This window comes from Microlunatus endophyticus (assembly GCF_014646195.1).
In the GTDB taxonomy this organism is placed as follows: Bacteria; Actinomycetota; Actinomycetes; order Propionibacteriales; family Propionibacteriaceae; genus Microlunatus; species Microlunatus endophyticus.
The window spans coordinates 114,123-171,793 of the sequence record NZ_BMMZ01000006.1; the positions used below are offsets into that span (position 1 = coordinate 114,123).

The 57,671-nt window shown below is 67.1% G+C and carries 53 protein-coding genes (1 of these 53 only partly in view); 18 read left to right on the plus strand and 35 right to left on the minus strand.

Annotated features, from left to right (window positions below):
- The 5 genes from IEY07_RS13320 to rplS form a co-directional block, all read right to left on the minus strand.
- On the minus strand, positions 1-303 hold the start of the coding sequence (locus IEY07_RS13320) for a carbohydrate ABC transporter permease (protein ID WP_229670072.1). 618 nt of this gene lie to the left of the window's left edge; only the first 303 of its 921 coding nucleotides appear in the window; its start codon is at positions 301-303; its stop codon lies beyond the left edge, outside the window.
- Between the two features lie 361 nt (positions 304-664).
- A complete protein-coding gene (locus IEY07_RS13325; protein ID WP_154686790.1) occupies positions 665-988 on the minus strand; it encodes a DUF2469 domain-containing protein in 324 nt (107 codons plus the stop codon).
- Positions 985-1,746 (minus strand): ribonuclease HII, encoded by a 762-nt coding sequence (locus IEY07_RS13330; RefSeq protein ID WP_188895873.1) that lies wholly within the window; start codon positions 1,744-1,746, stop codon positions 985-987. The genes IEY07_RS13325 and IEY07_RS13330 overlap by 4 nt, the downstream gene beginning before the upstream one ends.
- Positions 1,747-1,777: 31 nt before the next feature.
- Positions 1,778-2,557, minus strand: coding sequence for a signal peptidase I (gene lepB / locus IEY07_RS13335; RefSeq protein ID WP_188895874.1), 780 nt, complete (start codon positions 2,555-2,557; stop codon positions 1,778-1,780).
- Positions 2,558-2,668: 111 nt separating this feature from the next.
- Entirely contained in the window at positions 2,669-3,034 is a 366-nt protein-coding gene (gene rplS / locus IEY07_RS13340) for a 50S ribosomal protein L19 (protein ID WP_188895875.1), read from the minus strand.
- Between the two features lie 152 nt (positions 3,035-3,186).
- Between rplS and IEY07_RS13345 the strand changes: the two genes are divergently transcribed.
- Positions 3,187-3,681 carry an NUDIX domain-containing protein gene (locus tag IEY07_RS13345; RefSeq protein WP_229670073.1) on the plus strand — a complete coding sequence of 165 codons (495 nt, stop codon included), beginning with the start codon at positions 3,187-3,189 and terminating at the stop codon, positions 3,679-3,681.
- Here IEY07_RS13345 and IEY07_RS13350 read toward each other — a convergent pair.
- A complete protein-coding gene (locus IEY07_RS13350; protein WP_188895876.1) occupies positions 3,639-5,333 on the minus strand; it encodes an ABC-F family ATP-binding cassette domain-containing protein in 1,695 nt (564 codons plus the stop codon). The two genes, IEY07_RS13345 and IEY07_RS13350, sit on opposite strands and share 43 nt — an antisense overlap.
- A 259-nt stretch (positions 5,334-5,592) precedes the next feature.
- Between IEY07_RS13350 and IEY07_RS13355 the strand changes: the two genes are divergently transcribed.
- Positions 5,593-6,132: a DUF4232 domain-containing protein gene (locus IEY07_RS13355; RefSeq protein WP_188895877.1), complete on the plus strand. Its 540-nt coding sequence runs from the start codon at positions 5,593-5,595 to the stop codon at positions 6,130-6,132.
- On the opposite strand, the gene IEY07_RS13360 is transcribed toward IEY07_RS13355, so the two are convergent.
- Positions 6,122-7,135, minus strand: a complete 1,014-nt coding sequence (locus IEY07_RS13360; protein WP_188895878.1) for an NAD-dependent epimerase/dehydratase family protein — start codon at positions 7,133-7,135, stop codon at positions 6,122-6,124. The genes IEY07_RS13355 and IEY07_RS13360 overlap by 11 nt on opposite strands.
- Before the next feature lie 296 nt (positions 7,136-7,431).
- On the opposite strand from IEY07_RS13360, the gene IEY07_RS13365 reads away from it, so the two are divergent.
- Complete coding sequence (locus IEY07_RS13365; RefSeq protein WP_188895879.1) at positions 7,432-8,775, plus strand: reverse transcriptase family protein; 1,344 nt, start codon at positions 7,432-7,434, stop codon at positions 8,773-8,775.
- Between the two features lie 47 nt (positions 8,776-8,822).
- Here the strand turns inward: IEY07_RS13365 and IEY07_RS13370 are convergent, their stop codons facing one another.
- Positions 8,823-9,419, minus strand: coding sequence for a CGNR zinc finger domain-containing protein (locus IEY07_RS13370; protein WP_188895880.1), 597 nt, complete (start codon positions 9,417-9,419; stop codon positions 8,823-8,825).
- Here IEY07_RS13370 and IEY07_RS13375 point away from each other — a divergent pair.
- Positions 9,418-10,620 carry an MFS transporter gene (locus tag IEY07_RS13375; RefSeq protein ID WP_188895881.1) on the plus strand — a complete coding sequence of 401 codons (1,203 nt, stop codon included), beginning with the start codon at positions 9,418-9,420 and terminating at the stop codon, positions 10,618-10,620. The two genes, IEY07_RS13370 and IEY07_RS13375, sit on opposite strands and share 2 nt — an antisense overlap.
- A gap of 14 nt (positions 10,621-10,634) precedes the next feature.
- Here IEY07_RS13375 and IEY07_RS13380 read toward each other — a convergent pair whose 3' ends face one another.
- From IEY07_RS13380 to IEY07_RS13395, 4 genes are all read right to left on the minus strand, one after another.
- Entirely contained in the window at positions 10,635-11,384 is a 750-nt protein-coding gene (locus IEY07_RS13380; protein WP_188895882.1) for a succinate dehydrogenase/fumarate reductase iron-sulfur subunit, read from the minus strand.
- A gap of 22 nt (positions 11,385-11,406) precedes the next feature.
- Complete coding sequence (locus IEY07_RS13385) at positions 11,407-13,428, minus strand: fumarate reductase/succinate dehydrogenase flavoprotein subunit (protein WP_188895883.1); 2,022 nt, start codon at positions 13,426-13,428, stop codon at positions 11,407-11,409.
- Positions 13,429-13,448: 20 nt separating this feature from the next.
- Positions 13,449-14,189, minus strand: a complete 741-nt coding sequence (locus IEY07_RS13390) for a succinate dehydrogenase cytochrome b subunit (RefSeq protein WP_229670074.1) — start codon at positions 14,187-14,189, stop codon at positions 13,449-13,451.
- A 420-nt stretch (positions 14,190-14,609) separates the two neighbouring features.
- On the minus strand, positions 14,610-14,906 hold the full coding sequence (locus tag IEY07_RS13395; protein WP_229670075.1) for a succinate dehydrogenase/fumarate reductase transmembrane subunit: 297 nt from the start codon (positions 14,904-14,906) through the stop codon (positions 14,610-14,612).
- On the opposite strand from IEY07_RS13395, the gene IEY07_RS24165 reads away from it, so the two are divergent.
- Positions 14,905-15,045 carry a hypothetical protein gene (locus IEY07_RS24165; protein WP_229670076.1) on the plus strand — a complete coding sequence of 47 codons (141 nt, stop codon included), beginning with the start codon at positions 14,905-14,907 and terminating at the stop codon, positions 15,043-15,045. The genes IEY07_RS13395 and IEY07_RS24165 overlap by 2 nt on opposite strands.
- A gap of 4 nt (positions 15,046-15,049) precedes the next feature.
- Here the strand turns inward: IEY07_RS24165 and IEY07_RS13400 are convergent, their stop codons facing one another.
- The 3 genes from IEY07_RS13400 to frdA are packed head-to-tail and all read right to left on the minus strand — an operon-like array spanning position 15,050 to position 17,996.
- The gene (locus IEY07_RS13400; RefSeq protein WP_188895885.1) at positions 15,050-15,460 is read right to left on the minus strand and encodes a fumarate reductase subunit C; all 411 of its coding nucleotides are present in this window, start codon (positions 15,458-15,460) and stop codon (positions 15,050-15,052) included.
- The gene (locus IEY07_RS13405; RefSeq protein ID WP_373288849.1) at positions 15,457-16,230 is read right to left on the minus strand and encodes a succinate dehydrogenase/fumarate reductase iron-sulfur subunit; all 774 of its coding nucleotides are present in this window, start codon (positions 16,228-16,230) and stop codon (positions 15,457-15,459) included. The genes IEY07_RS13400 and IEY07_RS13405 overlap by 4 nt, the downstream gene beginning before the upstream one ends.
- Before the next feature lie 2 nt (positions 16,231-16,232).
- Positions 16,233-17,996, minus strand: a complete 1,764-nt coding sequence (gene frdA, locus IEY07_RS13410) for a fumarate reductase (quinol) flavoprotein subunit (RefSeq protein ID WP_229670077.1) — start codon at positions 17,994-17,996, stop codon at positions 16,233-16,235.
- A gap of 524 nt (positions 17,997-18,520) precedes the next feature.
- Between frdA and IEY07_RS13415 the strand changes: the two genes are divergently transcribed.
- A complete protein-coding gene (locus IEY07_RS13415; protein WP_229670078.1) occupies positions 18,521-20,227 on the plus strand; it encodes a GH25 family lysozyme in 1,707 nt (568 codons plus the stop codon).
- A 50-nt stretch (positions 20,228-20,277) separates the two neighbouring features.
- Positions 20,278-21,183: a GH25 family lysozyme gene (locus IEY07_RS13420; protein WP_188895887.1), complete on the plus strand. Its 906-nt coding sequence runs from the start codon at positions 20,278-20,280 to the stop codon at positions 21,181-21,183.
- Between the two features lie 71 nt (positions 21,184-21,254).
- On the opposite strand, the gene IEY07_RS13425 is transcribed toward IEY07_RS13420, so the two are convergent.
- Positions 21,255-22,286 (minus strand): aldo/keto reductase, encoded by a 1,032-nt coding sequence (locus tag IEY07_RS13425; protein WP_188895888.1) that lies wholly within the window; start codon positions 22,284-22,286, stop codon positions 21,255-21,257.
- 246 nt (positions 22,287-22,532) lie between these two features.
- On the opposite strand from IEY07_RS13425, the gene IEY07_RS13430 reads away from it, so the two are divergent.
- Positions 22,533-23,258: a response regulator transcription factor gene (locus tag IEY07_RS13430; protein ID WP_188895889.1), complete on the plus strand. Its 726-nt coding sequence runs from the start codon at positions 22,533-22,535 to the stop codon at positions 23,256-23,258.
- Here the strand turns inward: IEY07_RS13430 and IEY07_RS13435 are convergent.
- On the minus strand, positions 23,183-24,688 hold the full coding sequence (locus IEY07_RS13435) for a sensor histidine kinase (protein ID WP_188895890.1): 1,506 nt from the start codon (positions 24,686-24,688) through the stop codon (positions 23,183-23,185). The genes IEY07_RS13430 and IEY07_RS13435 overlap by 76 nt on opposite strands.
- Positions 24,689-24,747: 59 nt before the next feature.
- Here IEY07_RS13435 and IEY07_RS13440 point away from each other — a divergent pair, with 59 nt between their 5' ends.
- On the plus strand, positions 24,748-28,047 hold the full coding sequence (locus IEY07_RS13440) for an AfsR/SARP family transcriptional regulator (protein WP_188895891.1): 3,300 nt from the start codon (positions 24,748-24,750) through the stop codon (positions 28,045-28,047).
- 84 nt (positions 28,048-28,131) lie between these two features.
- On the opposite strand, the gene IEY07_RS13445 is transcribed toward IEY07_RS13440, so the two are convergent.
- The 8 genes from IEY07_RS13445 to IEY07_RS13480 all read right to left on the minus strand — a co-directional run bounded on the left by IEY07_RS13445 (position 28,132) and on the right by IEY07_RS13480 (position 34,544).
- Positions 28,132-28,965, minus strand: coding sequence for an ABC transporter permease (locus IEY07_RS13445; protein WP_188895892.1), 834 nt, complete (start codon positions 28,963-28,965; stop codon positions 28,132-28,134).
- Positions 28,962-29,915 carry an ATP-binding cassette domain-containing protein gene (locus IEY07_RS13450; protein WP_188895893.1) on the minus strand — a complete coding sequence of 318 codons (954 nt, stop codon included), beginning with the start codon at positions 29,913-29,915 and terminating at the stop codon, positions 28,962-28,964. Before IEY07_RS13450 ends, IEY07_RS13445 begins: the two co-directional genes overlap by 4 nt.
- 141 nt (positions 29,916-30,056) lie before the next feature.
- Positions 30,057-31,037, minus strand: a complete 981-nt coding sequence (locus IEY07_RS13455; RefSeq protein WP_188895894.1) for an NAD-dependent epimerase/dehydratase family protein — start codon at positions 31,035-31,037, stop codon at positions 30,057-30,059.
- A 58-nt stretch (positions 31,038-31,095) separates the two neighbouring features.
- Positions 31,096-31,854 carry a tRNA (guanosine(37)-N1)-methyltransferase TrmD gene (gene trmD, locus IEY07_RS13460; protein ID WP_188895895.1) on the minus strand — a complete coding sequence of 253 codons (759 nt, stop codon included), beginning with the start codon at positions 31,852-31,854 and terminating at the stop codon, positions 31,096-31,098.
- Positions 31,851-32,447, minus strand: coding sequence for a ribosome maturation factor RimM (rimM, locus tag IEY07_RS13465; RefSeq protein ID WP_188895896.1), 597 nt, complete (start codon positions 32,445-32,447; stop codon positions 31,851-31,853). Before rimM ends, trmD begins: the two co-directional genes overlap by 4 nt.
- Positions 32,448-32,479: 32 nt before the next feature.
- Positions 32,480-32,761 (minus strand): RNA-binding protein, encoded by a 282-nt coding sequence (locus IEY07_RS13470; protein WP_188895897.1) that lies wholly within the window; start codon positions 32,759-32,761, stop codon positions 32,480-32,482.
- Between the two features lie 2 nt (positions 32,762-32,763).
- Entirely contained in the window at positions 32,764-33,225 is a 462-nt protein-coding gene (gene rpsP / locus IEY07_RS13475) for a 30S ribosomal protein S16 (protein ID WP_188895898.1), read from the minus strand.
- Positions 33,226-33,422: 197 nt separating this feature from the next.
- Positions 33,423-34,544 carry an amidohydrolase family protein gene (locus IEY07_RS13480; RefSeq protein WP_188895899.1) on the minus strand — a complete coding sequence of 374 codons (1,122 nt, stop codon included), beginning with the start codon at positions 34,542-34,544 and terminating at the stop codon, positions 33,423-33,425.
- Positions 34,545-34,627: 83 nt separating this feature from the next.
- Here IEY07_RS13480 and IEY07_RS13485 point away from each other — a divergent pair, with 83 nt between their 5' ends.
- From IEY07_RS13485 to IEY07_RS13495, 3 genes are all read left to right on the plus strand, one after another.
- Complete coding sequence (locus IEY07_RS13485; protein WP_188895900.1) at positions 34,628-35,404, plus strand: hypothetical protein; 777 nt, start codon at positions 34,628-34,630, stop codon at positions 35,402-35,404.
- A complete protein-coding gene (locus IEY07_RS13490) occupies positions 35,401-35,922 on the plus strand; it encodes a hypothetical protein (RefSeq protein ID WP_188895901.1) in 522 nt (173 codons plus the stop codon). Before IEY07_RS13485 ends, IEY07_RS13490 begins: the two co-directional genes overlap by 4 nt.
- A 112-nt stretch (positions 35,923-36,034) precedes the next feature.
- Positions 36,035-37,192 carry a baeRF11 domain-containing protein gene (locus IEY07_RS13495; RefSeq protein WP_229670080.1) on the plus strand — a complete coding sequence of 386 codons (1,158 nt, stop codon included), beginning with the start codon at positions 36,035-36,037 and terminating at the stop codon, positions 37,190-37,192.
- 92 nt (positions 37,193-37,284) lie between these two features.
- Here IEY07_RS13495 and IEY07_RS13500 read toward each other — a convergent pair whose 3' ends face one another.
- On the minus strand, positions 37,285-38,895 hold the full coding sequence (locus tag IEY07_RS13500) for an HNH endonuclease signature motif containing protein (protein WP_188895903.1): 1,611 nt from the start codon (positions 38,893-38,895) through the stop codon (positions 37,285-37,287).
- Positions 38,896-39,235: 340 nt separating this feature from the next.
- On the opposite strand from IEY07_RS13500, the gene gltX reads away from it, so the two are divergent.
- Positions 39,236-40,630 (plus strand): glutamate--tRNA ligase, encoded by a 1,395-nt coding sequence (gltX, locus tag IEY07_RS13505; RefSeq protein ID WP_229670117.1) that lies wholly within the window; start codon positions 39,236-39,238, stop codon positions 40,628-40,630.
- Positions 40,631-40,646: 16 nt separating this feature from the next.
- On the opposite strand, the gene ffh is transcribed toward gltX, so the two are convergent.
- A complete protein-coding gene (ffh, locus tag IEY07_RS13510; RefSeq protein WP_188895905.1) occupies positions 40,647-42,209 on the minus strand; it encodes a signal recognition particle protein in 1,563 nt (520 codons plus the stop codon).
- Between the two features lie 157 nt (positions 42,210-42,366).
- Here ffh and IEY07_RS13515 point away from each other — a divergent pair, with 157 nt between their 5' ends.
- From IEY07_RS13515 to IEY07_RS13525, 3 genes are all read left to right on the plus strand, one after another.
- Positions 42,367-43,722: a GH1 family beta-glucosidase gene (locus tag IEY07_RS13515; protein WP_188895906.1), complete on the plus strand. Its 1,356-nt coding sequence runs from the start codon at positions 42,367-42,369 to the stop codon at positions 43,720-43,722.
- 19 nt (positions 43,723-43,741) lie between these two features.
- Positions 43,742-45,532, plus strand: a complete 1,791-nt coding sequence (locus IEY07_RS13520) for a cation:proton antiporter (RefSeq protein ID WP_229670081.1) — start codon at positions 43,742-43,744, stop codon at positions 45,530-45,532.
- 118 nt (positions 45,533-45,650) lie between these two features.
- Positions 45,651-45,989: a hypothetical protein gene (locus tag IEY07_RS13525; RefSeq protein ID WP_188895907.1), complete on the plus strand. Its 339-nt coding sequence runs from the start codon at positions 45,651-45,653 to the stop codon at positions 45,987-45,989.
- 4 nt (positions 45,990-45,993) lie between these two features.
- Here the strand turns inward: IEY07_RS13525 and ftsY are convergent, their stop codons facing one another.
- Positions 45,994-47,199, minus strand: a complete 1,206-nt coding sequence (gene ftsY / locus IEY07_RS13530) for a signal recognition particle-docking protein FtsY (protein WP_229670082.1) — start codon at positions 47,197-47,199, stop codon at positions 45,994-45,996.
- Between the two features lie 37 nt (positions 47,200-47,236).
- Positions 47,237-47,482 (minus strand): hypothetical protein, encoded by a 246-nt coding sequence (locus IEY07_RS13535; protein ID WP_188895908.1) that lies wholly within the window; start codon positions 47,480-47,482, stop codon positions 47,237-47,239.
- 208 nt (positions 47,483-47,690) lie between these two features.
- On the opposite strand from IEY07_RS13535, the gene IEY07_RS13540 reads away from it, so the two are divergent.
- Entirely contained in the window at positions 47,691-49,124 is a 1,434-nt protein-coding gene (locus tag IEY07_RS13540) for a DUF2252 domain-containing protein (RefSeq protein ID WP_188895909.1), read from the plus strand.
- Here the strand turns inward: IEY07_RS13540 and smc are convergent, their stop codons facing one another.
- The 6 genes from smc to IEY07_RS13570 form a co-directional block, all read right to left on the minus strand.
- A complete protein-coding gene (smc, locus tag IEY07_RS13545; protein WP_188895910.1) occupies positions 49,125-52,715 on the minus strand; it encodes a chromosome segregation protein SMC in 3,591 nt (1,196 codons plus the stop codon).
- A gap of 97 nt (positions 52,716-52,812) precedes the next feature.
- Positions 52,813-53,472, minus strand: a complete 660-nt coding sequence (locus IEY07_RS13550) for a GtrA family protein (RefSeq protein WP_188895911.1) — start codon at positions 53,470-53,472, stop codon at positions 52,813-52,815.
- A 12-nt stretch (positions 53,473-53,484) separates the two neighbouring features.
- On the minus strand, positions 53,485-54,021 hold the full coding sequence (locus IEY07_RS13555; RefSeq protein WP_229670083.1) for a GNAT family N-acetyltransferase: 537 nt from the start codon (positions 54,019-54,021) through the stop codon (positions 53,485-53,487).
- Between the two features lie 12 nt (positions 54,022-54,033).
- Entirely contained in the window at positions 54,034-54,621 is a 588-nt protein-coding gene (locus IEY07_RS13560; RefSeq protein WP_188895912.1) for a histidine phosphatase family protein, read from the minus strand.
- A 61-nt stretch (positions 54,622-54,682) separates the two neighbouring features.
- A complete protein-coding gene (locus IEY07_RS13565; RefSeq protein WP_188895913.1) occupies positions 54,683-55,495 on the minus strand; it encodes an alpha/beta fold hydrolase in 813 nt (270 codons plus the stop codon).
- Positions 55,496-55,542: 47 nt separating this feature from the next.
- Positions 55,543-56,964: an MFS transporter gene (locus IEY07_RS13570; protein ID WP_188895914.1), complete on the minus strand. Its 1,422-nt coding sequence runs from the start codon at positions 56,962-56,964 to the stop codon at positions 55,543-55,545.
- A gap of 95 nt (positions 56,965-57,059) precedes the next feature.
- Between IEY07_RS13570 and IEY07_RS13575 the strand changes: the two genes are divergently transcribed.
- Entirely contained in the window at positions 57,060-57,671 is a 612-nt protein-coding gene (locus IEY07_RS13575; protein WP_188895915.1) for a TetR/AcrR family transcriptional regulator, read from the plus strand.

The following is a 57,671-nucleotide window of genomic DNA, read 5'->3' on the forward strand; positions in this document are numbered from 1 at the left end:
TGCCAGAGCAAGGGCGATGAGAATCCCGATCGGGACGGCGAAAACCGCGTACCACATCGTGTTGAGGGCCGAGGTGCCCACGATCGGGTCGGTGAACATGCGGGTGTAATTGTGTACGCCGTACCACTTCGGCTTGGAGAATCCCGTATAGCGGGTGAGGCTGATGATGATCGAATACACCAGGGGAAACAATGTGAACGCCAGAACGCCCACGATCCACGGGCTGATGAACAGCAATCCCCGCCGGAGGTTTCGCCAATCCCTGGGCGTCAATCCGAAGCGCCCGGTGGCGTCGTGTGCCATCGTCTCTCCTTCCGATACCACCATTGGTCCGGCAATCGACAACGCGGAATGCAGGCGCCCTGCTCGACGGCTCGATACTCCTGCCGGAGCACTCATGGCTTTCCGCGCGCAGGCCGAAAAGATCAGCCATACGCCGCCCGACGATGAAAAGAAGGCGGTACAGCGAGACGTCAATTCCGCGATTGGTCACCGACGTTGCCCCTGGCGAGCGGCAATGTCAAGCCCAACTCGCCGCCGGCGGGTCAACGGGCCGCGGTTTGTCCCGGCATGCGGTATATGAGGCGAGGTGAATCTGAAGAATCTGTGCTGCAGCTATGAAATGGTCGTCACGCCCGAGTGACGGGCGAGCGGATCCGGACGCTCAGCTGTTACCGGACACATCCTTGGGCAGTTCCAAGTCGCTGTGCACGATCTCCTCGATCGACACATCGCGGAAGGTGAGCACCTTCGCACTCTTCACGAACCGGGACGGGCGGTACATGTCCCACACCCAGGCATCGGCCATCGACACCTCGTAGTAGACGTCGCCGCCCTCGGTGCGGACCTTCAGGTCGACCGCATTGCACAGATAGAAGCGGCGCTCGGTCTCCACTGCATAGGTGAAGATGCCGACGACGTCCTTGTACTCCCGGTACAGCTGCAGCTCGAGATCGCTCTCGTACTGCTCGAGATCCTCAGCGCTCATCGCAATCCATCCTCTCGCAGATCTGTCCCCGGAACGGTGCTCGACGCCCCGGAGTCGGCGGTCCGTCCCAGAATCGTTCGTACGACCTGGCCCGGTTTGACGGTCCTGGCGACATTGTCGAATCGCATCCGGTGGACCGGGGCCGGTCCGAACCGGTCCAGGTGGCCTTGGTGCAGCGGAGTGCAGTAGCCCTTGTGGACGGCGAACTCGTAGTCCGGGTAGGTCTGGTCGAGTTCGGTCATCATCCGGTCCCGGGTGACCTTGGCCAGCACCGATGCCGCGGCCACGCAGGCGGCGACCCGATCGCCCTTCCAGATCGACAGTCCGGGAACGCCGAGGCCGTCGACGCTGAAGCCGTCGGTCAGGACGTAGGTCGGCGGCACGTCCAGGCGCAGCAGGGCTCGCCGCAGCGCCTCGAGGTTGGCGACGTGCATGCCGAGCCGGTCGCATTCCTCCGGCTCGATCGCCACCACGGACCAGGCGATCGCCTTCTCGACGATCTGGTCGTAGCAGCGCTCACGCTGGGCGGCACTGAGGAGTTTGGAGTCCCGCAGGCCGACGATCTGTTTGGACTTGGCGTCGGAGAGGATCGCCGCACCGGCGACCAGCGGGCCCGCGCAGGCGCCGCGACCCGCCTCGTCGGCGCCGGCGACCGGCGCCAGACCGACACGCTTGAGCGCTCGCTCGTAGCCGTAGATGCCGCTGTCGCGGCGGACCTGGACTCGCGCAGCCGTCGGCTGCAGCCCATCGTCACTCATGATGCCCACTCATGATCTCGGCAAACGATCGCTACCCACACGGGTCATTGTGCGAGTTGACCACAGCCTGCGCAGGAGCGGGGTCCTTGGGTGCCGGCACCTGGGCGAAGGTGTCGGGGATGTGGATCCATCGCGCCCGGTCGAAGGGCGCAACGATCGCGAACACGGGTCCCACGACATCATCCTCCGGTACGAAGGCACTCATCGGGCTGCCGCCGTCGACCGATTGATCGGTGAGATGGCAGCGCGAGTCCGCACTGTCGTCGCGGTGGTCGCCCATCACCCAGAGTCGGTCGCGCGGCACGATGACGTCGAAGGGCTGGTCCGAGGGCTTGGATTGCCGGCCGTCGGAGGAATACAGATAGCTCTGCTCGTTGAGCGGCTGGCCGTTGACCGTGATCCGACCCTGGTTGTCGCAGCACTTGACGTGGTCACCGGGCATCCCGATGACGCGCTTGACCAGATACTCGTTGCTGGTGTTGGGCAGTACGCCGATGAATTCCAGCGCCTTGCCGAGCGGTCCGCGCTGCGGGGCCTGTGGTTCGTCTCCCAGCCAATTGTCGGGATCCTTGAAGACCACGACGTCACCGCGTTTGAAGTGGGTGACCTTCTGGACGGCGATCCGGTCGTTGACGTTGAGGGTGTGCTCCATCGATCCCGACGGGATGAGGAACATCTGGCCCAGGAAGGTCCGGATCAGGAAGGCGATGATCAACGCCCCGACGACGACGATCAGCAGTTCCTTGAGCAGGCTGCCGATCTTGTCCCCGACGGTTTCCGGATTGTCCTCCGTGCCGCGTTTGGCGCTCACCGGCTCGCTTCCCGACACTCTGCTCCGACCACCCCGCCATTATCACCCGAGTTCGGTCCGCCTCCGGCGACGCCGCACGCGGCGTCCCGAACCCGGGTGTCAGCCAAGGTTCTAGACCTCGCGCTTCTCCTTGATCTTGGCGGCCTTGCCGCGCAGACCACGGAGGTAGTAGAGCTTGGCCCGGCGGACGTCACCGTGCCGGTCGACCTCGATCTTGTCGATGATCGGGCTGTGCACCGGGAACGTACGCTCGACGCCGACGCCGAAGCTCACCTTGCGAACCGTGAACGACTCGCGGATGCCGCTGCCGGAACGGGCGATCACCACGCCGGTGAAGAGCTGGACACGGGACCGGTTGCCCTCGACCACGCGGACGTGCACCTTGACGGTGTCGCCGGGGCGGAACGCCGGGATGTCGTCGCGCAGCGAAGCCTTGTCGAGCGCGTCGATCAGGGCGGGAGAAGCCAACTTGGCCATGTCAGTGTCCTTGCCGTGCCACAGGTCACCGCTAGCGATGAAGTTCCAGATCCCCGGTACGCGGACGATCCCCCTGTGGCAGGAGCCGCGAGAGCCAAGGACAACAGCAGACCATCTTGCCACATCCGGCGCATCAGGCTGAAATCGTCATCGTGCCTGAGAACGCGTCCGAGGACCTGACATCGCTCCCGGTCCAACCATCGTACGATCCCGGCCGCGTCCCGGCGGCGGTCTTCCACGTCGTCGGCTGGCTGGTCCTGCGCCGCGGCGATGCCATCCTGTTGGCCCGCAGAGCAGGCGTCAGCTATGGCGACGGTAGGTGGGGCCCGCCCGGCGGCCACGTCGAGGCCGACGAGACGCTGGCGCAGGCGGCGTCCCGAGAAGCATGGGAGGAAGTGGGCGTACGCACCCGGCCCGATGATCTGGTACCGATCGGAATGGCCCGCTACGTGGACGGAGACGTCGCCGGCCTGGACGTCTTCTTCAGCACCGACCGGTTCGACGGCGAACCGCAGCCGGTCAGCGAATGCGACCGGGTCGGCTGGTTCGGCCTCGAGGCTTTGCCCGAACCGATCCTCGATTGGGTGCCGGGATCGCTCCGGCGCTATCTGGTCGAGGGCATCTGGTTCGCCGAATCGCTCGACTGATCATCCTCGGACTCGCCGACGTTTTGCTGATCGCTTGCCGCCAGGGCCTCGATCCGGGCGAACCGCCCGGGCTCCGGGTCGGACGCGAAGGTGATCTCGCCGGTCAACCCGATCTCGTCCAGGAACGGCCGGTCATGGCTGGCCACCAGCAGTGCACCACGATACTGCTGCAGCGCCGAGGTGAGAGCGGCGACCGTGTCGAGATCGAGGTTGTTGGTCGGCTCGTCCAGAATCAGCAACTGGGGTGCCGGTTCGGCCAGCAGCAGGCCCGCCAGGCTGGCACGGAAGAGTTCGCCGCCCGACAGCGTACGGGCCGGTCTGGTGATCACCTGCGCTCCGAGCCGGAAGCGTGCCAGCCGCGAACGCAGGGTGTTGTCATCGGCGCTGGGGGCGAGCCGGGACACCGAAGTGATCACTGGCAGGTCCGGATCGAGGATCCGCAGCCGCTGCGGCAGCAGCCGGATCGGCACGTAGGCGCGTACGCCGCCCGAGCGCGGCGGCACCGCACCCAGGATGGTGTCGATGAAGGTCGCCTTGCCGGTTCCGTTGCCTCCGGTCAGCGCCAGCCGCTCAGGGCCGCGGATGTGCAGATCCACCGTTACCCCGTTGCGCAGCACGAGATCCTCGGTGATCACGATCTCCCGGCCTCCCGGAACCGCGGTGGCGCTGAGATCAACTCGGACCTGGTCATCGTCGCGGACCCGTTCCTCGGCGGTCGCCAGGCGTTGCCGGGCCTCTTCGACATCGGCCTGATGACCTCCCCGGAGCTTGCCCTGGGAGACCTCGGCCTTGCGCTTCATCGCGCCGGCCATGATCGCCGGCATGCCGCTCTTCTCGGCGAACTCCTTGCCGTAGCGGTTGTGCCGGTCCATCTTGGTCTGGGCCTCGATCAGCTCCCGCTTCTGCCGCTTCAGATCCGCCTCCGCGGACCGTACGGCGCGGGCTGCCGCCTCCTGCTCGACCGCGACCGCATCGGTGTAGTCGGAGAAGGTGCCGCCGTAGAAGGTGATCACCGAATCCCGAAGCTCGGCGATCTGATCACACAGGGCCAACAGTTCCCGATCATGACTGACCGCGATCACCGGGCCGGGCCAGCGGCGTACGGCCTGGTAGAGCCGGTCCCGTGCGCTGTGGTCCAGGTTGTTGGTCGGCTCATCCAGCAGCAGCACCTCGGGTCGGGTCAGGAAATGCCCGGCCAGCGCGAGCAGCACCACCTGACCTCCGGACAGTGTGCCGATCGGCCGACCAAGATCAAGATCGTCGAACCCGAACGCCGCCAACTCGGCTCCGACCCGGTCCTCGAGATCCCAGTTGTCGCCGATGGTCTCGAATTGCTCCGGGGTGCCGTTGCCGGCATCGACCGTCGCCAGCGCCGTCAGGATCGGCTCGATCCCGAGTACCGAAGCGACGCTGCGGTCTGCGGCGAGCACCAGATCCTGTGGCAGATAGCCGATCCGATCCGGTCGTTCGACCGAACCGGAGATCGGCACCAGAGCGCCGGCCAGGAGTTTGATCAAGGTCGACTTGCCGGCGCCGTTGCGCCCGACCAGTCCGGTGAAGCCGTCGGTGAAGGTCGCGGTGAGACCGTCCAGAACGGTTTCACCGGTGGGAAAGGAATAGCTGAGGTCGTGGCAGACAAGGACAGCCGGCATGTGATGCTCCTGAAGTCGGAAATGTCGCACCGGCGCGGATCGCGAAACACGGTGCAGCAGAACGGGGACTTCAGAGATTCACCAGGCAGCCTTTCGCCGACAACAGGGCTCCTCCAGCTTAGGCGGCGAACCGGTCAGAACTCAACACAATCCTGTCGCAACCCGGTCACACCGGCGCATCACTTCGGCCGTCGGACATTGATCCGGCCGTGACGGGGAACAGAACTCACGGTGACCGTCGGCGCCTAGCGTCAGGTCCATGATCATCAATCAGACCAAGAACATCCGCAGGGGCATCGCTGGGGCCACCGTCGCAGCTGCCGCCATCGGAACCGTCGCCACGCTCGGTACGGCCACCGCCGCCGCAGCCACGCATCCGGCCGCCACCGTCAACGACATCACGGTCACGGCCAAGACGCTCGACAACTCCAGCGCCGGCCATTCCTATGCCGAACTCGTCCTCACCAACACCGGTAACCGGATCGTGTCCGTCAGGGGCTTCAGCGGAGTTTCCTTCGTGGCCGACGGAAACGGCACCCAGGTCGGGGTGCCGGCAACCTGGCTCCATGATCATTCCACCAGGACGATCACCCTGAAGCCGGGCCAGCACACCGGCGAGTTGGTGCGCATCGCCGACCCAGCCGTCTACGGCCCGACCAAGAACCATACGGTCACCGCCGACGGCTTCCGCGTCTATCTCCCGGGTCAGCGCCTGGCCGAATTCGCACCCCTCCACGTCCAGGCGACCACCCGCGACGTGACCCAGCTCGCGGCCGAGCCGGTGGGCGTCACGAGCTGAGGTCGGACGCCTCGCGCCAGGCGGCCAGCACCTGTTGCTCGGTCGCCGGTCCGAGGCCCGCCCAGCGGTCGCGGTCCAGCCCAAGGCTCCGCTCGTAGTCCAGAACCCGCGCGAGCGTCTCCTCCAGGGGCCGAAGCCGCAGGCCGTGCTCCCGGGCGGAAGCGATGGACCGACTGCCGAATCCTGGCTCACCTCCGGGCACCCACAGCGGCAGTGAGTCCGGGCCGGCCCAGTAGCCGACACCATGATCAGCGAGGAACTGCGGATCGACGGCGATCGTCCGACCCCGGTGGCCGGCCACCCGGACCGCAAGTCCGAGCACCTGTGGCAACGGCGTCGGCTCACCGGTGGCATTGAAGGTCCCGGCCACACCACGTTCGGCGGCGTCGAGCAGCCACGACGCCAGATCGTCGACGTCGACCAGTTGGGTGTCGTCGTCGACAGCCGGGACCAGCACCCGATCATCGGTGCCGATGCCGCGGGCGAACCGCGCCGGCCAGTACCCCACCCGATCGCTGCGATCCCCTGGCCCGGCGATCAGGCCGGCCCGGCACACGTGCGCCCGCTCCCCGACTGCGGCACGGACGGCGTTCTCGCACGCGACCTTGGCCGGGCCGTAGTCGGTCATCTCGGTGAAGCGATCCCCCGCCAGCGGCTCGTGCAGTCGGGCCGACTCGTCCTGGGCCGGCACGGAATCGTCGGCGTACACCGAGATCGTCGAGACGAATGTCCAGTGCGCGGTCCGTCCGGACAGCGCCTCCAAAGCATGCCGGACCTGGCCCGGTTGCATCGCGACGTCGATCACCGCGTCCCAGTCCTGGTCGCTGATCGGCTCGTACGCCTCCGGCCCGCCGTCCCGGTCTCCCCGGACCCACATCGCACCCTCCGGCGGACGGGCGGTGGTGCCCCGGGCCAGGCAGGTGACCTGATGGCCGCGTTCGAGAGCCTGTCGGGCGGTTGCCGCGGACAGGAACGCGGTACCGCCGAGGATGAGGATGCGCATTCGGTGATCATCTCCGGGTTCGGGTGGGATTGCCAGTGGCTCTGCCGCGAGCAGACGTGCCGGCAACGGCCCGGATGGACCGTGCACGGCGGTAGGGTCACAGCAGCGGTGGCGCCGACAGCGAAGATTCACCGGGCATCAACGATGTCTGGCGCCCGAGGCACCCTCGGGTGGGAGTGATCCACGGTGCAGCACGATCGCAGGCCACGCGGCGGGCTCCGCCCGCGTGCTGGCCCGCACGACGCGACAGGTCGCACGGCGTCACCGCGCCTCACACACCCCGACGGCAGGTCGCCATGACGCCCGAGGAGGATCTTGCGCTGCGGCTGGCCTACGTCTTCCTCTCGACATCATGGCGGCGGGCGGACCTGACCGATGCGGCCATCGCCTCGCTCGGCGGTGAACCAGCGTGGCTCGGCGGTCTCGTCTCCCGTCTGCTGGGCAGCATCCGCGAGCGTCCGGCCGATCGTCCGTACGATCTGGCCCGGGTGATCATGGGCCAGCAGGTCTATCTGGACGGACTCGATCGCGATCATCATCAGGACACCGTCTGGAGGGTCCGTTCGTTCCCGGTCGGCGGGCTGGTCGCCGAGACCGAGCGGATGGCCGTACCGGACTGGCCGGTGCCGCGTCTGGGCACCGAACGCGCGCTCGCCGATCTGCTGCGGGTCGACCTTCCGGTGCTGCTCTGGCTGGCTGATCCACGGGGCTACCTGCGGCGCGCCGACGACGGACTGCAGCCGTACCGCTATCGCTGGATCCGCAGGCCGGGGCGTACGCCACGTCTGATCGAGGCACCGGGCCCGTTGCTGAGATACGTACAGCGGCGACTGCTGGACCGCGTACTGGTGGGGATTCCGGTGCACCCGGCGGCATACGGCTTCGCCCGAGGCAGGAACGCCGTCCGGGCCGCGCGCCGGCACGTCGGGTCGGACTGGGTGATCAACTTCGATCTGGTCAGCTTCTTCAACGGGATCAGAGAAAGCCGGGTCCGCGGCATCGTCCGCGTCGCCGGCTATCCCGAACCCGTCGCCCGGCTGATGGCGGCGATCATGACCACGGCCACCCCGGTCCGGACCTTGCAGCGCATGCCGGACGACGGGCCCGATGATGATCGCGCCGTACTGCGATCGGTTCTGCGCACGGCGCATCTGCCCCAGGGCGCGCCCACCTCACCAGCGATCGCCAACCTCGCGTGCTATCGGCTGGATGTCAGGCTGGCCGGCCTGGCCGAGAGTCTCGGCCTGCGCTACACCCGGTACGCCGATGATCTTGCCTTCTCCGGGCACGGCACCAGGCCGGGCCGACGCTTCTTCCGGCTGGTCACCGAGATCGTCACCGATGACGGCTACTGCCTCAATGATCACAAACAACGGCTGCAGACCCGCCGCGGCAGGCAGACCGTGACCGGCATCGTCGTGAACGACCGGGCGAATCTGCGCCGCAGCGAGTACGACCGACTCCGGGCAGTGCTGCACGACGCGATGATCAACGGACCGGAGCACGCCAACCGGAACGGCTACCCGGCCTTCCGTGAGCACCTGGACGGCCGGATCGGCTGGGTCGAGCAGCTCAATCCCGCACGCGGTGCCCGGTTGCGCCGGCAGTTCGAATTGATCACCTGGCCCGAGGACCGGTAGCCGCACCCGGTGCGACCGGCCGGGAGCGCGCGACGGTCCGGTGGGCGCTAGGCCCGGGATCGGTGGGCAGCGGCCTTCATCCGGTTCTGGCAGCGGGTGGAACAGAACCGCCGGCCGGAGTTGCGGGAGGTGTCGACGTAGACCCGGTCGCAGGGCCGAGCGGCACAGACTCCCAGCCGGCCGGCGAGATCCGATCCGATCGCCAGTGCGAGTCCGACCGCGATACCGGCGCCCCAGCCGACCGCCAGGCTCGGGTCATGACCGTGGAAGTGCAGTGTCCAACCGCCACCGGCCGCCTGGTCCAGCCGCGGGCTGGCTGCGGTCTCCTCCAGCAGCTCGTTGACGATGCCGACCGCCGCCGCCAGGTCGCCGTCGTTGGCAGCGACGAAGACCGTTCGGACCCGGGCGGCGAGCTCGGTGAGCTCGGTGACATCGTGCCGGGCCACCCGGGGGTGATAGTCGGGGCGCTCCAACAGCTCGCGAACCACCGCGGGCGTTGCGGCCTCCGAGCCCGCCGGGGTAACGCCGTCATACCCGGGTGTCAGGGTGTTGACGAGACGACACGCAACCTCGGTGACCACGGTGACGTGACTGTCGAAGTGTATTTGACCAGTCACGACTGGCGGCTCTACTGTTGCGCGCATGACTGCCATTCTGCCATTCACCAGTCATCAGCGCGGGAGCTGGCCGCGTCCGCTGCTGGTGTTGGTGATCGCCAGGGCGGTCAACCAGCTCGGCGCCTTCGCAATGTCGTTCCTGACCGTGACCCTGGTCGACACCTACGGCGCATCCTTGGCCACGGCCGGGCAGGTGGTCGCGATCTTCGGTCTCGCCACGATCCCGTCCCGGTTGATCGGCGGTCGGCTTGCCGATCATCTCGGCCGTAAGCAGACGATCATGATCGGCCTCTGCGGTTGCGCCATCGGGCTGTTGATCATCGCCGGGTCCTCGGGCATCGCCGGAGCCGCCGTCGGTGCAGTGCTGCTCGGACTGTTCTTCGAGATCTACGAACCACCCAGTCAGGCGTTGCTGGCGGAACTGGTGCCGGCCCGGCGGCGGCCGCAGGCCTTCGGCCTGCTCGGCGCAGCACTGGCGACAGCCGCGGTTGCCGCAGGAGCACTGGCGGCACTGCTCGGCAGCCTCGGTCTACGCTGGCTGTTCGTCGCCGATGCGGCAACCTGCCTGGGCTCGGCCGCGCTGGTCCTGGCCTGGGTCCGCGCCCCTCGCCCGGTCCCGAGGCAGGCCCGGCCAGGCGGCAGCCCGTGGCGGGACCGGCGGTTGTTGATCATGCTCGCGGTCTGCACCGGGTTCGCCCTGACCTGGACCATCGGGGTCACCGCACTGCCGCTGACCGTCGCGGCGCGTGGGTTCGATCCGTCCCGCACGGGTTGGCTGCTGGCCGTAGGAGCGCTGGTGACCATCGGCGGCCAGCGCTTGTTGCGCAGAGCCGACGCCCGCCCGTTCACGCTGATGGCGATCGGACTTGCGCTGGTTGCCACCGGGTTCGTGGTGTACGCCACCGCGTCCGACTATCCGCTCCTGGCGGTCGGCGCGGCAACGGTCGCCTTCGGCCAGGTCTTTCTGCTCGGCCCGCCGTACGCCGTCGCAGCCGGCCTGGCCGACAACAGCTCGCGGGCCGGCTATCTCGCCGTCTTCGGCACCGGCTGGGGCATCGCGCAGACCGTCGGACCGATCGCCGCAACCCGATTGCTGACAGCGGGTGTCACCGTGATGTGGCTCAGCGCATCAGCGGTGTGTCTTGCGGTCGCACTGCTACTGCCGCTCGCCGCACGCGGCGTTCTCGGCCGGCGCCCTCGCGACACGCCGCAAATATCAGGGAATTAGTGACCCCTCGGCATTCAGTTGCTGTCGCCGCGGACGAGCGCGCCGAGCAGATCGCGGTTGAGCCGGGAGATCGTCTCCAGCGGGATCTCCTTGGGGCAGACCGCGGCGCACTCACCGATGTTGGTGCAACCGCCGAAGCCCTCCTCATCATGTTGGGCGACCATCCCGAGCACCCGGGAATCGCGCTCCGGCTGGCCCTGCGGCAGCAGCCCGAGGTGGGTGATCTTGGCGGCGGTGAAGAGCATCGCGGAGCCGTTCGGGCAGGCGGCGACGCAGGCGCCACAACCGATGCAGGTGGCCGCGTCGAACGCTTTGTCCGCAGCGTTCTTGGGCACCGGCGCCGCATGGGCGTCCGGAGCGGCACCGGTCGGCGCGGTGATGTAGCCACCGGCCTGGATGATCCGGTCGAAGGCGCTGCGGTCGACGATCAGGTCCTTCAGGATCGGGAAGCCCTCGGCCCGCCACGGCTCGATGTCGATCTCGTCGCCGTCCTTGAAGGATCGCATGTGCAGCTGGCAGGTGGTGGTCTGCACCGGACCGTGGGCCTCGCCGTTGATCACGACACCGCACATGCCGCAGATGCCTTCGCGGCAGTCGCTGTCGAAGGCGATCGGGTCCTGGCCCTCGTGGGTGAGCCGCTCGTTGAGGACGTCCAGCATCTCGAGGAAGGACATGTCCTCGCTGACCTGATCGACCTCATAGCTGACCATCCGGCCGTCGGCCTGCGAATTCGGCTGCCGCCAGACGCGTACGGTGATCTTCACTTGTAGCTCCGTTGATCTCTGATCACTTGTAACTTCTCTGCTTCAACTCGATGAACTTGTAGGTCAGATCTTCCTTGTGCAGAACGGGTTTCCCGACGTCGCCGGGCTGATCCGTGCCGCCGAACTGCCACGCCGCGACATAGGCGTATTCGTCGTCGTGCCGCAGCGCCTCGCCGTCCTCGGTCTGGCTCTCCGACCGGAAATGGCCACCGCAGGACTCACGCCGGTGCAGCGCGTCGATGCACATCAGCTCGCCCAGTTCGAGGAAGTCGGCGACCCGGCCGGCCCGTTCCAAAGCCTGGTTGAGTTCTTCGTTGGTGCCCAGCACCTTGACGTTGGTCCAGAACTCGGTCCGCAACTCCCGGATCAGGCCGATCGCCTTGCGCAGGCCCTCCTCGTTGCGCTCCATCCCGCAGTACTCCCACATGATGTGGCCGAGTTCCTTGTGGATCGAGTCGACCGTCCGCTCACCGTTGATCGACAACAGGTGATCGATCCGGGATTGCACCGCCTGCTTGGCCTCGACCGCCGCCGGGTGGCTCTCGTCCAGAGCATCGAACGGGCCGTCGGCGAGATAGTCGCCGATGGTGTTCGGCAGTACGAAGTAGCCGTCGGCCAGGCCCTGCATCAGTGCGCTCGCTCCCAGCCGGTTGGCACCATGATCGGAGAAGTTGGCCTCGCCGGTCACGTACAAGCCGGGGATGTTGGACTGCAGATCGTAATCGACCCACAAGCCGCCCATCACGTAGTGCACGGCCGGGTAGATCCGCATCGGCACCTGGTACGGCGACTCGCCGGTGATCCGCTCGTACATGTCGAAGAGGTTGCCGTACTTGGCGGCGATCTGGGCCTGGGTCATCCGCGACAGCGCGTCGGAGAAGTCGAGGTAGACGCCGCGGCGGAAGTCGCCGACCTTCGGGCCGACACCGCGCCCCTCATCGCAGACGTACTTGGCGGCCCGGGAGGCGATGTCACGGGGCACCAGGTTGCCGAAGGACGGGTAGATCCGCTCCAGGTAGTAGTCGCGATCCTCCTCGGCGATGTCGCGGGGATCCTTTTCGCAGTCCTCGATCCGCTTCGGGACCCAGATCCGGCCGTCGTTGCGCAGCGACTCGCTCATCAGGGTGAGCTTGGACTGGTAGTCGCCGGCCACCGGGATACAGGTCGGGTGGATCTGCGTGTAACAGGGATTGGCCATCAGGGCGCCCTTGCGGTGCGCCCGCCAGGCCGCAGTCACATTGGAGCCCATCGCGTTGGTGGACAGGTAGAAGACGTTGCCGTAACCGCCGCTGGCCAGCACCACGGCATCGGCGAAGTGGGTCTCGAGCTCGCCGGTGACCATGTTGCGGACGATCACCCCGCGGGCGCGGCCGTCGACGATCACCAGTTCCTGCATCTCGTGCCGGGTGTACATCGTCACAGTGCCGGCGGCGATCTGCCGCTCCAGGGCCTGGTAGGCACCCAGCAGCAACTGCTGCCCGGTCTGGCCGCGGGCGTAGAACGTCCGCGACACCTGGACGCCACCGAAGGAGCGGTTGTCCAGCAGCCCGCCGTATTCGCGGGCGAACGGCACGCCCTGGGCCACGCACTGGTCGATGATCTGGGTGCTGGTCTGGGCCAGCCGGTAGACGTTGTCCTCCCGGGACCGGTAGTCGCCACCCTTCACGGTGTCGTAGAAGAGCCGGTAGACCGAGTCGCCGTCGTTACGGTAATTCTTGGCCGCGTTGATGCCGCCCTGGGCGGCGATCGAGTGCGCCCGTCTCGGGCTGTCCTGATAGCAGAAGCTTTTGACGTGCATGCCCGATTCGCCGAGTGTGGCGGCCGCGGATGCGCCCGCCAAGCCGGTGCCGATGACGATCACGCTGAGCTTGCGGCGATTGGCGGGATTCACCAGTCGTGCGGAGAAGATCCGCTGCTGCCACTTGGCGTCGATCGGACCGTCCGGCGCCTTGGTGTCGGCGATCGCATCCCCCTCGACGTAGAGCGAGTCCGCGTCCACCCCCAGGGTCGGATCGGGGGTGGTCGGTGCCTGAGAGTCGGTCATAGGGTCAGCCTCCGCGTTTCTCAGTGGATCACGCCAACGACGATCGCCCACGGCACCAGCAGGAAGCCGATCGCGATCCCGAAGGACAGGATGTAAGCCAGGATGTTCAACCGTCGCCGCGCCTTCAGGCCGGTGTGGGCGCCGAGGGTGGTCAGCGCGCTCCAGACGCCGTGCCGCAGATGGAAGCCGACAGCGATCATGCCGAGGGTGTAGATCAGTACGACCCACCAGACCTTGAAGTTGTTCAGCAGCAACTGGTACGGGTCCGGGGTCGCGCCGCCCGGGTGGATCGTGCCCGCGGTCAGGTTGAGCAGGTGGAAGATCACGTACAGGCCGAGATAGACGCCGCCGATGCGGAGCGTGAAGGAGGCGTACGAGCGCTGGTTGCCGCGCCGGCCCTTGTTGGTCTGGTAGCGCCTGCCCGCCCCGGTCCGCGCCCGCCAGTCCCGTACGGTCAGGTGTGCGGCCGCGTAGATGTGGCCCAGCACCGCGATCAGCAGCACGACACCGATGATCCAGAGGAACCAGTTGTAGTGCAGGATCGGTACGCCGAACTGGTGCAGATGGGTGGCGTAGGCGTTGTAGACCTCGCGACCACCGAACGCCTGCAGGACCCCGTACACATGCAGGATCAGGAACAGCACCATGAACAGCCCGGTTACCGCCATCAGCGCCTTCAGCGCCACCGTCGACCGGCGGGCCCGCTGCAGGGGTGTCAGTACACGCGGAGCGGCTCCAGAATTCGGGGTCGTCGTCGCCACGCGGCCAACACTAGACCTGAGTCCTCACTGGCATTAAGCCAGGACCCGCCGATGTGGCGATAGTCATAGTCGATTCCGTCGGCCTCCTGCGGCTGCCGCGATGGCGCAGCCCCGGGTGCCCGTTCGAGGGGACGACCCCTCGACCCCCGGACCGGTCCGGTCAACATACTCCTTACGGCGTCGTTGCTCCGCGGGCTCCGCAACCTTGATTCGTCTGCTCCCTGCTGCTGCCGCGATCGGGCACCAGCAATCGCCAGTTCGAGGGGGACGACCCCCTCGACCCCCGGATCGGTTCCGTCCTCGAATCGGCTTCTGACGTCATTGCTTCGCACGCTCCGCAACGACCTCACTGCGCTCGCGGCGGGCGGCTGGTTCTCGTCGCGACTTCCGGCCGGTGAGGGCGAGGAGCCAGTCGAATGGTCACAAGGCGGCCATCAGGACGAGGATGATCATGATGGCTGAGGCGACCACGGCGCCGCCGTAGCAAAGGGCGCCGACCAGCGTGCGGCGTTTGATCTTGAGGCCGTCGTAGAGCAGGTAGCGCAGCCGATGCGCGCTGTGCACGATCAGGACGATGAAGCCGATGATCATCAGGATGATCGTGACCGGGTTGGTGATCACCGCGGACAGATGACCGAAATCGGGCTGCAGCCAGCCGAGCGGAATCGCGATCCCGAACAGGAAGGCGGCGACCGGGAGCAACACTGCCGCGATCATGCCACCCGCCGAGAATCCCAACCACACGAAGGGTTCGGCCGGTGGTCTGCGCCGGGTCGCCGACCGCCGCGAGGTTGCTGCCTTCCGCGCCGGAACCCGCAGCGGTGTCGGCTGCGAGGCGGGATGGGGAGCCGAATGAGACGTCATCGCAACACCAGCCAGAGAACGAGAACGGTGACGATCGCCAGGACGACGTACTCGCCGGTCACAACCGCCCGCGCCGGAACAGCACGACCGCGGACACGCAATGCCATTGCCTTGGGCGTCAGGAGGAACCAGGTCACCGTGTGCAGCGCGGCGAAGGCGAAGGCGAGTACGTTGATCACCACGACCCAGGCCTGACCGGCCCAGTCCATGAATCCGCGATAGGAGTCGGCGCCCCGTCCGACGGAGAAGACCATGATCACCAGGAAGGCCACCAGCCAGGCGATGAAGATGCTGCTCAACTCCCGCAGCACGAAGAGCAGATAGGTCGGCTTGCGCAGCCACCACCAGACCGACACCGGTCGTCGATAGGCGCGCGGCCGCGAGCGGCCCGGGGTCTGGACACTCATCGGCCACCCCTGGGCAGCAACACGGCGCGTACGGATTCCTGGGCAGCCTTGAGCTTGTAGCGCTGGATGGCCGAGGCCGGGTCGACATGTTTCGGACAGACCCGGGTGCACTCGCCGACGAAGGTGCAGCCCCACAGCCCTTCGCGTTCGATCAACACGTCGAGCCGCTCGCGGGCGCCCTGGTCGCGGGAGTCCAGGTTGTATCGCTCGGCCAGCGCGATCGCCGCCGGCCCGGTGAAGTCCGGGTCCAGGCCGTAGACCGGGCAGGCCGAGTAGCACAGCATGCAGTTGATGCAGGAGCTGAACTGGCTGTACGCGTCCAGCTCGGCCGGGGTCTGCAGGAACTCCCCCGCGTGCACGTCGACGTCACCGTCGTCGCGGATGATCCACGGTTTGACGGTCGGGAGCTTGTCCAGGAAGTCGGTGATGTCGACCACCAGATCCCTGATCACCGGGAAATTGGACAGCGGCTCGACCCGCACCGGTCCAGGCGCGAAATCGCTGAGGAACGTTCCGCACGACAGGCTCGGCCGACCGCCGACATTCATCCCGCAACTACCGCACACCCCCATCCGGCAGGACCAGCGGTAGGACAGGCTCGGGTCGAGGCTGTCCTTGACGTAGTTGAGGCCGTCCAGCACCGTCCAGTCCTTGCGCAACGGCACAACGTAGGACTGGGTGTGCGGCTCGGTGTCCCCGTCCGGCTCGTACCGGGTGACCTCGAGGGTGATGCTCTCCTCGGCGGCCCGTGCCGCTGCTTCCAAAGTCACGGCTACCTCCCGTAGACCCGCTCCCCCGGTTGCCATCGAGTGATGGTCACCGGCAGTTGTTCGGTCCGCAGCCCGCCGCCATCGTCGCGGTGCACGAGTTGGTGGACCAGGAATCGTGCGTCATCGCGCTTCGGGAAGTCGGTGCGCTGGTGTGCGCCCCGGGACTCCTCGCGCTGCCCCGCAGATATCAACATCGACTGCGCGATGTCGAGCATGTTGGCCAGTTCGAGTGCTGTGGTGAGCTCGGTGTTGAACGCCCGGCTGGCGTCGGCCACCCCGGCTTTGGCCATCCGTTGCTGCAACTCGGCCAGTTCACCGGCTCCGGTCGCGATATCTGGCCCGTTGCGGTAGATACCGGCGGCCGTCTCCATCGTGTGCTGCATCTGCTCGCGGATCTCCGGCACCCGCTCGCTGCCGTCGCGGCCGATCAGCTCGGTACGCAGCCGGCGTGCCTCATCGTCGGCCTGGGCCCGGATCGCGGCCTCCACGGTGCCGGGCCGGTCACCCACCGACCGCACGTACGCCGCAGCGGCCTTGCCGGCCCGCGCCCCGAAGACCAGCGTCTCCGGCAGCGAGTTCGAGCCGAGCCGGTTGGCACCGTTGATGCTGACGCAGGCGGTCTCGCCTGCGGCGTACAGACCCTCGATCGGGGTGGCGCCGTTGATGTCGGTGTGGACGCCGCCCATCATGTAATGCACCACCGGCCGGACCGGGATCAGTTCCTTGACCGGGTCGATCCGCTCGTACTTCAGGCAGAGCTCGCGAACGAACGGCAGTTTGGTGTCGATCAGCTTGGCGCCGAGATGCCGAAGATCAAGGTTGACGACCGCGCCGTACGGAGTGTCGATCGCCCTGCCCTTCTGGATCTCACCGTAGATCGCCTGGGACACCCGGTCCCTGGGCCCGAGTTCCATGCTGCGCAGCACCGGTGTCGGCGTCGGCTTGCCCAGGTCGTAGTCCTGCAAGAAGCGGTAGCCGTCCTTGTTGAGCAGCCAGCCGCCCTCGGCCCGGGCGGCCTCGGTGATCAGGATCCCGGTGAACGGCAACCCGGTCGGGTGGTACTGGACGAATTCCATGTCCTTCAGCGGCGCGCCGGCCCGCAGTGCCAGCGCCATGCCGTCGCCGGTGTTGATGTTGGCGTTGGTGGTGAAGGGGAAGACCTTGCCGCAGCCCCCGGTCGCCAGGATGACCGCCTTGGCGGTGATGGCGTGGATCTCCCCGGTCGCCAGCTCGACCGCGACAACGCCGTGTACGCGCCCGTCGTCGACCAGCAACTTGGTCACGAACCATTCGTCGTAGCGGCGCAGCGTCGAATACTTCAGCGAGGTCTGGAAGAGCGTGTGCAACAGGTGGAAGCCGGTCTTGTCGGCGGCGAACCAGGTGCGCATCTTCTTCATGCCGCCGAAGGCGCGGACCGCGATCTGGCCGTCGGGCTGCCGGCTCCACGGACATCCCCAGTGCTCCAGCTGCAACAACTCGTGCGGAGCCTCGTTGACGAACGCCTCGATCGCGTCCTGGTCGCCGAGCCAGTCGCTGCCGGAGATGGTGTCGTAGATGTGCTCCTCGATCGTGTCGTCCTCCGCGGCGACACCAGCGGCGCCGCCTTCGGCAGAGACGGTGTGGCTGCGCATCGGATAGACCTTGGAGACCATCGCGATGTCGAGATCAGGGCTGGACTGCGAAATCCCGATCGCAGCCCTCAGCCCGGCTGCACCACCGCCCACGATCAGCACGTCGTGGGCAGCAACCATCACGCCGTCGCTCACCGGGACACTCCGGGCCGGGCGGTCACACGTGAACATCGAGCACGTTGCAGGTACATCGTCGGACCCATCAACGCGGCTGTACCGAGCCCCTGAATCCAGCGGGCCCGAACGAACGTGTGCAGTCGCTATGCCATAGATATCGCGTTCGGGCCGGATTTGGGAAGGGGCTGGCGGGGATTCGGGGCGCGACCCTCGACCAAAGGTGCAGATCAATTCGCGACGGATCCCGTGTGCGCCCGAGCCGGTGATAATTCGCCCACCTCACGCTCAGGTCACGGTCACATCACCGCGCTCGGGGCGGCTTATAACACAACGGCTGTTACAGACGTGGCTGACGTGGCCGATGTTTCGTGATAAAAGTTCCATTAGCGCTGTCGATCGGGGCGACGGCCGGGTTTCTGCGGTGCGATGCACCCACGGAACCTCACAACTGCATCACAGCACCATCACGATCCGCCCAGCAAGAACACCCGTCGCCCCAGGTCCGGGCCCATCGCCCGCTCGCAGAAAGCACCTCGTTCGCCATGTCCAAGAACCCCGTGCACCGCGCTACCCGTCGAAAGGCCGCCGCCATCGGCGCGGCCGCCCTCTCCATCGGTGTGGTGTCGTCCATGCTCCCCCACGACGCGGGTGCCGCCCCGCTGAACCGGGACCCGTCGAGCTCCGCCGAGAACGCCGGAATCACCGCGTCGGGCGGTGGCTACGCCGGCTGGACCCTGCATGCGCAGGGCCCGGTACTGAAGGCGCGGATGAACGCCGCCGCCAGCACCGCGACGACCCCGTCCGGTGTGCCGGGCATCGACGTCTCCAGCTACCAGGGCAATGTCAACTGGTCGAGTTGGTACGGCAAGGGTGTCCGCTGGACCTACACCAAGGCGACCGAGGGAACCACCTACACCAACCCGTACTTCAGCCAGCAGTACACCGGCTCGTACCAGGTCGGGATGAAGCACGGTGCCTACCACTTCGCCCGGCCGGACAGCGGCACCGGGGCGGCCCAGGCCGACTACTTCGTCAAGCACGGCGGCGGCTGGTCGGCGGACGGCAAGACCCTGCCGGGCGCCTTGGACATCGAGGACAACTACACCGGCAAGGGAACCCGCTGCTGGGGCAACACGCCCGCCGAGAACGTCAGCTGGGTGAAGAGCTTCCTCACCGAGTACAAGAAGAAGACCGGCCGGGACGCGGTGATCTACACCAACATCTCGTTCTGGAAGGACTGCCTGGGCAACAGCAAGGCGTTCTCGGCCAACAACCCGTTCTGGCTGGCGTATTGGGGCAGCAGCCGACCGAGTTCCAGCAGCTATCCGGGCGGCTGGACCTATGACACCTTCTGGCAGTACTCCGGCAGCGGTTCGACCGATCTCGACGTCTTCAACGGCACGGCGAGCCGGCTGACCGTGCTGGCGACCGGCGACGACACCACCACCACGACCGCCCCGAGCAAGCCGGCCCCGAGCAAGCCCGCCGCGAACAAGGACACCGACGGCGACGGACTGACCGACGCCCAGGAAGCGAAGTACGGCACCAACCCGAAGAAGAAGGACACCGACGGCGACGGACTGTCCGACAAGGCGGAGATCACCGGGACCAAGATCCTGCATTACGGCGTGGTCAAGACCGATCCGCTCAAGAAGGACACCGACGGCGACGGACTCTCCGACAAGACCGAGATCACCGGTATCAAGATCAAGGGTTATGGCACCGTACGGCCCAACCCGCTGAAGAAGGACTCCGACGGCGACGGCCTGTCCGACTACACCGAGGTGAAGACCGGAATCCGGGTCTACACCAGCACCCGCTACACGACCTTCTCCTCGCCGAATGTCGCCGACACCGATCACGACGGGCTCAGTGATGCCAAGGAGCGTTCGCTGCACACCAGCCCCCGGCGCAAGGACACCGACGGCGACGGCCTGTCCGACAAGGCAGAGATCACCGGCATCAAGCTGCCGCGCTACGGGACGGTCAAGCCGAACCCGCTGAAGAAGGACTCCGACGGCGACGGCCTGTCCGACTACAAGGAACTGCACACCGCGGTCACGGTCCGGGTGAGCGGGAAGAAGGCGTACAAGGCCTACTCCTCACCTAATCGCAAGGACTCTGACAAGGACGGCGTGAGTGACGCGGCCGAACGCAAGGCCGGTACCGACCCCGTCAAGAAGGACACCGACAAGGACGGAGTCAGCGACAAGATGGACCGCTACCCCCTGAACCCGAAGAAGCACTGACCTACCGCCATCCCCAACCTGAGAGGTCCCGCAGTCGTATGAGTGCCCCGTTGCCCATCCGTACCGAACGTCGCAGCGCGAAGGTGCTGCGCAGGATCGCCCTCGGCGGCGCCAGCCTCGGGCTGGCGGCGACCCTCGCCGTCGCCGGGTCGGTGAATGCCCAGGCGAGCCCGCCGGGATTCAACCGGAATCCCGACGCCCAGGCCAAACAGGCAGGCATCTCGGCCGGCGGCGGTGGCTACGCCGGCTGGGCGATGAAGTCCCAGCTGTCCAAGTCGACGGCCTCCTCCATGCAGACGACCCCGATGGCGACCACGAGCACCACGGTCGACGGCATGGACGTGGCCAGCTACCAGGGCGATGTCGAGTGGCCGACGTGGTACTCCCGGGGAGTCCGGTTCGCCTATGTGAAGGCGACCGAGGGCACCTCGTACACCAATCCGTACTTCAACAGCCAGTACACCGGATCGGCGAAGGCCGGGATGATCCGCGGCGCGTACGCGTTCGGCCGCCCGGACGGTGCCAGCGGCGCAGCCCAGGCCAAGTACTTCATCGCCCACGGCGGCGGCTGGACCGCCGACGGCAAGACCCTGCCGGGCGCGCTGGACATGGAACAGAACTACACCGACAGCTCCAAGCCCTGCTACGGCAAGACGCCGGCCCAGATGCTGACCTGGATGAAGAGCTTCACCACCTACTACTGGTCGAAGCTGCACCGGCACATCCCGATCTACACCAACATCAGCTTCTGGAAGACCTGCGTCGGCAACACGACCCACTACGGGACTACGAATCCGCTGTGGATCGCCTACTACGGCAAGACCTTGCCGGCGATGCCCGGCGGCTGGAACTACGAGACCATCTGGCAGTACTCGGGATCCGGCGCGGCCGACCTCGACCGCTTCAGCTCCGGCCTCACCCAACTGAAGAAACTGGCCACCGCCAAGAACAGCTGAGCGCGGCCGGGCCGAAGTCGACCGGCAGTCGACCGGAAGTCGAACACCCGAAGCGTCAGACGCGGCTCGGATCAGCGTCCGCCGGAGATGTTCCGGTTCCGCTGGTTCGAGCCCGCCTCACCGTACGGATAGGGCTCGGCGGGCGGGATGCTCGCCTCGGACAGGGTGTCCAGCTCCTCCGCGGTCAGCACGAGGTCGGCGGCGCCGAGGTTGTCGTTGAGCTGCTCGACGCTGCGGGCCCCCAGCAGCACGCTGGTCACGGCCGGCTGGGCGGCCAGCCAGGCCAGCGAGACCTGGGACTGCGAGACACCACGGTCCTCGGCCACCTTGGCGACGGCGTCGATCACCTGCCAGGTGTGCGGGTTGGAGTTGCGCGCCTCCCACGCCTCCTGACCGCGGGTGGGATTCTCGCCGAGCCGGGTGGCGCCGGTCGGGAACACATCGCGCTGGTACTTGCCCGACAACCAGCCACCGGCCAGCGGCGACCATGGCAGCAGTCCGATGTTGGCGTCCAGCGCGGCCGGCACGATCTCGTGCTCGATACCGCGCACCAGCAGGCTGTACTGCGGCTGCAGGGTCACCGGCGGCGCGTACCCGTTCGCCTTGGCGATCTGGACCGCCTTGGTCAGCTGCCAACCGAGGTAGTTGGAGAAGCCGTAGTAGGCGATCTTGCCGGCCCGTACGGCGTCGTCCAGGAAGCGCAGCGTCTCTTCCAGCGGGGTGACGGCGTCCCAGGCGTGCATCTGGTAGAGATCGATCCGGTCCACGCCCAGCCGGCGCAGCGAGTTGTCCAGCGCATCGCCGAGATGCCGCCGGGACAGCCCGAGATCGTTCGGCCCGGGCCCCATCGGGAAACGGCCCTTGGTGGCGACCACGGCCTGCCGGGCCTCGGTCGCACGAGCCTTCAGCCACCGGCCGACGATCGCCTCGGAGATGCCGCCGCTGTAGACGTCTGCGGTGTCGATGAAGGTGCCGCCGGCAGCGAAGAACGCGTCCAGGATCGCGTACGACGTTGGCTCGTCGGCCTCGCTCCCGAAGGTCATGGCGCCGATCGCCTGGGCGGAGACGATCGCCCCGCTGCCGCCGAGTGTCCGATATTGCATGTCAATCCTCATTCCCTTGGCTTACTGGTGTCCTACGTGCAGTCGCGCCTCGGGCTCACGGGAGCTTTCTAGCAGGTAGCCGGCGGAAGCGGCCGCCGGGGCTACTGTGGAAGCGCTCACAGCCGCGACTCAGGGACACCAAGCACTCTTGTGCGTGCTGGCAACAGAACACGGGTTCAATCGTGTCGGGAATGTGTGTCGGGAATGTGTGTCAGGAATGCGTCTCGGGAATTGATGGGAGGGCCCATGAGGGTTCTGGTGGTGGAGGACGAGAAGAAGCTCGCCGAGTCGCTGCGGGTCGGGCTGCGCCAGGAGGGCTTCGTCGTCGACGTCTGCAACGACGGTGTGAGCGGTCTGTGGTCGGCGACCGAGAACGCGTACGACGCCATCGTGCTGGACATCATGCTGCCCCGGCTCAACGGCTATGACGTCCTCAAGGAGATCCGCCGTCGCCGGGTCTGGACACCGGTGCTGATGCTGACCGCCAAGGATGGCGACTACGACCAGACCGACGCCTTCGATCTCGGTGCCGACGACTACCTGACCAAGCCGTTCAGCTTCATCGTGCTGGTCGCCCGGTTGCGGGCGCTGATCCGGCGCGGCACCCCGGAGCGGCCCAACGTCGTCACCGTCGGCACTCTGCGGCTCGACCCGGCGAAACGTCGGGTGCATCGTGGCGAGCACGAGATCACCCTGACCGCCCGCGAGTACGGCCTACTCTCCTATCTGATGCGGCACGCCGGAGACATCGTCACCAAGGGCGAGATCCTGGACAACGTCTGGGATTCCTCCTTCGAGGGCAGCGAAAACGTCGTCGAGGTCTACATCAGCTATCTGCGCAAGAAGATCGACATCCCCTTCGGCCTGCATACGCTGCTGACCGTCCGCGGGATGGGCTATCGCCTGACGCCGGACCAGTCCGGCGACGATCTGCCGTCCCGGTTGGCGGGCTCAGGGGTCGGCCGGGCCTGATCACCCGGTTCATGATCAACCGGTTCATGATCGACTTCAGGGTGATCATCGTCATCCTGATCGTCGATCTTGATCTGGTCGGTGCTGATGGGTAGTTCGATCACGAAGCGGCACCAGCCCTGATCTGTCTCAGCTGCGCTGATCCGACCGTCATGGGCCGCCATGATCGCGCTGCTGATGGCCAGTCCGAGTCCACTGCCGCCGCTGTCCCGGGAGCGGTCGTCGTCGAGGCGTACGAAGCGCTCGAAGATCCGCTGCCGATCGGCCTCGGGGATCACGAGCCCGTCGTTGTCGATCAGGATCCGGGCCAGGCCGTCCTCGGCGGTCAGGGTGATCGCCACCTGACCACGGCTGTGCAGACGCGCGTTGTCGACCACGTTGCGGATCACCTGCGCGAGCCGATCCGGGTCGCCCACCGCGCGCACCGGCTGGATCCTGGCCCGGACGCGTACCCGTGAGGCTGCCCGCAGCCGCCGGATCTCGTTCTGCAGCAGGTCGTCGAGATCGACCTCCTCGCGCCGCAGCATCAGCCCGTTGGCGTCCACCTTGGCCAGCGTCAGCAGGTCGTCCACCAGCGACTGCATCCGGCTGACCTCCGAATCGATCAGGTCCCCCATCTCCAGCCAGGTCTTGCCGGTCGGGTCCTTCGAGGCGATCTCGGAGGTGACCATCAGAGTCGACAGCGGGCTGCGCAACTCATGGCTGGCGTCGGAGACGAACGCCTTCTGGGCCCGGTCCGAGGCCTGCAACCGGTCCAGCATCGAATTCATCGTCCGGGCCAGGTGCTCGATCTCGTCTGCGGTTCTCGGCACCTCGATGCGCTCGTCCAGACTGCGGCCACCGATCCGCGAGACCTGGGTGGTGATCCGGTCGACCGTCCGCAGGGACCGGCCGACCAGCACCCAGGTGGCGATCGCGACCACGCCGAGCAGCAGCGGACCGCCGCCGAGCAGGAACCAGCCGACCGTGCGGATGGTGTCGGCCTGGATCTGGACCGGGCGGCCGATCTGGACGATCAGATTCCTACCGTGGGCGCTGAACCCGTACCCGACCACCAGCACATCGTCATCGGAGTCAAGAGCCGGGATCTCGGGCACCCGGCGGCTGATCGACTGCCCCGTCGCGGGCAACAGCCCCGGTGCCATCGGCACGGTCAACCGGGTGTCGGAGGACTGCACGACCGTGCCGTTCGGGGTGAGCAATTGGATCCGCTCGCCGTGCTCGAGGTCGGCGGTGACCTCGAGGTCGGTCCGGTCCAGCCCGCTCTGCTGGACCAACAGCGCGACATCGCGCGCCCGCTCGTCCAGCGACACCTGGGTGGTGTTGATCAGCGCGGACTGCAGCAGCACCAGCAACAGCCCGCCACCGGCCAGCAGTGCCGCGCCAACCACCAGCACGGCGCTGACCACCGAGCTCCGCCTCAGACCCATGGGTCCAGTCTGGACCCTCGATCCAGGGATCGACCTGCGTCCACGCTTACGCTTGCCCTGTGCAGATCGCGATCCTCGGCCCGCTGGAGGTCAGTCTGGGCGGCCGGAAGGTCGCGCTGGCCGGCGCCCGGTTGCGTACGCTGCTGGTCCGGCTGGCCGTCGACGCACCCAAGCCGGTGCCGGTCGGCGAGCTGATCGACGCGGTGTGGGACGACGAGCCGCCCGCCGACGCCGCCAATGCGCTGCAGTCCCTGGTGTCGCGGCTGCGTCGCGCCTTCGCCGAGCCGGCCCTGATCACGGCCGAGCCTGCGGGCTACCGGCTGGACGTCGATCGCAGCGCGATCGACCTGCATCGATTCGCCGAACTGGCCGGCCAGGCCGTACGGCTGCAACGCCAGGCCAGGCCGGAGGACGCGCTGGAGGCCTGCACGGCTGCGCTGGAGCTGTGGCGCGGCGAACCGCTCACCGACGCCGGGGACGCCGAATACGTCCACCCGATCGTCACCGCCTGCCTGAACTACCGTCTGGAGGTGGTCAGCACCCGGATCGACGCACTGCTCGATCTCGGTCGCGGTGCGGAGGTGATCGGTGAACTGGACGAACTGATCGACAGCCATCCGCTGCGGGAGCGCTTCGTTGCCCAGCAGCTCCGGGCGCTGGCAGCGACCGGCCGCGTCAACGAGGCGTTGGCGGCCTACGAGAAGTGCCGACGACGGTTGGCCGACGAGTTGGGCTCCGATCCCGGCCCTGAGTTGCAGCAGTTGCATCTGGCGTTGTTACGTGGCGAACTGCCGGTCATTGCCGCACGTCCGTCGCCACCGGCCAAACCCGAGCCGCGCACGAATCTGCGCCCCGGCCTGACCAGCTTCATCGGTCGCGAGCCGGAACTCGCCCGAATCGCCGAATCCCTGGAGTCGGCCCGGCTCGTGACGATCGTCGGCCCGGGCGGTGCCGGGAAAACCCGGATCGCCACCGAGTCCGCGCTGCAGTGGATGCGCGATCACGATCAGCCTTCCTGGGTGGTCGAACTCGCCCCGATCGGCGCGCCGGAGAACATCCCGGGCGCATTACTGGGCGCACTCGGCCTCGGTGACCCGTCGCTGCGGGAGCGCAGCGAGCGCACCGGGACCGACGAACTGCAGCGTCTGCTCGACCATCTCAGCACCACCCAGTGCCTGCTGGTGATCGACAACTGCGAGCATCTGATCGACGGAGTGGCCCGGCTGGTCGAAGAACTGCTGGTCGCGGCACCGGGTGTCCGGGTGCTGGCGACCAGCCGCGAGCCGCTCGCGCTCACTGCCGAGACGCTCTGTCCGCTGCCACCGCTGCGACTGCCGCCGGAGGAGATCGACATCGATCAGGCAACCCGATATGCAGCGGTACGGTTGTGGGTCGACCGGGCGTCGGCGATCGTGGGCGGCTACCGGCTCAGCGAGGCGGATCTTCCTGCCGTCATGGACATCCTGCGGCGGTTGGACGGGCTGCCGCTGGCGATCGAACTGGCCGCGGCTCGACTGCGGGTGCTTCCAGTCACCGAGATCGCCCGGCTGTTGTCGGACCGCTTCCGGCTGCTGACGGGTGGGAATCGTACGAGTCTGCCCCGGCACCGGACGCTACGCGCGGTCGTCGAGTGGAGCTGGGATCTGCTGTCCGACACCGAACGGCTGCTCGCCGAGCGCCTGGCGATCTTCCCGGCCGGGACCGGCATCGAGGCCGCGACGGCGATCTGTGCCGACCAGCGGTTGAAGGCCGACGAGATCGGCGATCTGATGATCAACCTGGCCGACAAGTCGCTGCTGGAGCCCTCCGGTGGCGCTCCGGTCAGATTCCGGATGCTGGAGACGATCCGGGAGTACGGCGCCGAGCGCCTGGCCGAGCGGGGCGAGCTGGCCGCGGCCCGTGCCCGGCACGCGGACCACTTCTACGATCTGGTGCTCGAACTCGAGCCACAGCTGCGCGACCACCGGCAACGCGCCGCGCGCGAGATCATGGATGCCGAGCGCGGAAATGTCCTTGCTGCATTGCGGTTCCTGATCGACGGCGCCGACCCGCACCGGGCGCTGATCATGGTCCTCGCACTGTACTGGCAGTACCAGATCCGTGATCAGGAGACCGAGCTCGGCTACTGGCTCGGCGAGGTGATCGCCGCCAACGAGGGCCAGAACGAGCCGTTGCTCGTCTACGCCGAGGCGATTTACAGGATGTCCAACCGGGAGCTGCTGGAATTCGATTCGGGGCAGGCCCGGGCAGTGATGGCCGACCTGATCGAGCGGATGCGTCGGGCGCCGGAGCCGCCGTTCGCGGGGTTGATCGTGCTCCGGGAGCAGCTGCCGATCTATCTGGGCGCCGAGCGCGGCGTCTCGATGGCGCAACTGGTGGAACGGGCCGACGATGTCGAGGACCCGTGGGTCCGGGGAGCCATCTACGCCGCCGCCTCCTGGATGGCGGAGAATCTCGGCCACAGGGAGCAGATGGCCCGATTCACCGATGCCGCCTACGACGCGTTCACCCGGACCGGCGATGTCTGGGGCCTGTCTGCGGTGCTCGGCCAGCGCGCTCAGCTGCTCACCCTCGACGGCGAGACCGACAAGGCCGTCGAGGCACTCCATGAGGTCCTCAAACTGGCCCCCGAGATCGGATCGGGCGACGATGTCCTGCTCACCCACCTCAGGCTGGCCGCGCTCGAGCTGCGTCGAGACCGGACGGCAGCGGCCCGCGAGCAGGTGCGGCGGATGCGGGAGTCCAACCACAACTCCGCGATGGAGCGGGAACGGGAGCTGCTCTGCCGTTCGGTGGAGGCCGCCGTGCTGGTGGCCGAGGGACGCACGGCCGAGGCGTCGGACTTCGTTGCCACCATGCGCGCCCTGATCGACGACAGGCTGCTGACGAACCGGTTCTCTGCCCATGCGTCGTCGATGGCGCTGGCCAGCGGCGCCCACGTCGAGCTGGCGATCGATCGGCTCGAGCATCCCGGAGCCGGTCCGGTGAGCGACGACTCGCAGCTGCGGCCGCGGGTGCACCAGGCGATCGCAGATCTGCGCCGCGGATATGCCGCCGCGCTGGCGACCGAGGACGTCCCGATCCTGGCCGAATTCGCGGTCGCCACGGCAGCTGCCGCACAGGTGGTCGGTGACGGTGAGCGGGCCGCCCGGCTGTTGGGCGGCAGCGCGGGATTACTGGGAATCGACAGGCTGACCGACCCGCGTCAGATCGGGGTCGCCGAGCGGTTGCGGGCGGATCTCGGCGATGCGGCCTTCGACGAGCTTTTCGCCGCCGGACGAGCGCTGGATCGGGCCGAATTCGACGCGCTGATGGATCCAGCCCGCTTCGAGAGTCTCGATCGCGTCAAGGCTCCTTGAGACATCGAAGATCCACCAGACATCGAAGATCCCTGAGCTGGTCGAACCGGCGGCCCGTCGACCAGCTCAGGGATCGGATGTCGGCTAGACGCGCTTGCGGTAGGCGCGCACGGCCAGCGGTGCGAAGACCAGCAGCAGCACGGCCATCCAAGCCAGGGTCCAGAGCACGTCGGTCCCCCAGGCGCCGCCGGTGAACAGCGCCCGGATCGCGCCGACCAGGTGGCTGAGCGGATTGACCTTGACGAAGTCCTGCAGCCAGCCCGGCATCGTGTTGGTCGGGACGAAGACGTTGCTGCCGAAGCTCAGCGGCATCACGATCAGCATGGTGATGCCGGTGACCGCCCCGGAGGTCCGAGCCTTCATGCCGATGAAGACCGACACCCAGACGAAGCACAGGGCGAAGCCGAGCGCCAGCCCGATCCCGCCGAGCGCGGCACCGACTGAGGTGTGGATCCGAAATCCCATGATCATCCCGACTCCGAGGGTGATGATCAACAGGATCAGGTAGCGGACGACGTCGGCCATCACGGCGCCGACCAGCGGCGCGGACCGTCCGATCGGCAGTGCCCGGAACCGGTCGAACACGCCCTTCTCGATGTCGCTGTTGAGGTTGGAGCCCAGGCTGATGCTGGCCATCGCGATCGTCTGGCCGACGATGCCCGGCAGCAGGAACTGCAGGTAACCGGTCTGAGATCCATGAGCGATCGCGCCGCCGAAGATGTAGGTGAACAGGCCGAGGAAGATCACCGGCTGGATGGTCACGTCGACCAGCGCCTCCGGTGTTCGCATGGTCTTGATCAGGCTGCGCTTGGCGAGCACGAAGCAGTGTGTCAGGTACTTGACGACTGCGGGCCGTTCGCCCTGCCGCTGCAGGTCGACAGCCGACGTCGTCGGATCAGGTGCGGTGATGATGCTCATGCCGCGACCTCCTCATCATCGGTCGCCTTGCCGGTGAGGGTCAGGAAAACCTCGTCCAGCGTCGGCAGGTGCAGGGAAAGTTCCGTGACGCCGATCCCGGCGTCGGCCAGCTGGCCGACGACGACCGGCAGGACGGTCTCGTCGGTGACCGGAACGGTCAGGGTGTTGCGTCCGGTGGCCTCCGGCTCACCGGTGCCGATCCGGGTCAGCAGGGTCGCGACGCGGCCGAGCTGCTCGGGGTCGGTCGGCCGGACCTTGATCCGGTGGCCGCCGATCACGCGCTTCAGGCCGTCGGCGGTGTCGTTGGCGATCACCCGGCCGTGGTCGATGACGGTGATCTTGTCCGCCAGTGCGTCGGCCTCCTCCAGGTATTGGGTGGTCAGCAGCACGGTCGAGCCCTCGGTCACGAGGTTGCGGACGACGTCCCACATGTCCTCGCGCTTGGCCGGGTCCAGCCCGGTGGTCGGCTCGTCCAGGAAGATCACGCTGGGCCGGCCGACCAGGCTCGCGGCCAGGTCGAGCCGGCGCCGCATGCCGCCGGAGTACTTCTTCGCGGGTCGGCCGGCGGCCTCGGTCAGGTCGAACCAGGCCAGCAGTTCCTTAGCCCGGACTCTGGCCTGGGCGCCGCTGAGGTTGAGCAGTTGGCCGATCATGACCAGGTTCTCGGTGCCGGTGAGATCCTCGTCGACCGAGGCGTACTGGCCGGTCAGGCCGACGGTCTCGCGGACCTTCTGGGGTTGTTTGGCAACGTCGTAGCCGGCAATGGTGGCCGTGCCCGAGTCGGCTTGCAGCAGGGTGGCCAGGACGCGTACGGCGGTGGTCTTGCCGGCGCCGTTCGGGCCCAGCACGCCGAGCACGGTGCCCTGCTCGGCGTACAGATCGACGCCGTCCAGGGCTTGCGTGGTGCCGAATCGCTTCCGCAGTCCGGCGGCCTCGATAGTGGCTGTCATGGAGTGCTCCTCGTCAGAGATGCCGGGCAGGTTGTTGCCCGACGACTCCGAGGATGCGCGCATCCGCTGTTACGGCGCGCACACGCCGCTGACAGCTCCTGTCGGCCCCGATCAGCTCTTGACGGCTCCCGTCAGGCCATCTCAGGCATAGGCAGTGGCAGCCGTGCAGATCCGCTCGATGACGGCGTCCTCCTCCGGGTCAACGGCCTTGCGGCCCGGATCCGCGTCGTACCACTCGATGATCTGGCGGGCACCCTCGGTGAAGTCGATCACCGGGGCGAAGTCCGGCACCACCGAGCGCACCTTGGAGTTGTCGAAGATCATCGAGTACGCCTTGTCGCCGACGATCCCGGGGCCCCAGGCCGGGTGCAGTGCCGCGATCGCGTCGGAGGCGATGTGCACCAGCCGCGGCTCGACGCCGGCGGCGCGGCCCAGCGTCAGGTAGATGTCGTTCCAAGCCAGCGGATCCTCGTTGGTGGTGTGGAAGGCCTGCCCGTACGCCTCCGGGTTGGCCAGCAGCCCGACCACGGCCACCGCGTGATCATCGGTGTGGGTCAGGGTCCAGAGCGAGGTTCCGTCGCCGTGCACGAAGACCGGCAGTCCACGACGCATCCGGTCGACGACGGTCCAGCCGCCGGTGATCGGTAGCGAGGTGCGGTCGTAGGTGTGCGACGGCCGGATGATCGTCCAGTTCAGCCCTTCGCTGGACCGGACCAGCTCCTCACAGGCGATCTTGTCCCGGGAGTACTGCCAGAACGGGTTGTCCAGCGGAGTCTCCTCGGTCACCGGGACCTTGGCCGGCGGCTTCTGGTAGGCCGAGGCCGAGCTGATGAAGACGTACTGGCCGGTCCGGCCGGTGAAGAGGTCCAGGTCGGTCTGGACGTGTTCGGGCAGGAAAGCGACGAAATCGGCGACGGCGTCGAATTCGCGGTTGCCCAGCACGGAGCGTACGGATTCGGGATCGCGGATGTCGGCCGTCAGCACCTCGGTCGACTCGGGCAGCGTCCGCAGCGACGAGCGCCCGCGGTTGAGCACGGTGACGTCGTGCCCGAGGGCGGTCGCCCGGTGGACGGCAGCCGCACTGATGATCCCGGTACCGCCGATGAACAAGAAGTTCGCCATGGTTCGCCTCTCTGCAACCGATCCGATCGTCAGATCCGTGATCAACCTACGCCGTGGGTCAGCGGCCGCCGGCTCCGGGCCGTTCCTCGGGACGCGGATCCCGGTCCGCACCGGGCAGCAGGTCCGGGCGGCGCTCCCGGGTGATGCGTTCGGCCTGTTCACGGCGCCACGCGGCGATCCTGGCGTGATGGCCGGAGAAGAGGATCTCGGGCACATCGAGCTCGCGCCAGCTGGGCGGTTTGGTGTAGAGCGGGTACTCCAGGAGCTGATCATGACCGGCGGCGTGCGACTCCTCGGCCAGCGACTCCGGGTTGCCGATCACTCCGGGCAGCAGCCGGACGACCGCCTCGATGATCACCAGGGCGGCGACCTCGCCGCCGTTGAGGACGTAGTCGCCGATGCTCACCTCGTCGGTCCGCATCCGGCGCGACGCGTCCACCGCGACCCGGGCGTCGATGCCCTCGTAGCGACCACAGGCGAAGATCAAGTGATCTTCGCCTGCCAACTCGTCGGCCAGCCGCTGGGTGAACGGACGTCCGGCCGGTGTCATGATCAACAGCCGGCCCGGATGATCACCCGCCTTCTGGTCGATCGGAGCGATCTCGTCCAGGGCCTCGCCCCACGGCTCCGGTCTCATCACCATGCCGGCCCCGCCGCCGTACGGGGTGTCGTCGACGGTCCGGTGACGGTCGTGGGTCCAGCGCCGCAGGTCGTGCACGCCGAGGTCGACGATCCCGTTCTCGATGGCCTTGCCGACCAAGGAAAGCCGCAGTGGCTGGAGGTACTCGGGGAAGATCGAGACAACGTCGATCTTCATGACGCTGCGCCGTCCTGATCCTGGGCCTGGTCGCGATCCGCAGTCTGGTCCTCGAGGTCCTCGAGCAGGCCGGCTACTGGGGCCAGCACGATCCGGCCGACCCCAAGATCGACGGTCGGCACCAACTCGCTCACGAAGGGCACCAGTCGGGCCCCGGTGGGTGTGGAGATCTCCAGGACGTCCTGGGCCGGAAGGTGCATGACCGAGATCACCTGGCCGATCGGCTCATCCGACTCCCCGGTGCCGTCCTGGGTGTGCACGGCCAGCCCGACCAGTTGCCGGTCGTAGTACTCCTCATCGTCGGCAGGGCGCTCGTCCGCCGGAACTCGCGCGACCAGTCGGACGCGACGGGCCGCCTCGGCAGCGTTGCGGTCGCCGATCTCGGCGAAGATGACCAGCCACCGTCCCTGGTGTTCCCGGGTCCGGACAACAGTAAAGGTGCCGCTCCCTCCGTCACGATCTGACGGGTCGGGGTGCAGCACCTCTCCGGGCGCGAACCGACGTTCCGGTTCGTCGGTCCGCAGGTCCACCACCACCTCACCGCGGACCCCGTGGGCGCGAACAATCACGCCCACGGTGATCTCGGTGAACATCGGGTGACCTTGTGAAACAGGGATCTCTTGTCTCAGTGCCGGCGGGAACGACCGCCACGGCCACCGCCGCGACCGCCACGCTGCTCCAGATCGACGAAGTCGATCCGGACCTGGTCCCGGCCCGACAGCGCACCGACGACGGTCCGCAGGGCGGAGGCGGTCCGGCCGTTCCGGCCGATCACCTTTCCGATGTCGGACGGATGCACGCGCACCTCGAGCAGCCGGCCACGGCGCAGTTCCTTGTCCCGGACGTGGACATCGTCAGGATGGGTGACGATGCCGCGGACCAGGTGATCCAGCGCGTCGGCGAGCATGCTCAGGCCTCGGCGTTCTCGTCGGCAGCGGCCTCGGTCGATGCGGCGTCGGAGGACTCACCCTCGGTCGACTCCTCCTTGTCGGAGGCCTTCTCCCGGGTGATGGCGGCCGAAACCGGCTCGCTGCCCTTCTCGGCCAGCGCGGCGTTGAATGCGGCCAGCTTGTCCTTCTTCTCCGGCTGCGGCGCGATGCCCGACGGGCTGGCGTCGCCGGAGAACTTCTGCCAGTCACCGGTCCGCTTGAACAGCGCGACGACGGCCTCGGTCGGCTGGGCGCCGACGGACAGCCAGTACTGGGCCCGCTCGGAATCGACCTGGATGATCGACGGGTCGTTCTTGGGGTGGTACTGGCCGATCTCCTCGATCGCCCGACCGTCTCGCTTGGTCCGGGAATCGGCGACGACGATGCGGTAGTGCGGCGTCCGGATCTTGCCCAGACGCTTCAGACGAATCTTGACAGCCACGGTGGGTGGATACTCCTGTACGGATACTGGTTCCGGGTTGTTTCCCGGCCAGGGAACGGGTGAATCACCAGCTCCGGCGTGGGGCACCGGGCGGAAACTCGGGTGGACGGCGCACGCTGGTGATGAGAGGGCACCAAAGCGCGCTGACGCGCCCTACATTCTGCCAGATCAGGCCGCCGGACCCCTAACTGAGCGACTCATTGCCGATCGGACTGTCCACCGGCAGTCTCCACCAGGCTGCCACGCAGGATCACGTGGCGTGGGCGGGCCAGGATCCGCAGGTCGGATCTGGGATCCTCGTCGAACACCACCAGGTCGGCTTCCGCGCCCTCGGACAATGCGTCCGGACGGCCGAGCCAGCTCCGGGCCTGCCAGCAGGCGGCACCCAGTGCGTAGTCGGCGCCGAAGAGCTCGGCCAGCATGATGACCTCGTCCCCGATCCGGCCGTGCGGCTGGTAACCGCCCGCGTCGGTCCCGGCGTAGATCGGCACCCCAGCGTCGTACGCGTCCCGGAACCGTTCCAGTCGGGAGGCGTAGAGCGCCCGCATGTGTGCGGCGTAGGTCGGGAACTTGGCCTCGCCCTGGGCGGCGAACGTCTCGAAATTCTCCAACTGGATCATGGTCGGCACTAGCGCCACCTGCCGTTCGGCCATCAGCGCGATGGTCGATCCGGTGATGCCGGTGCCGTGTTCGATGCCGTCGATTCCGGCCTCGACCAATTCGGCCGCGGCCTGTTCGCCGAAGACGTGCGCGGTGACCCGCAACCCCAGCTCGTGGGCACGGTCGATGGCCGGCTTGACCACCTCGGCCGGCCAGAGCGGAGCCAGGTCCCCGACCCCGCGGTCGATCCAGTCACCGACCAGCTTGATCCAGCCGTCAGACCCCGGCACCTGCGCCTCGACCGCGGCGATCAGGTCTTCGGGCTCGACCTCATCGGCATAGTTGCGGATGTATCGCTTGGGCCGGGCGATGTGGTGACCGGCACGGATCAGCTTGGGCAGGTCGGCCCGGTCGTCCATCCAGCGCGTGTCGGTCGGCGATCCCGGGCTGCGCAGCAGCAGTGCGCCGGCGGCCCGATCGGCCAGCGCGTGCTGCTCGGCGATCTCGTCGGAGACCGGCCCGTGCGCCTCCAGGCCGACATGGCAGTGGGCGTCGACCAGGCCCGGCAGGATGTAGCCGCCCTCCAGGTCGACGGCATCGCGTACGGGCTCGGTGCGGACCAGACCGTCGGCGAGCCAGAGCTCCCGCCGTTCCCCATCGGGGAGTACGGCGCCGGTCAGGTGCAGTCGTTGGGATCCGAGGGTTGCCACGACGGGCATTCTGCCGGGTGGACGGCCGGGGCACCGATCGCCGGGCCGCTCAGCCTCGCCCGCTGAGCGGCCTACGCTGCGACACTGGAACCGTGACGACCTCCCCTTCACCCGGTACGCCTGAGCTTGTGGGCCGGCTGGCGCAGTGGGCAGCCGCGACCGATTGGGTCGGGTGGCTGGAGCTCGGCGGCTCCCTCGGACGCGGTGCCGGCGATGAACTGTCCGACATCGACGCCGGCATGGGATTGACGATCGAGGACGTTGAGGGGAAGCTCGACGCGATCGAGGAGAATGTGACTCGGTTCGGACCGGTCGCGGGAACGCTGCGACAGCACTTCGGGCCGGACACGACGCATTTGATCGTCGTGTATCGGCATGGGCCGCAGTTGTCGCTGGTCGTCTCCCCGGCAAGCTCGCGGTCGGGTTTGCCACCCGAGGCTACGGCCCTCGTCGACAAGGTCGATCGCCTCGCGACCCCGATCGATCGCAGCCGCTGGGATCCGACCTCGGACACCCGCCGGGAGTGGACGTTCTTAGCCTGTATCACTGCCGGCGATGCCCTGAAACATGCCGGTCGCGGGCAGTTCTGGAGAGCGTTCGCAAGCCTGAGCACCGCGCGGGATCACTACCTGCAACTGCTGGCCGCCGATGAGCACGTGATCTTTCCGCAGTTCGGCGCTGTGAGTCTTGAGAATGCCGGCCTGCCTGTCCCGAGCCGGCTGGCAGACACCCTGATCGGGTCCGGCGACCTCGAGTCGTTCGGCCGCGCCGTACGGATTCTGGTTGATCTGCTTCAGCCGTACATCGGCGAACACGACCTTGATCAGCTCGTAACTGCGATCCGGCCGGCGATCCGGGATGGCCCATGAAGCTGATCATGGTGCCGCTGCCCGAATACACGGTTGTGTCCGAACCTGATCATCACACGATCGGACGATCGGTCGATGCCACGATCCGCGCGAACTTCCCGATGGCCAAGATCATCGCCCGCGGCGTCAGCGCCGACGATCACCCAGGTCTCGACGTCGACGGACTGATCAAGATCATCGAAGTCCTGGGCACAGATCGGTACGATCCGGATCGCACGGGCGACCGTTACGACAATGTCGAGGGAAAGCCCATCGATCTGTTCGGGTTCCGCCGCACGGTCACGGCGAGGATGCGGCTGTTCGATCAACTCAGTTGGGGCTTCTATCACGGCGCCATCGAAGCCCACGGGCACCCGACCCGGCTCGACATCGTGACGATCTACGACTCGGCGCACCTACGATCCGTCCTGCACCAGTACGAGGGTCGCGAAGACCGCAAGCGGGACGGGTTCCGATTCCGCGATCCCGACCACAAGGCAGCGGCGCTCCTCGGCGTGATCAAGCTTGGCCGCAGCTGACGCCCAGCCCAGGCTGCGACGGACTCCTTGTCGCCGCACGGCAACAGCGGCAGACTGAGGCCAGATGCAGTTGAACCTGATCCAACCTTCAGAGTGGAAAACAGGAGCTGTCGTGAGTCTGAACACAGACGTACCGTCCCGCCATCAGATCGAGCAGTTGCTCGCGGTCGAGTCATCACTGGCCGTGTCGATCTACGCGCCCAGCACGCCCATCGGCGCGCAGGTTGGTGCCAGTCGGCTCGAATTCAAGAACCTGGTGCAGGAGGCGCGCACACAACTCGAACAGTCTGGGGCTCCGTCGGATCAACTCGAGGCGATCACGGAAGAGCTGGACGACATTCTGGACGACGACGAGTTCTGGCGCGAACAATCGCGCAGCGTCGCGATCTTCGCCACGCCGGACCTGGTCCGCGCATACCGGCTGCCGAACCGGTTGCCCAGCGACGTCGAGGTCGGCGATCGGCTGTATATCAACCCGCTGCTCAGGGCGATCACCTTTCCCCAGGCCGGCTATGTCCTCGCTCTCGCTGCCGGCTCCGTACGGTTGATCGAATTCGTCGCCGACGGGCCGTCGCAGATCGTCAGCGTCCCCAACCTCCCGGAGAGTGCGCCGAGCGCGGCGGGCAAATCGTCCTTGTCGGATCGAGCGCCGATCCGCCGGATCCAGGGATCCGAAGGTCAGAAGCTGAGGTTGCTGCAGTACGCGAGGAAGATCGATCAGGCCCTGCGCCCTCTGCTCGCCGGACTTGACTTGCCGCTGGTGCTTGCTGCGGCAGAGCCGATCGCGTCGGTCTACCGGCATGTCAACAGCTACCCCCACCTGCTCGAAACCGGCATCCCTGGCAATCCCGAGCAGGTGCAGGACGAGAATCTCGTCGCCTCTGCCCGCACCATCGTCGATGATCACTATCGTCACGATGTTCGTGAACTGAACGAGCGGATCGGCGATCTTGCTGACAGCGGCCGTTCTTCGACGGACCTGGCGACGTTGGCGTACGCAGCGACCCAAGGATTGGTGGACACGATGCTGGTCGACTTCGAGCGCCGACTACCCGGCGTCGTCGGCGACGACGGCCGCGTCGTACTCGCCGAGGACGATGATCATCGGTCGTACGGCGTCGCCGACGAGATCGCACGACGCGTGCTCCGCACAGGAGGCACCGTCCTAGCTGTCCGCGGCGACGAGATCGCCGGCGGCCAGCCGGCGGCGGGCATCCTGCGATACCCGATCCTGGCAGACAACACCGGAGTCGAGCCGTCAGCGATGTGAGTGCTCGCCTGCATGCCGGATCCCGATCACGACCATGATCATGTTCCGGTTCAATACTCGATCAGTCGCCGGCTCGATACGGCGCACCGTCGTCAGGTGAGGAGTGGTCCGGCGCGGTGGCGGATGTTCAGGATCGGCTTCTGCTCCGGATCGATGATCTTCGGCGGCCGCCACCACACCCTGCCAGCCTGGTACTCGGCCGACCAGCCATGCCGAGCGAACCGGGCATGATGAAACCCGCAGAGCAGAGCCAAATTCGGTAGGTCGGTCGGACCACCGTTGGCCCAGTCGACGATGTGATGGCGTTGGCACCATTTCGGCGACTTGTCACAGCCCGGGAACGTGCACCCACCATCCCGCGCGGCCAGAGCAAGAGTCTGCGCATACGACGCCAGCCGGCGGGTCCGACCCAGGGAGAGAACTTCCCGGGTCTGCTTGTGAAACACCGTGCGGACGATCTCGGCCTCATCCGCCAGACCACGCACCACATCCATCGGCAAGCGGTCGCCGGTCTCGGTCACACCCGCACCCGTACCGGCAACGAACTCGTCCTCCTCGGCGAGCAGGATCAACGTCGCCGGCGTCCCACCATGAGCTGGTAACTCCCCCGCCCGAAGGCTGCGATCCATCACCGTCTCGAGCGCATCGTGCATGCGCTGCCCGCGGTCCCGACAGTCCTGCTCGACCAGATGCCCAGACTCATTAGTGACCGGTTGAGGCTTGGACAACGGATCCAACACCGCCAACACTTTCGCCCCGGCTTCAGCGGTCAGCCGACCCTCGACCCGATACATGCCCTTATGCATGCCCCGGTCGATCGGACGGACCTCCAACCCCCGCACCGCATCCTGCGCCGGACGGTCATCCACCATCCCGTCCGGACACAACCAGGCCGCCACCCGATCCAACACCTGCATCAACTGCCGGCCACCAAACACCCGCGCCTGAGCTGCCAACAGTTCCTCGGCTTCGGCCAGAGTCTCAGCAGTGACGTTGTTGCCGTCGACCGGGAGTAGCTTCTCCCACTCGACCAAGGCCTTGGTCACCAACCACACCCGGTCCGCAGAAATCTCACCGGAGGCGATCGCCTCCCCCAGGACCGGGAACCGGGCCGGCACCCGTTGCCCGTCCGTGCCGACCGTCGGGGCGAACAGACCGGCCGCCTGCACCCGGGCCCGCGCCTGCCCGACCGGAACCCCCACCAAAGCGGCCAGAAACGCCTGCGGACTCGCGAACAAACCGAGCGGCCCATCCACCCGACACCCGGCCGCTTCCATCAAATTCAGCAACACCTGATCCGGAACCTGCAACCGATTCCGACATCGCTCCAACTCCCGCACCCAGCCGATCAACAAGTCCCCGTCGGCCAAGCCGAGCCCCGGATCGCCAGCCAACGACGCCAGATCATCCAGATCCGCCGACAACCGGCCCACCGCGCCAGCAAACCGATCCACCACCGACACCGGAGACACAGACGCCCCGCCACAGCCCGGACCCGAATCGGAGCGAGGACCGGAATCGGGAACCGGGTCGTAATCGGGGTCAGACTCGAACCAGCCGCCAAGATCTTCATCGTCAACGTCCACCGGCCATGGATCCTCAGGATCCGGAACCGTCGGCTCCAACTCCTCCGGCTCCCTCGCGAACAGGGCATCCAGCTCACCCGGAAGCCACTCCGGCCCCGACAACGACTGATACCCCATAACGACAGATTCTATTCGATCCCCCGTACGAATGCAACACCCGAAATCTCCGGAATCCCTTACATACAAGAGAAAATCGGCAACCCCGGGCATGACCGACAGGTGTCCCCCACGACGCTACAACAAGCCTCCGACAGTTCCGGTAAGGCGCAGTAGAGCCTGCCTGGATCGGGTCCCCGGAGCCGGATCGCTCGTCAGGACCGACGGCGTGATCGGAGATCACCGGCCGACGGGCGGGCTTCGATAGATTTGCCCCACCATGACAGTTCCCACCGATAGCGTCGTACGAGTCCGTGTTGCCCCTTCCCCGACCGGCGATCCCCATGTCGGCACTGCCTACATGGCCTTGTTCAATCTCGCGTTCGCCCGACAGCAGGGCGGTCGCTTCGTGCTGCGACTCGAGGACACCGACCGGGTGCGCTATCGCGCCGACAGCGAGCCGCAGATCTATGACACTTTGCATTGGCTCGGACTCGATTGGGACGAGGGGCCGGACATCGGCGGACCGTACGCGCCGTATCGACAATCCGAGCGGCTGGACACCTACCGCCCCTATGTCGACCGGTTGCTCGCCGAGGGACATGCCTACTGCTGCTGGTGTTCGCAGGAACGACTGGCGCAGATGCGTACCGAGCAACAGAAGGCGAAGGTTCCGACCGGTTACGACCGGCTCTGCTACGGGCTGAGCCGCGACGAGCGTGCGAAGCTGCCGGGCTTCAACGAGACCCCGGTCGTACGGATGTTGATCCCGGACGACGTGCCGCTGACCTTCACCGACCTGATCCGCGGAGAGATCTCGGCGCCACGACCGGATGACCAGGTGATCCAGAAAGCCGATGGCTTCCCCACCTACCATCTGGCGGTGGTCGTTGATGATCATGAGATGGGCATCACCCATGTCGTGCGCGGGGAGGAGTGGATCAGCTCGACACCGAAGCACCTGCTGCTCTATTCCTGGCTCGGGATCGAGCCACCCCGGTTCGCGCATATGCCGCTGCTCCGCAATGCAGACCGCTCCAAGATCTCCAAGCGGAAGAATCCGGCGGCCCGGCTGACCTGGTTCCGCGAGCAGGGCTACCTTCCCGAGGCGCTGGTCAACTTCCTGGCACTGCTGGCCTACCCACCGGAGTCGGATGATCGCGAGGTCTTCGGCTTCGACGAGTTCTATCCGCGGTTCGACTGGTCCAAGATCAATCCGGCGGGACCGATCTTCGACCTGGACAAGCTCGGCTGGCTCAACGGTCACTACATCCGCAGCCTTGCAACAGAGGAGCTGACCAGTCGTATCATCGCCCAACTCCGCTACGACAAGATCCTGACAGCTGATCCCGACCAAGATCAGCTCGCCAGGATCACAGCGGTGACTCCCCTGGTCCAGGAGCGGATGCGATTGCTCACCGAGGCTGCAGACCTGCTGGGATTCCTGTTGATCGCCGACACTGAGCTGGTGATCGACGACGACGCGCGCAAGAGCCTCGGCACCGACAGCACGACCGTGCTCGACGTGGCGCTTCAGGCCTTGACAGCGCCACCGCAGTGGCAGACCGATGCGATCGAAGGTGCACTCAGGACTGCGCTCGTCGAGCAACTGGGGCTCAAGCCACGACTGGCATTCACCCCGCTGCGAGTCGCGGTTACCGGCAAGCGGATCTCACCACCACTCTTCGAGTCCATGGAGATCCTGGGCAGAGAGTCCACTCTGAGCCGGATCGCAGCACTCCGCCGGACGCTCTGACCGGGGGCCGAACCACCTACCGCTGGTCGAACATCTTCTTCAGCTCGGCGGGCAGCTCGAAGTCCTTGCCGTTCTGCTGGCCGTTGCCGGCCGGCACGCCAAAGGCCGATCCCGGCTCGTCCGCCGGGGCCTGCTGCTGACCGTTACGCTTGGCCGGGTTGCCGGAGACCTTCTTGCCCTTGGTCTTCTTCTTCTGCTGCTGCTTCGCGGCCTTGCGTACGGCTCCACCCAATCCGGGCATCGCCGGCATGCCGGGGAGATTCGGCATCTTGCCGCCGGCCATCGCGCTCATCATCTTGCGGGCGTCGAAGAACCGGTCCACCAGATTGTTGACCGCGGACACCTGGACGCCGGCGCCGTTGGCGATCCGCAGCCGTCGAGAGCCGTTGAGGATCTTGGGATCGTTGCGCTCGGCGGGCGTCATCGAGTGGATGATCGCCTCGATCCGGTCGATCTCCTTCTCGTCGATGTTGTTGATCTGATCCTTGAAATCGCCCATCCCGGGCAGCATCCCGAAGACCTTGGACAGCGGGCCCATCTTGCGAACCATCTGCATCTGCTGCAGGAAGTCGTCCAGGCCGAATTCTCCGCCGTCCTTGGAAGCCAGCTTGGCGGCCGCTTTCGCCGACTGCTCGGCATCGAAGGTCCGCTCGGCCTGCTCGATCAGGGTGAGGACATCGCCCATGCCGAGGATCCGGCTGGCCATCCGGTCGGGATGGAAGACGTCGAAATCGTTCAACTGCTCGCCGTTGGAGGCGAACATGATCGGCTTGCCGGTGACCCGGGCGATCGACAACGCAGCACCACCGCGGGCGTCGCCGTCGAGCTGGGTGAGCACGACGCCGTCGAAGCCGACGCCCTCGGCGAACGCGTTGGCCGTGTTGACCGCGTCCTGGCCGATCATCGCGTTGACGACGAAGAGCACCTCGTCGGGGTTGACCGCGTCACGGATGTCCGCCGCCTGTTGCATCAACTCCTGATCGATGCCCAACCGGCCGGCGGTGTCGACGATGACAACGTCGTACAGCTTCCGCTCGGCCTCGCCGATCGACGCCTTGGCGACGACCACCGGATCGCCGACGCCGTTGCCCGGTTCCGGGGCGAACGTGTGCACGCCCGCACGTTCACCGACGATCTGCAACTGGTTGACCGCGTTCGGACGCTGCAGATCGGCTGCCACGAGGAGCGGAGAATGGCCCTGCTCCTTCAGCCAGAAGGCCAGCTTGCCGGCCAGCGTCGTCTTGCCGGCACCCTGCAGGCCGGCCAGCATGATCACCGTCGGCGGCCGCTTGGCGAAGCGCAGCACCCGGGTCTCGCCACCCAGGATGCCGATCAGCTCTTCGTTGACGATCTTGATGATCTGCTGCGCGGGATTCAGCGCACCGGACAGCTCGGCACCCTTGGCGCGCTCGCGCACCGCGGAGATGAACTCGCGGACCACCTGCAGGTTGACATCGGCCTCCAGCAGCGCGACCCGGATCTCCCGGGCGGTCGCGTCGATGTCGGCGTCGGACAGCCGTCCCTTGCCGCGCAGGTTCTTGAAGGTCGCCGCAAGCCGGTCTTGCAGTGTGTCGAACATCAGCCCTCTTCATTCACAGCGATTGGTCGTCACCGGACCCGTACGAGCGGCAACGCCCATACCGCGTGCGGTCCGCGGACATCGAGCAAGCCTACCTGCCGACCCGTCAAGGGCCCTCAACTCGACGCATCGTCGCGCGGCCAGCACAATTGTGTCCATGCAACTCCCCCGCGACTTCGTCATCGGTACGGCGACCGCCTCGTACCAGATCGAGGGTGCCACCACCGAGGACGGCCGAGGTCCGAGCATCTGGGACACCTTCGCCGCCACCCCGGGTGCGATCGTCGACGGCAGCGACGGATCGGTGGCCGACGACCACTACCACCGCTACGCCGACGATGTCGCGCTGATGGCCGACCTGGGCGTGGACGCGTACCGGTTCTCGATCGCCTGGCCACGGATCCAGCCGGACGGCACCGGCAAGCCGCTGCAGGCCGGCATCGACTTCTATCGCCGGCTCGCCGAGACGCTCCTGGAGCGTGACATCACGCCGTGGGCGACGCTCTACCACTGGGATCTGCCCCAGGCGCTGGAGGACCAGGGCGGCTGGCTGAACCGGGACACCGCCGAGCGGTTCGCCGAATATTCGGCGCTCGTCCAGGACGGCCTGGGCGATCTGGTCACGAACTGGATCACCCTCAACGAGCCGTGGTGCTCGGCCTTCCTCGGCTACGCCTCCGGAGTGCACGCGCCGGGCAAGCAGTTGGGCAGCCGGGCTGCGTACGCAGCCCACCACCTTCTGCTCGGCCACGGCCTGGCGACCCAGGCCCTGCGCCGGGATGCCGACGCCACGGTCGGCATCACCCTCAACCTCTACTCGGTCAGGCCGGCCGGCGAGTCGCCCGAGGATGTCGACGCAGCACGCCGGATCGACGGCCTGGGCAACCGGTTCTTCCTCGAGCCGGTGCTGGCCGGCCGCTACCCGGCGGACGTGCTCGACGATCTCGGCGAGCAGCGGTGGTTCGCCGAGCGGGCCGACGACCTCACCACCATCAAGCAGCCGCTGGACTTCTTCGGCATCAACTACTACAGCCTCCACACCGTCGCCGCGGGCACGCCGACCGGCGACCAGGCGGCCGCGCCGACAGCCAACCCCGGCAGCGACGACGTGATCTTCGTCGACACCGGGGCACCGAAGACCGGCATGGGTTGGGAGATCCATCCCGACGGTCTGGTAGATGTCATCCGCCAGACCCACGCGTACGCACCCGAGCTGCCGATCTACATCACGGAGAACGGCTCGGCCTGGCCGGACGAGATCGTCGACGGAGCGGTCGCCGATCCTGACCGACAGCAGTATCTCGAAGATCATCTGGCCGCCTGCGAACAGGCCGTCGACGAGGGGCTGCCGCTGGCCGGCTACTTCGCCTGGTCGTTGTTGGACAATTACGAATGGGCATTCGGCTACAGCAGGCGCTTCGGGATCGTGTACGTCGACTACGAGACCCAGGTCCGTACGGTCAAGCAGAGCGGTCGCTGGCTGCAGCAGTTCCTTGCGGGCCGGAAAGGGTGATCTTCCCTATCCTGTTCGCATGAACGGCATCGAGCTCCTCTTGGTGGTGATCGCCGCGATCGGCGTCACCGCGTTCGCCCAGCGGCGCGGCCTGCAAGCGCCGCTTGTCCTGGTGGTTCTCGGTCTCGCGGTGTCGTTCATCCCGGGACTGCCCCGGCTGGAGATCGAACCGGAGATCATCCTCGGCGTCGTTCTCCCGCCGCTGCTCTACTCGACCGCGGTCGAGTTCTCCTTCATCAACTTCATGCGCAACCTCTGGCCGATCCTCGGTCTGGGCATCGGTCTGGTCCTGATCACCGCCTTCGCGGTGGGCCTGGTCGCCAACCGACTGACGCCCCAATTGACTGCACCGGCGGCGTTGGTCCTCGGGGCGGTCGTTGCACCATCGGATGCGGTGACCGCGGTCGCGATCGGACGCCGGCTCGGACTGCCCAAACGGGTGATGACCATCCTCACCGGTGAGAGCCTGATCAACGACGCGGCCGCACTGACACTGTTCACCATCGCCGCGGTGCAGGTCACCGGACAGGGTGCGTTCATCTCCCAACCGGTCGTCTTCTTCGGGTACGGCGTGGTCGTCGGCCTGATCGTCGGCCGAGTGCTCGCGCTGATCGTCCAGAAGCTGCAGCAGCGATTGGACAGCCCGGGGCTGGAGACGGTGCTCGGACTCGTGCTGCCCTTCTCCTGTTATCTGGCCGCCGAGCAGCTGCACGCCTCGGGCGTGATCGCGGTCGTGACGGCCGGTTTCGCCATCGGCCACAACCGGGCCCGCAGCGGTTACGCGGCCCGGATCCAGGAGACCCAGGTCTGGCGCAGCCTCGATGTCCTGCTGGAGGCGTTCGTCTTCGCCTATATGGGCATGCAGATGAAGTTCGTCTTCCAGGAGGTCACCGGGGCTGGGCACTCGCTGCCGAGGGTGCTGGTCGCGGCGCTGGTCTCGCTGTTGGTGGTGCTGGCCGTCCGCCCGGCCTGCGTCCTCGTCAACCATCTGCGACTGGTGGGTACGGACCGGCTGCGACAAGCCGGCCAACGCCGACGTCCCGATCGGGACGCCGAGCGACAACAGCGTCGGGAGGCGATCATGCGCCGCCGGATCGACGAGTACAACCGCCAGCATCCGGACCATCCGCGCGACATCCCGTCGGGTGGTCCCGAGCGCCAGCCGTCGCTGCTGCCGCTGAAGCACGACATCGTGATCTCCTGGACCGGGATGCGCGGCGTCGTGACCCTCGCCGCTGCAGCCGGTATCCCGGCCACCGCGGCGCTCGGTGCGCCGTTCCCCGGCCGCGCGGAGATCCAATTGATCGCCTTCGTGATCGCCGTCGGCACCCTGCTGATCCAGGGCACCACGCTGCCGCCGCTGATCCGCAAGCTCGATATCCGCTCGGAGGACGACGCCGCGTACGAGGCCGAGCAGCGCAAACACGCGGCCGAGATCACCCAGAAGGCGACCACCGAGGTGATCACCAAGGCGATGACCAAGATCGACAACTACCGGACCGGAGATTCCGGTGATCTTGATCCGGAGGCACTGGCCGCACTCAGCCAGCAACTGCAACGCTTCCAGGCCAACCGGGAGGCCTTGCAGGCCGAGACTGAGGAAGCCGAGCGCGCCGACGCCGATCAGCAACGCGCCGACAGGTGGCGCGCTGTGAGCAGAATCAGGCTGGAGATGCTGACCGCACAACGCAAGGCACTGACCGCCGAACGGGACGCGTTCCGGCTGGACGACGACACCTACCGCGAGATGCTCGAGCAACTGGACTACGACGAGGCCGCGATCAGCGCGCGGATGGACTCCCGGCTCTGACCACGGTTGTGATCGCCGGTGAGATTCCAGAGCCCGGGAACCGAGCGCGTTGCTCCTGCGTCGATCCGGTATGTCTCACACAGGTCAGCGGATCTCCTGGAGCTGCCAGGACACTTGGATGCTGAAGATGCCTCCGATCTGCGCCGTCACCGGCCGACCGGCCGACACCGCGATCATCGTCCGCGTCGGCCACCTCGATCTCATCCTGCCGGCGACCACCGCAATCCGGGCCGATCACAGCCGATTCCTCGGCACGCTGCGCACCGCGCGGCGACTGCGTCCTTCGGTCGACGACGACGTGGTCACCCTGCACCATGCGGCCGGCGAATTCGTGGAGCAGTTGATCATGAGCAACGAACCGGGCACCCTCTACGTCGGCGGCCTGTATCCGCTGGCGCCGAGCAACCGACAGTCGCCCGCAACCGCCGATGCCGGGCCGACCCAGCTGGCTGCCTGACGGCTCAGTCAGCGGTGAGCAAGGCGTCGACGAATTCCTCCGGCTCGAAGGGAGCCAGATCATCGACACCCTCTCCGAGCCCGACCAGCTTGACCGGGACTCCCAGCTCGCGCTGGACCTGGATGACGATGCCGCCCTTGGCCGAGCCGTCGAGCTTGGACAGCACGACACCGGTCACATCGACGACCTCGGCGAAGATCCGTGCCTGGGTCAGCCCGTTCTGACCGGTTGTCGCGTCCAGCAACAGCAGCACTTCGGTGACCGGAGCCTGCCGCTCGATCACCCGTTTGATCTTGCCGAGCTCGTCCATCAGCCCGGTCTTGGTGTGCAGCCGACCGGCGGTGTCGATCAACACGACGTCGGCCTCACCCTCGATCCCGACCTTGACCGCCTCGAAGGCGACACTGGCCGGATCGGCACCCTCTGCACCGCGCACGGTAGGCACCCCGACGCGACTCCCCCAGGTCTCGAGCTGATCGGCCGCAGCCGCGCGGAAAGTATCCGCGGCTCCGAGCACCACGTCCTTGTCCTCGGCGACCAGCACCCGGGCGAGCTTGCCCACGGTGGTGGTCTTGCCGGTCCCGTTCACACCGACCACCATCACCACGGCGGGCACCTCGGTCCGGTCGATCGCCAGAGATCGGTCGAGAGTCGGATCGACGAGCTTGATCAACTCCTCGCGGAGCGCGGTCCGGGCAGCAGTCGGATCAGCTGTGCCCTCCACCCGGAGCCGGTCGCGCAATGCCTCGACCAACTCCATCGTCGGCTTCACGCCGAGGTCGGAGGTGAGCAGGGTGTCCTCGAAGTCCTCCCAGGTCTCCTCGTCGATCCGATCCCGCGAGAGCAGGGTCAGCAGCCCCCTGCTCAGCGCGTTGTTGGATCCGGCGAGTCTGCGCCGCAGCCGGACCAGCCGGCTCTCCGGCGCCTCCGGCTTCTCGATCGCCGGGGCCGGAGCCTCGGTGGGCGCCTCGACCGGCGTGGTCGGTTCGACGACCTCGGTCGCCAACCCTTCGCCGCGCTCCGGGCCTTCGGGAGTCTCGCGTTCGGCGACGGCCGAGCCGCCGACTACCTTGTCCGACCGCTGTTCACCGAGCTCGGGCTTGACCTGGCTCGGCAGCGGACGACGACGGGTCCCGACGACGAGGCCGGTGACAAGGCCGACGGCAATGATGACGCCGGCGATGATCAGAGTCAGGATCGTTCCAGTCACCGCGTCAGCCTACCGGTGGAGACGGTGTGGTTGCCCCTCAGCGACCGGCGGCAGAATGCTGGCGTTCACGCTCGCGGTGGCCGGAGTGCGACCGCTCGACCATCCGGGTAAGGCTCTCCGGCGGTTCGATCTCGCCGTTGAGATGTTTGGCCGCCCGGGTGAACTTGTCGGCCAGCCACGGCATGTGCTCTCGGCCGCGGCCCTCCATTCCGACGATCACCAATCCGACAACGGCGGCGGCCACCACCAGGATGGCGACCATAGCAACGACGTAGACGATCACGACAAAGCCTTTCAAAGCAGTTGCAATGCATCAGCAGCGCGGGGAAGGAACTGCCGACGCCCCGGGGCCGGTCGAATCGAACTCAAGAGACCCCTGGGCGTACCCACACCATTGTTGCAGTGCAAACCCCAGATTAGCTGTGATCTACTGACCTCCAAGGCGTGTCGCAGGTCTGTCCCAGACGCCGCCGTGGCCCGAGGAGGCTGGTATGACTGCGGTCGAAACCTCGCTGATAACCAACCCGCGGAAGACCTGGCCGGCTGACGAGCGCGTACGAGCCGGGCAGTTGCGGCGCCGCGAGGTGCCGCTGGCCGGTCATGCGGCCCTGCGTCCTGCCGAACATCGCGACCCGGTCGCCCTGCTCGAGCAGGAGGAGGTCGGCCGGGTCCCGGAGCTGGTGCCGATCCGGCACGGACGAATGCTGGTCTCGCCGTTCGCGTTCTACCGCGGGACTGCGCTGCTGATGGCCGATGATCTTGCCGCCGAACCGAACACCGGGATCATGGCGCAGCTGTGCGGTGACGCCCACTTGGTCAACTTCGGGGCGTACGCCTCCCGCGAGCGGAGCTTGGTCTTCGACATCAACGACTTCGACGAGACCCTGCCGGGCCCGTTCGAATGGGACGTGAAGCGACTGGTCGCCAGCGTGGTGGTGGCCGGGCGGGACAACGGCTTCAAGCCCAAGGCCTGCCGGCGGGCCGCGCTGGCTGCGGCGTCCAGCTACCGGACGGCGATGGCCGGCTTTGCCGCGTTGACCGCCCTCGACGTCTGGCATTCAGCGATCAACATCGATCAGGCGTTCGCCGACTACAAGCAGACGATGTCGGACCAGAAGCAGAACCGCAAGGCGATGAAAGCGACTCGCAATGCGCTGGCCAAAGCCCGGACCCGTGATCATCTGCAGGCGATCAGAAAACTCACCCGGACCATCGACGGTCACCGCCGGATCATCGCCGCTCCGCCGCTCACGGTCCCGGTCGACCAACTGCCCGGGGCCGACCGGGACCGGAGCATCGAGCTGCTGGAATCGCTGCTGGCCAGCTATCGCGACACGCTGCCTGACAACCGCCGGCATCTCCTCGACCAGTTCCAGCTTGCCGACGCTGCGCTCCGCGTGGTCGGGGTGGGCAGCGTCGGCACTCGGGCCTGGATCCTCGTACTGGAAGGCATCCACGAGTCCGACGGGGTGATTCTGCAGGCCAAGGAGGCGAGGGCGTCCGTGCTGGCCGGCTATTGGCAGCCGTCGGTGCACAACAACCAGGGCCAACGCGTGGTGGCCGGGCAACGACTGATCCAGGCGTCCAGCGACATCTTCCTCGGCTGGGTCCGCGACGAACGCAACGGCGAGCATCACGACTACTACCTGCGCCAACTGCGGGACTGGAAGATGTCGCTGCCGATCGAGTCGATGGATCCGCAGGGCCTGACGTCGTACGCACGGCTCTGCGGTTGGACACTGGCTCGCGCCCATGCCAGATCCGGGGACCGGTTCATGATCACCGGTTACCTGGGCAATACCGACGAATTCGACCAGGCGGTCGTTGATTTCGCCGAGCAGTACGCCGACCAGACCGAGCGCGACTACGCCGCGCTGGTCTCAGCAGTCGAGTCCGGTCGTACGTCGGCGGTTACCGGAATCTGATCAGGCCACCGATTCCTGCGCCTCGCGCAGCCGCTGGCTGATCACCGCCGAGACCCCGTCACCGCGCATCGTCACGCCGTACAGCGCGTCGGCGACCTCCATGGTGCGCTTGTGGTGGGTGATCACCAGCAGCTGGGAGTTCTCCCGCAGCTCCTCGTAGATCTCCAGCAGCCTGCCCAGGTTGGTGTCGTCCAGCGCAGCCTCGACCTCGTCCAGGATGTAGAACGGACTCGGTCGGGCGATGAACAGCGACACCAGGAACGCGACCGCGACCAGCGACCGTTCGCCACCGGACAGCAGCGACAACCGCTTGACCTTCTTGCCAGCCGGCCGCGCCTCGACGTCGACACCGGTGTTCAGCCAGTCCCCCGGCTCGGTCAGCACCAGCCGGCCCTCACCGCCCGGGAACAGTCGAGCGAATACCCGGTCGAACGCCTTCTCGACATCGGCATATGCCTCGGCGAAGACCTGCTCGACCCGGGCATCGACGTCGGAGATGATCGACAACAGATCCTCGCGGGTCTTGCGCAGGTCCTCGGCCTGTTCGGCGAGGAACGCGTGCCGCTCCTCCATCGCCGCATACTCCTCCAGCGCCAGCGGATTGATCTTGCCCAGCTGGTTGAGCGCACGGTCGGCCTTGCGCAGCCGCTTCTGCTGCTCGTCGCGGACGTACGGCACCGGTTCCGGCCGCTGGTCCTCAGACATGGCCTCCAGGTCGAGGGCGTTACCGTCCTCGTCGGTCAGCACCGGGACCGGAACCTCGGGACCGAAATCGCGCATCAGCGTCGCGGCGTCGACGCCGAGGTCGTCCAGCGCCTTCTCGCCCAGTGCCTCGATCCGCATCCGGCGTTCGGCCCGCGCCATCTCGTCGCGGTGCACGGTGTCGACCAGCGACTCGAGCTCGGCCGACAACTCGCGTACGCCCTTGCGGGCGGCGATCAGGGCCTCTTCCGCCTCGGTCCGGGACGCCTCGGCTTCCCGCCGCTCGGCGTCGGCGAGCTTGATCGACTCTTCGATCCGGGTGGCCAGATAGCCGGCGGCGGTGTGGACAGCACTCGCCACCTGCGCCTCGCGCAGCATTCGCTCCCGGCGCGCCTGCGCCCGCGCACGGGCGGCCCGCTCGTTCTCGGCCGCCCGGCGCAACGCGTCGGCCCGGCCGGACAGCGCCCGCGACCGTTCCTCGACGGTTCGCAGCGCGAGCCGGGACTCCATCTCCGCGGCACGGGCCAGCCGCGCGGCCTCGGCGAGCCGGTCCCGTTCGGCCGGATCGGGTTCCTCGTCGGTCTCCTCGGCGCCGGCGGCCTCCAGCCGCTCCTCCAGCTCAGCCAGCTTCGTCGCGGTCTGGTCGCGAGCGTCCTCGGCCTCGGTGATCGAACGCTTCAGCCGGCTCGCCTCGTCCCGCGACGACCGGGCGGCCGAGTTGAGCTGCCCCAACTGCTCGGCCAGGGCGGCCATCTCGGCATCCGACTCATGCAACCGGGCCAGGGCGTACTCGACGTCCTTCTTCGCCGTGGCGTGCTGTTCGGCCAACTCGACCTGGGCGAACCGCAACCGTTCGCAGCGGTGAGTGACCTCGGCCAGCTTCTGCTCGGCCTCGTCGACGGCGGCCTGGACCTCGATCAGGCTGGGCTGCGCACTCGACCCGCCGGCCGCGAAATGGGCCGACAACAGATCGGCGTCCCGGGTTACCGCAGTCACGTCCGGCAGCGCAGCGACCAGTCCCCTGGCCGCCGCCAGATCATCGACGACCGCCACCTTGCGCAACGCACGGTTGACGGCCGGCCGCAGATCGTCCCGACAGCTGACCACCTCGGCCGCATACCGGACGCCGGCCGGCAGCGCCGGCCAGTCGGCAACCGTTTCGGTGTCCGGCGCGCCGGCCAACAACAGCCCGGCGCGGCCGAGGTCCTCGGCCCGCAGGTGTTCGAAGGCAGATACTGCGGCGTCCAGGCCGGTGACCGCGACGGCATCCGCAGCCGCGCCGAACGCGGCCGACACGGCAGCCTCGTAGCCGGACTCCACGCTCACCAGCGCGGCAACCGACCCGAGCAGGTCGTTGACCCGGTCTTCCGCCGCCAGCAGAGCCGCCGAGCCGTCCTTGCGGCTGAGGCCGAGTTGCAGCGCTTCCAGGCGGGCTGCGAGCGCACCGCGCTCGGTGTTGGCCTCGGCCTCGTCCCGGCGCAGCTGGTCCAGCTTGGTCTCCAGCTCATCGAGCCGCTCGGTGGCGTTCTCGTGCTCCGAATCCAGATCCGACTCACCGTCGTCGAGTGAGGCGACCTTGGTCTCCAGTGCGGTGAACTCACGGGCCGCGATCTCGGCACGCTCGTCGGCGTGCTGCAAGGCGGCCGCCAGCCGGCCGATCTCCTCGTCGGCGGCTTCGGAGCGGCTGCGCATCGAGTTGACCTGGCCGTGCAACCGGGCCAGTCCCTCGCGCCGGTCGGCTGCGGCCCGGATCAAGGCGGCCAGCCGCTTCTCCTCGGCGGCGTGCGCGTCCTCGGTCTCGGACCGCTTGACAGTGGCAGCGGCCAGCGCCTCGGACTTCTGCTGCACCTCCGCCGCGAGGTCGGCCTCCTGGGCAGCAACCTGATCGGCTTCGGCCTCCAGCTCCTCGGGATCGCGGCCGCGACGCTCCTCACCCGGGTCGTTCTTGGCATTACGAACCCGCTCGGCGGCGATGGAGATCGTCGAGGCGACCCGCTCCCGGAGAGCCGCCAGCGAATACCAGACGTCCTGGGCCTGGTTGAGTCGCGGCACCTGGCCCCGTACGGTCTCCTCGGCCTCGACCTCGGCGGAGCGGGCCGCGTCGAGCCGGGTCTCCAGCGCCGTACGCCGCTGTTTCAGCTGGGCCTCGTCGGCCAGATCGCTCTCCAGCGACAGCGTGGCCTGGACCAGGTCATCGGCGAGCAACCGGGACCGGGCGTCGCGGGCCTCGGCCTGGATCACGGCCGCCTTGCGAGCGACCTCGGCCTGCCGGCCGAGCGGCTTGAGCTGGCGGCGTACCTCCGCGACCAGGTCGTTGAGCCGGTTGACGTTGGTCTCGGTTGCCTCGAGCTTGCGGAGCGCCTTCTCCTTGCGCTTGCGGTGCTTGAGGACGCCGGCGGCCTCCTCGATGAAACCGCGGCGCATCTCCGGGGTGGCCTGCAGGATGCTGTCCAACTGGCCCTGGCCGACGATGACGTGCATCTCGCGGCCGATGCCGGAATCGCTGAGCAACTCCTGGACGTCGAGCAGCCTTGCCTTGTTGCCGTTGATCTCGTAGTCGGATCCGCCGTTGCGGAACATGGTCCGGCTGATGGTGACCTCGGCGTAGTCGATCGGCAGCGCCCCGTCGGTGTTGTCGATGGTCAGGATCACCTCGGCGCGCCCCAGCGGCGCCCGGCCGGAGGTGCCGGCGAAGATGACGTCCTCCATCTTGCCGCCGCGCAAGGACTTGGCGCCCTGCTCGCCCATCACCCAGCTGAGGGCGTCCACGACATTGGACTTGCCGGAACCGTTCGGGCCGACGACACAGGTGATTCCGGGCTCGAAGTTCAGCGTGGTGGCCGAAGCGAAGGACTTGAAGCCCTTCAGGGTCAGGCTCTTGAGATACACGCGCTCCCCTTCGTCTGGATACGGGTCGTCCCGTGATGAACGTATGGCCGGCTGGGAAGGCCATCCCAATCTAGTCGGGCCCGCCGACTTTACGCGGTCAACTCGCCGCGCGGGTATCCGAGCCGATCTCTGAGCCCGTTCCCCCGATCCCTGAGCCTGCCGAAGGGCCCGAAGCGTCCACGATCTCCACCTCGGTCGTCTCGTCGTCGATCGGGACCAGATGGGTCGGTCGGCCCTGCCGGACCGCGGAGAAGGTCCACAACTTGTTGACCACGAATGTCACCGGCGTCACCACGATGATCGAGATCAACTGGGCCCAGTAGAGCTTGGTCCGCAGGCCGCTGGAATCGTCGAAGACGCTGTCCGGCAGCGAGATCGGCGATCCGGAATGGATCAGCGCGGTGATCAGCGCCAGGCCGATCAGCTGGCCGATCGCCCCGACTGCGAGGAAGGGCGGGTATTCGGCGTGCCAGGTGGAATGGTGGGTCGTCCGGAACGTCCAGCGCCGGTTGATCACGAAATTCCAGAAGTTCGCGACCAGGAAGGCGATGGTCACGAAGAGGTGATACCAGCGGACGTTGAAGTTGGTCAGCGGAAGGTCGAAGAAGACCTCGCGATAGTCGGGTCCGACCTTCTTGAGCAGGATCACTACGATCATGTTCACAAGCGCGCCAGAGCCGCCCACCAGCCCGAAGCGGATGAGTTGTGCCCAGTTATGGCGATGCCGTACGAAGATGTAGTGCCCGAGACGTCTCACGATCGTCCGAGCCTACCCGGCTGCAGGTCCCGAGCCTGAATGGCTCGTCGGCACCCAGTAGCGCCGCTTCACCCCGACCTGGGACTCGAACCGGCCCCCCGCCGCCTCGATGATCCGCCGCGAGCCGACGTTGTCCTCGTCGCAGGTCACCAGTGCCGGGTCGATCCCGAGCTCGTACGCGATCGGCAACGCCGCACGGAACGCAGCGGTCGCGTGGCCCTTGCGCCGAGCCGACGGCCGGATCCAGTAGCCGATATGGCCACCGACCCTGCGCAGCTGTTCGGTCAGCCGGTGCCGAACAGCGATCCGGCCGAGGAACTCGTCGCCGTCGACCCACCACAACGTGGTGCCGGGGACGAATCCCTCGGGCCGCGGGCTCTCCTCGCTCTGGTCGGCGATCAGTTGGGCGACATAGCCCGCGAAGACCCCGGGGTCGACCAGGGTTTCCTCGTCACCACGGAAGAGGTAGGCCACCATCCCCGGCTCCTCGTCCATCGCGGTGACGAAGGACGCGTGGAAGCGTACGTCCGGATTCATCAGATCAGGCACAGGGACCGCACCCTAGGACCTGAGCTCGGTGACACGTCCCGACAACGGTTCGACGCGGAAGACGACGTCGTGCGGCTGCTGGACGGACAGGGCGTCGTCCGGATCTGCATCGACCAGATTCCGTAAGAGCATCCGGCCGATCATCTCGTGGGAGATGATCAACGGCTGTCGAGCGCCGGTGTCTTGGATCCGGCCGAGTGCGACCGCCGCCCGCTCATCGGCATCGGCGTAGCTCTCCCCGCCCGGGAACCGCCACCGGTATTTGTTCCGTGACCGCTCGTCCAGCGCACCGGGGAAGCGCGTATCGGCCTCGGTCGTGGTCAGGCCGGCCATCCTGCCGTGATGGACCTCGGCCAGCTCGTCGACGATCATCAGTGACATCCCTACGGCATCCGCGCAGACGATCGCGGTGCTTCGCGCCCGGCCGATCGGACTGCTGGCGACAAGATCGAGATCGAGCGTCGCCGCCAACCGGGCCAGACCTGCAGCATGTCCTTCACCGGCAGCAGTCAGGGGCGAGTCCAACTGTCCTTGCCTGCGGTGCTCCTCGTTCCATCTGGTGCGCCCGTGACGGGCCAGGTACACGGTCTCGAACGTCACTGACGCATGCAACCGCGTCTTGACAGTGGATCGCAACCGAGTATCAGCTGTGGCCGATCGCTCAGCTGGAACCGAGCATTGCCGTGATGGCCCGCCATGCCTGGCGCCCAAGATCACGATCCGCGGCGGGCGTACCGCCGCGTTGCATCGTGGCACCGGCCACGACCTCGACCTCACCGGGCAGGATCGCCCGGTGGCCGGCATCGGCGACCGCGATCAATTCTGTCGGCAGACCGGCCGCCGACCGGATCGCCCGGATCCGTCGGGCATGACCGACACTGGACCACACCTGATCCTCGCCGCCGGCGACCAAGATCAACTGTGCGATCCGGTCGACCGGGATCGTTGCCGCCGGCACCCGGTCGGCGAAGGTCACCCGGGATCGTTCGTAGTGTGGGCGATACCGCGGGACCGGCTCGGCGACGTAGTTCTGCCAGTCCATCGGGACGTACGCCAGAGGTCGCCCGTCGAGCGTCCAGTGTGAGGTCTCGCGATCATGGTCGTAGCCGGCCCAGACGACATCGGTGGGTGCGAATGCGATCACCGAGTCGATGTTCGGGGAATGTGCGCCGCAGAGCAACGCCGCCTCGGCACCGAACGAAAGCCCGACGATGTGCACCCGATCGCAGCTCTGCTTGAGATCGTCGATCCGATCCAGGAAGGTCTCCAGCGGAATCTCCCAGGGATCCGGGTGCTGGCCCGGGCCGCCCAGCCAGCGGATCGACTCCGCCACACAGCCAAGATCAGCAAACAGTCGTGCCCGGTCGGTGTCGACCCGGCCACTCGAGCCTGCGACCACGAGCACACCGTCCCCGGTGGGACGATCCGGCACCCAGCGGACCCCTTCGGGCCGCTCAAGATCAATCCGGATCATCCCGCCAGTCTGCCAGAGGTTGTTGTCTGCCCCAGTAGTCACGCCACTCAGTACTCGGGAACTTCGATCTTGCCTTCGGCCACCTCGACCATCTCGGCGGACAACGGCTTCTCGTCCATCACGATGCCGAGCACCAGGGCGATCGCCATGAACGGTACGGTCCAGAAGAAGACCGCTGAGAACGCGGCAGTGGAGACCGCTCCCCCGGCGGCGATCAGGATCGCACCGAAGGCCGCCGAACCGAGCGCACCGCCGATGCTCTTGAAGAAGTTCAGTGCACCGGTCGCGACGCCGATGTGGCGGTAGGCGACGGCGTTCTGACCTGCCAGCACGGAGACCTGGACGAAGAAGCCGATACCTGCGCCGGCGAAGAACAACGGGATGATCAACAACCACACGCTCGCGTGACCGATCAGCATCCCGATCACCGCCATCGACACACCTGCGAGGATCGCGCCGATGATCGGATAGATCTTGTAACGGCCGGTCCTGCTGATCATCGGCCCGGCGATCGAGGTCGCCACGATCAGCCCGACCAACTCGGGGATCAGGAACAGGCCTGCGACGAATGCACTCAGGTGGCGTACGCCCTCGACGTACAGCGGGACGTACAGCATGCCGACGAACAGGACGAGCGTGGCGATGAAGAACTGCGCTGCCGAGATGCTGAAGATGCTGGAACGGAACAGGCCCAGCGGCAGGATCGGCTCCGCGGCCCGCCTCTCGATGAGCAGGAACCCGATCAGCGATACGACTGCCACACCGACCAACGCGAGCATCCACGGCGAACCCCAGCCCAGGATGCCGTCGCCGGCCAGGCTGGTGGACAGGATCACCGCGCTGGAGAGCACGGCGACCACGATCCCGCCGAGAATGTCGACCCGGTGCGAGGACTCGGGCCTGGCCAACTGCACCCGTGCCGCTGTGATCACGAAGGCGAGGACGCCGACCGGCAGGTTGACCAGAAAGATCCACTGCCAGCCGATCGCATCGGCGAACAGCCCGCCGAGGAGCGGTCCGCCGATCAGCGCGACGGTGGCGACGATGCCCGTTGCTGCCTGGTACTTCGACCGGTCACGGGGTGGGACGAGTTCGCCGATGATCGCCATCACCAGCGAGTTGAGACCGCCACCCCCGATACCCTGCAGCGCCCTGAAGGCGATCAGCCAGCCCATGCTGGGCGCGAATGCGGAGAGTGCCGAGCCGATCAGGAAGATCCCGATCGCGATCAGGAACACACCCTTGCGGCCGTGGGTGTCCCCGAGCTTGCCGAAGATCAGCGTTGTGACAGCGCTGGTGACCAGATAGCTGGTCGCGACCCACGGCGCCGCACCGAGGGAACCGAGGGCGCGACCGATGCTGGGCAAAGCCGTGGCCACGATCGTCTGGTCGAGATTGGAGATGAACAGGACGAGCATCAGCGGAACCAGCACGACGCCGATCCGGCTCGTGGTACGAGACGTAGACATGCGAGGACCTCTCTACACTCCCTGACAAACGTAAGTGACTTACCTAAAGCATAGCGGTTCGGACTGAAAAAGGTAAGTCGATGTAGAATTTGGTCATGTCGTCGCCCAATACGGCCGGATCGCTCTCGCTCAGGGAACGGAAGAAGCAGATGACCCGGCAGCGCATCCTCGATGAGGCCGAGCGGCTCTTCGAGGAGCGCGGATTCGACAACGTCACCGTCGCCGAGATCGCAGAGGCCGCCGACATCTCGGTCAAGACACTCTTCGTCTACTTCCGCACCAAGGAGGATCTGGCCTTCGCCGACACCTCCTTGATCGACGACACCCTCGCGACACTCGCGAATCGGGCACCCGACGTCACCCATGCCCAGGCCGTCGTGGATTCCCTGTGCCGGCACGCCGATCTTGAGTCCGACGGCGGTGTCGCAGCGTTCCGGCGCGGCTTCGGCACGTCGACCGCGCTCGAATCCGGACTGGCCAGGATGTGGGCCGGCTACGAGGACCGGCTGACGGAGTTCCTTGCTGCCGAGGCCGTACGCGACCCCGGACCCGAGGACCGGTTCCTGGCGATGCAGCTGGTCGCTCTGATGCGGCTGACCACCTCACCCGAGGTCGAGCAGGCGGTCACGGCAGAGGCCGGTCCCAATGACGGCAGGACGATCCTCACCCGCACCCTCGAGGCCGCCGCGAACAGGATCGCTGGCTAG

What these genes read in the sequence shown, in the direction of transcription:
- IEY07_RS13325 (WP_154686790.1), bottom strand. Translation starts at nt 988, where the DNA reads ATGAGCGCTGAGGATCTCGAGCAGTACGAGAGCGATCTCGAGCTGCAG.
- IEY07_RS13330 (WP_188895873.1), bottom strand. Translation starts at nt 1,746, where the DNA reads ATGAGTGACGATGGGCTGCAGCCGACGGCTGCGCGAGTCCAGGTCCGC.
- rplS (WP_188895875.1), bottom strand. Translation starts at nt 3,034, where the DNA reads ATGGCCAAGTTGGCTTCTCCCGCCCTGATCGACGCGCTCGACAAGGCT.
- IEY07_RS13350 (WP_188895876.1), bottom strand. Translation starts at nt 5,333, where the DNA reads ATGCCGGCTGTCCTTGTCTGCCACGACCTCAGCTATTCCTTTCCCACC.
- IEY07_RS13355 (WP_188895877.1), top strand. Translation starts at nt 5,593, where the DNA reads ATGATCATCAATCAGACCAAGAACATCCGCAGGGGCATCGCTGGGGCC.
- IEY07_RS13360 (WP_188895878.1), bottom strand. Translation starts at nt 7,135, where the DNA reads ATGCGCATCCTCATCCTCGGCGGTACCGCGTTCCTGTCCGCGGCAACC.
- IEY07_RS13365 (WP_188895879.1), top strand. Translation starts at nt 7,432, where the DNA reads ATGACGCCCGAGGAGGATCTTGCGCTGCGGCTGGCCTACGTCTTCCTC.
- IEY07_RS13375 (WP_188895881.1), top strand. Translation starts at nt 9,418, where the DNA reads ATGACTGCCATTCTGCCATTCACCAGTCATCAGCGCGGGAGCTGGCCG.
- IEY07_RS13370 (WP_188895880.1), bottom strand. Translation starts at nt 9,419, where the DNA reads ATGCGCGCAACAGTAGAGCCGCCAGTCGTGACTGGTCAAATACACTTC.
- IEY07_RS13385 (WP_188895883.1), bottom strand. Translation starts at nt 13,428, where the DNA reads ATGACCGACTCTCAGGCACCGACCACCCCCGATCCGACCCTGGGGGTG.
- IEY07_RS24165 (WP_229670076.1), top strand. Translation starts at nt 14,905, where the DNA reads ATGCCACCCGCCGAGAATCCCAACCACACGAAGGGTTCGGCCGGTGGT.
- IEY07_RS13395 (WP_229670075.1), bottom strand. Translation starts at nt 14,906, where the DNA reads ATGATCGCGGCAGTGTTGCTCCCGGTCGCCGCCTTCCTGTTCGGGATC.
- IEY07_RS13400 (WP_188895885.1), bottom strand. Translation starts at nt 15,460, where the DNA reads ATGAGTGTCCAGACCCCGGGCCGCTCGCGGCCGCGCGCCTATCGACGA.
- IEY07_RS13415 (WP_229670078.1), top strand. Translation starts at nt 18,521, where the DNA reads ATGTCCAAGAACCCCGTGCACCGCGCTACCCGTCGAAAGGCCGCCGCC.
- IEY07_RS13425 (WP_188895888.1), bottom strand. Translation starts at nt 22,286, where the DNA reads ATGCAATATCGGACACTCGGCGGCAGCGGGGCGATCGTCTCCGCCCAG.
- IEY07_RS13430 (WP_188895889.1), top strand. Translation starts at nt 22,533, where the DNA reads ATGAGGGTTCTGGTGGTGGAGGACGAGAAGAAGCTCGCCGAGTCGCTG.
- IEY07_RS13435 (WP_188895890.1), bottom strand. Translation starts at nt 24,688, where the DNA reads ATGGGTCTGAGGCGGAGCTCGGTGGTCAGCGCCGTGCTGGTGGTTGGC.
- IEY07_RS13445 (WP_188895892.1), bottom strand. Translation starts at nt 28,965, where the DNA reads ATGAGCATCATCACCGCACCTGATCCGACGACGTCGGCTGTCGACCTG.
- IEY07_RS13450 (WP_188895893.1), bottom strand. Translation starts at nt 29,915, where the DNA reads ATGACAGCCACTATCGAGGCCGCCGGACTGCGGAAGCGATTCGGCACC.
- IEY07_RS13455 (WP_188895894.1), bottom strand. Translation starts at nt 31,037, where the DNA reads ATGGCGAACTTCTTGTTCATCGGCGGTACCGGGATCATCAGTGCGGCT.
- trmD (WP_188895895.1), bottom strand. Translation starts at nt 31,854, where the DNA reads ATGAAGATCGACGTTGTCTCGATCTTCCCCGAGTACCTCCAGCCACTG.
- rimM (WP_188895896.1), bottom strand. Translation starts at nt 32,447, where the DNA reads ATGTTCACCGAGATCACCGTGGGCGTGATTGTTCGCGCCCACGGGGTC.
- IEY07_RS13470 (WP_188895897.1), bottom strand. Translation starts at nt 32,761, where the DNA reads ATGCTCGCCGACGCGCTGGATCACCTGGTCCGCGGCATCGTCACCCAT.
- IEY07_RS13480 (WP_188895899.1), bottom strand. Translation starts at nt 34,544, where the DNA reads ATGCCCGTCGTGGCAACCCTCGGATCCCAACGACTGCACCTGACCGGC.
- IEY07_RS13490 (WP_188895901.1), top strand. Translation starts at nt 35,401, where the DNA reads ATGAAGCTGATCATGGTGCCGCTGCCCGAATACACGGTTGTGTCCGAA.
- IEY07_RS13500 (WP_188895903.1), bottom strand. Translation starts at nt 38,895, where the DNA reads ATGGGGTATCAGTCGTTGTCGGGGCCGGAGTGGCTTCCGGGTGAGCTG.
- gltX (WP_229670117.1), top strand. Translation starts at nt 39,236, where the DNA reads ATGGCCTTGTTCAATCTCGCGTTCGCCCGACAGCAGGGCGGTCGCTTC.
- ffh (WP_188895905.1), bottom strand. Translation starts at nt 42,209, where the DNA reads ATGTTCGACACACTGCAAGACCGGCTTGCGGCGACCTTCAAGAACCTG.
- IEY07_RS13515 (WP_188895906.1), top strand. Translation starts at nt 42,367, where the DNA reads ATGCAACTCCCCCGCGACTTCGTCATCGGTACGGCGACCGCCTCGTAC.
- IEY07_RS13520 (WP_229670081.1), top strand. Translation starts at nt 43,742, where the DNA reads ATGAACGGCATCGAGCTCCTCTTGGTGGTGATCGCCGCGATCGGCGTC.
- IEY07_RS13525 (WP_188895907.1), top strand. Translation starts at nt 45,651, where the DNA reads ATGCTGAAGATGCCTCCGATCTGCGCCGTCACCGGCCGACCGGCCGAC.
- IEY07_RS13540 (WP_188895909.1), top strand. Translation starts at nt 47,691, where the DNA reads ATGACTGCGGTCGAAACCTCGCTGATAACCAACCCGCGGAAGACCTGG.
- IEY07_RS13565 (WP_188895913.1), bottom strand. Translation starts at nt 55,495, where the DNA reads ATGATCCGGATTGATCTTGAGCGGCCCGAAGGGGTCCGCTGGGTGCCG.
- IEY07_RS13570 (WP_188895914.1), bottom strand. Translation starts at nt 56,964, where the DNA reads ATGTCTACGTCTCGTACCACGAGCCGGATCGGCGTCGTGCTGGTTCCG.
- IEY07_RS13575 (WP_188895915.1), top strand. Translation starts at nt 57,060, where the DNA reads ATGTCGTCGCCCAATACGGCCGGATCGCTCTCGCTCAGGGAACGGAAG.